This is a genomic window from Streptomyces crystallinus (assembly GCF_039521265.1).
Lineage (GTDB): Bacteria > Actinomycetota > Actinomycetes > Streptomycetales > Streptomycetaceae > Streptomyces > Streptomyces crystallinus.
The window spans coordinates 167854-223734 of the sequence record NZ_BAAACA010000006.1; the positions used below are offsets into that span (position 1 = coordinate 167854).

Annotated in this window: 54 protein-coding genes (1 of these 54 only partly in view); 29 read left to right on the forward strand and 25 right to left on the reverse strand. The window is 73.1% G+C overall.

The features are described from left to right. The first annotated feature begins 14 nt into the window (after nucleotides 1-14). The 8 genes from ABD236_RS04675 (at nucleotide 15) to ABD236_RS04710 (ending at nucleotide 8318) form a co-directional block, all read left to right on the forward strand. Nucleotides 15-578: a 2Fe-2S iron-sulfur cluster-binding protein gene (locus tag ABD236_RS04675; RefSeq protein ID WP_344070413.1), complete on the forward strand. Its 564-nt coding sequence runs from the start codon at nucleotides 15-17 to the stop codon at nucleotides 576-578. After that, a complete protein-coding gene (locus ABD236_RS04680; RefSeq protein WP_344070415.1) occupies nucleotides 575-1567 on the forward strand; it encodes an FAD binding domain-containing protein in 993 nt (330 codons plus the stop codon). The genes ABD236_RS04675 and ABD236_RS04680 overlap by 4 nt, the downstream gene beginning before the upstream one ends. Then, on the forward strand, nucleotides 1564-3699 hold the full coding sequence (locus ABD236_RS04685) for a xanthine dehydrogenase family protein molybdopterin-binding subunit (RefSeq protein WP_344070417.1): 2136 nt from the start codon (nucleotides 1564-1566) through the stop codon (nucleotides 3697-3699). Before ABD236_RS04680 ends, ABD236_RS04685 begins: the two co-directional genes overlap by 4 nt. Beyond that, nucleotides 3692-4879: an XdhC family protein gene (locus tag ABD236_RS04690; RefSeq protein WP_344070419.1), complete on the forward strand. Its 1188-nt coding sequence runs from the start codon at nucleotides 3692-3694 to the stop codon at nucleotides 4877-4879. Before ABD236_RS04685 ends, ABD236_RS04690 begins: the two co-directional genes overlap by 8 nt. A 183-nt stretch (nucleotides 4880-5062) precedes the next feature. Further along, nucleotides 5063-5533: a M48 family metalloprotease gene (locus ABD236_RS04695; RefSeq protein WP_344070421.1), complete on the forward strand. Its 471-nt coding sequence runs from the start codon at nucleotides 5063-5065 to the stop codon at nucleotides 5531-5533. Nucleotides 5534-5543: 10 nt separating this feature from the next. Next, on the forward strand, nucleotides 5544-6758 hold the full coding sequence (locus tag ABD236_RS04700; RefSeq protein ID WP_344070423.1) for an MAB_1171c family putative transporter: 1215 nt from the start codon (nucleotides 5544-5546) through the stop codon (nucleotides 6756-6758). After that, nucleotides 6755-7753, forward strand: coding sequence for an NsdA family TPR-like regulatory protein (locus ABD236_RS04705; RefSeq protein ID WP_344070425.1), 999 nt, complete (start codon nucleotides 6755-6757; stop codon nucleotides 7751-7753). Before ABD236_RS04700 ends, ABD236_RS04705 begins: the two co-directional genes overlap by 4 nt. Before the next feature lie 88 nt (nucleotides 7754-7841). Continuing rightward, the gene (locus tag ABD236_RS04710) at nucleotides 7842-8318 is read left to right on the forward strand and encodes a DUF3574 domain-containing protein (RefSeq protein ID WP_344070427.1); all 477 of its coding nucleotides are present in this window, start codon (nucleotides 7842-7844) and stop codon (nucleotides 8316-8318) included. Nucleotides 8319-8336: 18 nt separating this feature from the next. Here ABD236_RS04710 and ABD236_RS04715 read toward each other — a convergent pair whose 3' ends face one another. The 5 genes from ABD236_RS04715 to ABD236_RS04735 form a co-directional block, all read right to left on the reverse strand. Then, nucleotides 8337-11183 (reverse strand): NHLP bacteriocin export ABC transporter permease/ATPase subunit, encoded by a 2847-nt coding sequence (locus ABD236_RS04715; protein WP_344070429.1) that lies wholly within the window; start codon nucleotides 11181-11183, stop codon nucleotides 8337-8339. A 1-nt stretch (nucleotide 11184) separates the two neighbouring features. Continuing rightward, nucleotides 11185-13458, reverse strand: coding sequence for an NHLP family bacteriocin export ABC transporter peptidase/permease/ATPase subunit (locus ABD236_RS04720; protein ID WP_344070431.1), 2274 nt, complete (start codon nucleotides 13456-13458; stop codon nucleotides 11185-11187). Beyond that, a complete protein-coding gene (locus tag ABD236_RS04725; protein WP_344070433.1) occupies nucleotides 13455-14261 on the reverse strand; it encodes an HlyD family efflux transporter periplasmic adaptor subunit in 807 nt (268 codons plus the stop codon). The genes ABD236_RS04720 and ABD236_RS04725 overlap by 4 nt, the downstream gene beginning before the upstream one ends. A gap of 74 nt (nucleotides 14262-14335) precedes the next feature. Next, entirely contained in the window at nucleotides 14336-14563 is a 228-nt protein-coding gene (locus ABD236_RS04730) for a type A2 lantipeptide (protein WP_101387136.1), read from the reverse strand. A gap of 381 nt (nucleotides 14564-14944) precedes the next feature. Continuing rightward, a complete protein-coding gene (locus ABD236_RS04735) occupies nucleotides 14945-15997 on the reverse strand; it encodes a chitinase (RefSeq protein ID WP_344070437.1) in 1053 nt (350 codons plus the stop codon). 232 nt (nucleotides 15998-16229) lie between these two features. On the opposite strand from ABD236_RS04735, the gene ABD236_RS04740 reads away from it, so the two are divergent. After that, the gene (locus tag ABD236_RS04740) at nucleotides 16230-17225 is read left to right on the forward strand and encodes a tellurite resistance/C4-dicarboxylate transporter family protein (protein WP_344070439.1); all 996 of its coding nucleotides are present in this window, start codon (nucleotides 16230-16232) and stop codon (nucleotides 17223-17225) included. Between the two features lies 1 nt (nucleotide 17226). On the opposite strand, the gene ABD236_RS04745 is transcribed toward ABD236_RS04740, so the two are convergent. Both ABD236_RS04745 and ABD236_RS04750 read right to left on the reverse strand, forming a co-directional pair. Next, nucleotides 17227-17550, reverse strand: coding sequence for a cupin domain-containing protein (locus tag ABD236_RS04745; RefSeq protein ID WP_344070441.1), 324 nt, complete (start codon nucleotides 17548-17550; stop codon nucleotides 17227-17229). 115 nt (nucleotides 17551-17665) lie between these two features. Continuing rightward, nucleotides 17666-18145, reverse strand: coding sequence for an Lrp/AsnC family transcriptional regulator (locus tag ABD236_RS04750; RefSeq protein WP_344070443.1), 480 nt, complete (start codon nucleotides 18143-18145; stop codon nucleotides 17666-17668). Between the two features lie 270 nt (nucleotides 18146-18415). Here ABD236_RS04750 and ABD236_RS04755 point away from each other — a divergent pair, with 270 nt between their 5' ends. Next, nucleotides 18416-19936: an FUSC family protein gene (locus ABD236_RS04755; RefSeq protein WP_344071198.1), complete on the forward strand. Its 1521-nt coding sequence runs from the start codon at nucleotides 18416-18418 to the stop codon at nucleotides 19934-19936. 144 nt (nucleotides 19937-20080) lie between these two features. After that, complete coding sequence (locus ABD236_RS04760) at nucleotides 20081-21124, forward strand: lactonase family protein (protein WP_344070445.1); 1044 nt, start codon at nucleotides 20081-20083, stop codon at nucleotides 21122-21124. Between the two features lie 68 nt (nucleotides 21125-21192). Here ABD236_RS04760 and ABD236_RS04765 read toward each other — a convergent pair whose 3' ends face one another. The 5 genes from ABD236_RS04765 to ABD236_RS04785 form a co-directional block, all read right to left on the reverse strand. Further along, nucleotides 21193-22122 (reverse strand): sirohydrochlorin chelatase, encoded by a 930-nt coding sequence (locus tag ABD236_RS04765; protein WP_344070447.1) that lies wholly within the window; start codon nucleotides 22120-22122, stop codon nucleotides 21193-21195. A gap of 95 nt (nucleotides 22123-22217) precedes the next feature. Beyond that, complete coding sequence (locus ABD236_RS04770) at nucleotides 22218-23297, reverse strand: N-acetylglucosamine kinase (protein ID WP_344070449.1); 1080 nt, start codon at nucleotides 23295-23297, stop codon at nucleotides 22218-22220. After that, nucleotides 23294-23971, reverse strand: coding sequence for a uracil-DNA glycosylase (locus tag ABD236_RS04775; protein ID WP_344070451.1), 678 nt, complete (start codon nucleotides 23969-23971; stop codon nucleotides 23294-23296). The genes ABD236_RS04770 and ABD236_RS04775 overlap by 4 nt, the downstream gene beginning before the upstream one ends. A gap of 10 nt (nucleotides 23972-23981) precedes the next feature. Beyond that, the gene (locus ABD236_RS04780) at nucleotides 23982-25070 is read right to left on the reverse strand and encodes a WD40/YVTN/BNR-like repeat-containing protein (RefSeq protein WP_344070453.1); all 1089 of its coding nucleotides are present in this window, start codon (nucleotides 25068-25070) and stop codon (nucleotides 23982-23984) included. Between the two features lie 305 nt (nucleotides 25071-25375). Next, nucleotides 25376-26479: an NADH:flavin oxidoreductase/NADH oxidase gene (locus ABD236_RS04785; protein ID WP_344070455.1), complete on the reverse strand. Its 1104-nt coding sequence runs from the start codon at nucleotides 26477-26479 to the stop codon at nucleotides 25376-25378. Nucleotides 26480-26583: 104 nt separating this feature from the next. Between ABD236_RS04785 and ABD236_RS04790 the strand changes: the two genes are divergently transcribed. Beyond that, a complete protein-coding gene (locus tag ABD236_RS04790; RefSeq protein ID WP_344070457.1) occupies nucleotides 26584-26931 on the forward strand; it encodes an ArsR/SmtB family transcription factor in 348 nt (115 codons plus the stop codon). 24 nt (nucleotides 26932-26955) lie between these two features. Here ABD236_RS04790 and ABD236_RS04795 read toward each other — a convergent pair whose 3' ends face one another. From ABD236_RS04795 to ABD236_RS04825, 7 genes are all read right to left on the reverse strand, one after another. After that, nucleotides 26956-28323, reverse strand: coding sequence for an FAD-dependent oxidoreductase (locus ABD236_RS04795; protein ID WP_344070459.1), 1368 nt, complete (start codon nucleotides 28321-28323; stop codon nucleotides 26956-26958). 70 nt (nucleotides 28324-28393) lie between these two features. Next, nucleotides 28394-29011 (reverse strand): TetR/AcrR family transcriptional regulator, encoded by a 618-nt coding sequence (locus tag ABD236_RS04800; protein WP_344070461.1) that lies wholly within the window; start codon nucleotides 29009-29011, stop codon nucleotides 28394-28396. Nucleotides 29012-29128: 117 nt separating this feature from the next. Beyond that, on the reverse strand, nucleotides 29129-29863 hold the full coding sequence (locus ABD236_RS04805; RefSeq protein ID WP_344070463.1) for an HAD family hydrolase: 735 nt from the start codon (nucleotides 29861-29863) through the stop codon (nucleotides 29129-29131). 33 nt (nucleotides 29864-29896) lie between these two features. After that, on the reverse strand, nucleotides 29897-30589 hold the full coding sequence (locus tag ABD236_RS04810) for a phosphatase PAP2 family protein (RefSeq protein ID WP_344070465.1): 693 nt from the start codon (nucleotides 30587-30589) through the stop codon (nucleotides 29897-29899). A gap of 70 nt (nucleotides 30590-30659) precedes the next feature. Beyond that, nucleotides 30660-31595 (reverse strand): M56 family metallopeptidase, encoded by a 936-nt coding sequence (locus ABD236_RS04815; RefSeq protein WP_344070467.1) that lies wholly within the window; start codon nucleotides 31593-31595, stop codon nucleotides 30660-30662. Between the two features lie 150 nt (nucleotides 31596-31745). Continuing rightward, a complete protein-coding gene (locus ABD236_RS04820) occupies nucleotides 31746-32318 on the reverse strand; it encodes a DUF5134 domain-containing protein (RefSeq protein WP_344070469.1) in 573 nt (190 codons plus the stop codon). A gap of 148 nt (nucleotides 32319-32466) precedes the next feature. Next, nucleotides 32467-32853, reverse strand: a complete 387-nt coding sequence (locus ABD236_RS04825) for a VOC family protein (RefSeq protein WP_344070471.1) — start codon at nucleotides 32851-32853, stop codon at nucleotides 32467-32469. A gap of 88 nt (nucleotides 32854-32941) precedes the next feature. On the opposite strand from ABD236_RS04825, the gene ABD236_RS04830 reads away from it, so the two are divergent. Then, nucleotides 32942-33484 (forward strand): GNAT family N-acetyltransferase, encoded by a 543-nt coding sequence (locus ABD236_RS04830; protein WP_344070473.1) that lies wholly within the window; start codon nucleotides 32942-32944, stop codon nucleotides 33482-33484. Nucleotides 33485-33496: 12 nt separating this feature from the next. On the opposite strand, the gene ABD236_RS04835 is transcribed toward ABD236_RS04830, so the two are convergent. Then, complete coding sequence (locus ABD236_RS04835; protein WP_344070475.1) at nucleotides 33497-34180, reverse strand: glycerophosphodiester phosphodiesterase; 684 nt, start codon at nucleotides 34178-34180, stop codon at nucleotides 33497-33499. A gap of 372 nt (nucleotides 34181-34552) precedes the next feature. Between ABD236_RS04835 and ABD236_RS04840 the strand changes: the two genes are divergently transcribed. The 4 genes from ABD236_RS04840 (at nucleotide 34553) to ABD236_RS04855 (ending at nucleotide 38701) form a co-directional block, all read left to right on the forward strand. Continuing rightward, complete coding sequence (locus ABD236_RS04840; protein ID WP_344070477.1) at nucleotides 34553-35950, forward strand: DUF6421 family protein; 1398 nt, start codon at nucleotides 34553-34555, stop codon at nucleotides 35948-35950. Between the two features lie 23 nt (nucleotides 35951-35973). Further along, entirely contained in the window at nucleotides 35974-36735 is a 762-nt protein-coding gene (locus ABD236_RS04845) for an SDR family NAD(P)-dependent oxidoreductase (RefSeq protein ID WP_344070479.1), read from the forward strand. Then, nucleotides 36732-37793, forward strand: coding sequence for a threonine aldolase family protein (locus ABD236_RS04850; RefSeq protein WP_344071199.1), 1062 nt, complete (start codon nucleotides 36732-36734; stop codon nucleotides 37791-37793). The genes ABD236_RS04845 and ABD236_RS04850 overlap by 4 nt, the downstream gene beginning before the upstream one ends. Before the next feature lie 203 nt (nucleotides 37794-37996). Next, nucleotides 37997-38701, forward strand: coding sequence for a B3/B4 domain-containing protein (locus ABD236_RS04855; protein WP_344070481.1), 705 nt, complete (start codon nucleotides 37997-37999; stop codon nucleotides 38699-38701). Nucleotides 38702-38725: 24 nt separating this feature from the next. Here the strand turns inward: ABD236_RS04855 and ABD236_RS04860 are convergent, their stop codons facing one another. Further along, entirely contained in the window at nucleotides 38726-39457 is a 732-nt protein-coding gene (locus tag ABD236_RS04860; protein WP_344070483.1) for a lysophospholipid acyltransferase family protein, read from the reverse strand. Between the two features lie 240 nt (nucleotides 39458-39697). Between ABD236_RS04860 and ABD236_RS04865 the strand changes: the two genes are divergently transcribed. The 6 genes from ABD236_RS04865 to ABD236_RS04890 all read left to right on the forward strand — a co-directional run bounded on the left by ABD236_RS04865 (nucleotide 39698) and on the right by ABD236_RS04890 (nucleotide 45995). Further along, the gene (locus tag ABD236_RS04865) at nucleotides 39698-40018 is read left to right on the forward strand and encodes a TlpA family protein disulfide reductase (RefSeq protein ID WP_344070485.1); all 321 of its coding nucleotides are present in this window, start codon (nucleotides 39698-39700) and stop codon (nucleotides 40016-40018) included. A gap of 197 nt (nucleotides 40019-40215) precedes the next feature. After that, the gene (locus ABD236_RS04870) at nucleotides 40216-40725 is read left to right on the forward strand and encodes a flavin reductase family protein (RefSeq protein WP_344070487.1); all 510 of its coding nucleotides are present in this window, start codon (nucleotides 40216-40218) and stop codon (nucleotides 40723-40725) included. Between the two features lie 200 nt (nucleotides 40726-40925). Beyond that, on the forward strand, nucleotides 40926-41711 hold the full coding sequence (locus ABD236_RS04875; RefSeq protein ID WP_344070489.1) for an electron transfer flavoprotein subunit beta/FixA family protein: 786 nt from the start codon (nucleotides 40926-40928) through the stop codon (nucleotides 41709-41711). Between the two features lie 57 nt (nucleotides 41712-41768). Further along, on the forward strand, nucleotides 41769-42731 hold the full coding sequence (locus tag ABD236_RS04880) for an electron transfer flavoprotein subunit alpha/FixB family protein (protein WP_344070491.1): 963 nt from the start codon (nucleotides 41769-41771) through the stop codon (nucleotides 42729-42731). Between the two features lie 175 nt (nucleotides 42732-42906). Continuing rightward, on the forward strand, nucleotides 42907-44205 hold the full coding sequence (locus ABD236_RS04885; RefSeq protein WP_344070493.1) for a DUF6986 family protein: 1299 nt from the start codon (nucleotides 42907-42909) through the stop codon (nucleotides 44203-44205). 77 nt (nucleotides 44206-44282) lie between these two features. After that, nucleotides 44283-45995 (forward strand): serine/threonine-protein kinase, encoded by a 1713-nt coding sequence (locus ABD236_RS04890; RefSeq protein WP_344070495.1) that lies wholly within the window; start codon nucleotides 44283-44285, stop codon nucleotides 45993-45995. A gap of 6 nt (nucleotides 45996-46001) precedes the next feature. On the opposite strand, the gene ABD236_RS04895 is transcribed toward ABD236_RS04890, so the two are convergent. After that, complete coding sequence (locus tag ABD236_RS04895) at nucleotides 46002-47039, reverse strand: LacI family DNA-binding transcriptional regulator (protein ID WP_344070497.1); 1038 nt, start codon at nucleotides 47037-47039, stop codon at nucleotides 46002-46004. A gap of 184 nt (nucleotides 47040-47223) precedes the next feature. On the opposite strand from ABD236_RS04895, the gene ABD236_RS04900 reads away from it, so the two are divergent. The 5 genes from ABD236_RS04900 (at nucleotide 47224) to ABD236_RS04920 (ending at nucleotide 52354) form a co-directional block, all read left to right on the forward strand. Then, complete coding sequence (locus tag ABD236_RS04900; protein WP_344070499.1) at nucleotides 47224-48186, forward strand: ROK family protein; 963 nt, start codon at nucleotides 47224-47226, stop codon at nucleotides 48184-48186. Between the two features lie 284 nt (nucleotides 48187-48470). Next, the gene (locus tag ABD236_RS04905; RefSeq protein WP_344070502.1) at nucleotides 48471-49763 is read left to right on the forward strand and encodes an ABC transporter substrate-binding protein; all 1293 of its coding nucleotides are present in this window, start codon (nucleotides 48471-48473) and stop codon (nucleotides 49761-49763) included. A 115-nt stretch (nucleotides 49764-49878) separates the two neighbouring features. Then, on the forward strand, nucleotides 49879-50796 hold the full coding sequence (locus ABD236_RS04910) for a carbohydrate ABC transporter permease (protein ID WP_344070504.1): 918 nt from the start codon (nucleotides 49879-49881) through the stop codon (nucleotides 50794-50796). Continuing rightward, a complete protein-coding gene (locus ABD236_RS04915; protein WP_344070506.1) occupies nucleotides 50793-51716 on the forward strand; it encodes a carbohydrate ABC transporter permease in 924 nt (307 codons plus the stop codon). Before ABD236_RS04910 ends, ABD236_RS04915 begins: the two co-directional genes overlap by 4 nt. A 137-nt stretch (nucleotides 51717-51853) precedes the next feature. Continuing rightward, nucleotides 51854-52354, forward strand: a complete 501-nt coding sequence (locus ABD236_RS04920) for a DUF3761 domain-containing protein (protein WP_344070508.1) — start codon at nucleotides 51854-51856, stop codon at nucleotides 52352-52354. A 13-nt stretch (nucleotides 52355-52367) separates the two neighbouring features. On the opposite strand, the gene ABD236_RS04925 is transcribed toward ABD236_RS04920, so the two are convergent. Continuing rightward, complete coding sequence (locus ABD236_RS04925) at nucleotides 52368-52544, reverse strand: hypothetical protein (RefSeq protein ID WP_344070510.1); 177 nt, start codon at nucleotides 52542-52544, stop codon at nucleotides 52368-52370. Nucleotides 52545-52783: 239 nt separating this feature from the next. Between ABD236_RS04925 and ABD236_RS04930 the strand changes: the two genes are divergently transcribed. Next, entirely contained in the window at nucleotides 52784-53821 is a 1038-nt protein-coding gene (locus tag ABD236_RS04930) for an NUDIX hydrolase (protein ID WP_344071200.1), read from the forward strand. A 198-nt stretch (nucleotides 53822-54019) separates the two neighbouring features. Here ABD236_RS04930 and ABD236_RS04935 read toward each other — a convergent pair whose 3' ends face one another. Then, nucleotides 54020-54706: an MBL fold metallo-hydrolase gene (locus tag ABD236_RS04935; RefSeq protein WP_344070512.1), complete on the reverse strand. Its 687-nt coding sequence runs from the start codon at nucleotides 54704-54706 to the stop codon at nucleotides 54020-54022. Between the two features lie 102 nt (nucleotides 54707-54808). After that, nucleotides 54809-55881, reverse strand: partial view of a dipeptidase gene (locus ABD236_RS04940; protein WP_344070514.1) — the 3' portion only. It continues 292 nt past the right edge of the window; only the last 1073 of its 1365 coding nucleotides appear in the window; its start codon lies beyond the right edge, outside the window; the stop codon is at nucleotides 54809-54811.

Genomic DNA, 55881 nt, shown 5'->3' on the forward strand with positions numbered 1-55881 from the left:
AGAGAAGGCTGCTCATGACCCCATCGGCGTCCAGCGCCATCACCCTGAACATCAACGGCGAGAAGTACACGCTGCCCGTCGACCACCGCACCACCCTCCTCGACGCCCTGCGCGAGCGCCTCGATCTGACCGGCACCAAGAAGGGGTGCGACCAGGGCCAGTGCGGCGCGTGCACCGTACTGATCGACGGGCGGCGCGCGGTCTCCTGCCTCCAGCTCGCGGTGGCCGCCGAGGGGCGCGAGATCACCACCATCGAGGGCGTGGCGGACGGCGACCGGCTCCACCCCGTCCAGCAGGCCTTCCTCGACCTCGACGGCTACCAGTGCGGCTACTGCACCCCGGGGCAGATCTGTTCGGCCCTCGCGGTGATCGAGGAGCACGCGGCGGGCTGGCCGAGCGCGGTGACCACCGACGTACGGCCCGAGGCGGGCGTGCCGGAGCTGACCGCCGAGGAGATCCGCGAGCGCATGAGCGGCAACCTGTGCCGCTGCGGCGCCTATGTGTCGATCGTGGAAGCGGTGGCGCGCGCCGCCGAAGCCGCCCAGGGCGGGTCGGCCGGGACGGAGGCGGCGGCATGAGGGAGTTCGACTACCGGCGCGCGGCCGACGTCCCCGGCGCGGTGGCGCTGCTCGGCGCCGACCCCGAGGCGCGCTACCTGGGCGGTGGCACCAACCTCGTCGACCTGATGAAGTCCGGCGTGGAGCGGCCCGCGCTCCTCGTCGACGTACGGGAACTGCCCCTGGACCGGATCGAGGTCACGGCGGACGGCGGGCTGCGCATCGGCGCGACCGTCACCAACAGCGACCTCGCCGCCCACCCCGAAGTGCGCCGCCGCTACCCGGTGCTGGCGCAGGCGGTCCTGGCCGGCGCCTCGGGCCAGCTGCGCAACATGGCCACGGTCGGCGGCAACCTCCTCCAGCGCACCCGCTGCGGCTACTTCACCGACCTCGCCGCCCCCTGCAACAAGCGCGCTCCCGGCAGCGGCTGCGCCGCCGTCGAGGGCGAGCACCACAACCACGCCATCCTCGGCGCCTCCGCGCACTGCGTCGCCGTGCACCCCTCGGACATGGGGGTGGCGCTCGCCGCCCTCGACGCGGTCGTCTCCTACGAAACGGCGGACGGGCCGGGGGAGTTGCCGCTGGAGGACTTCTATCTGCCGGTCGGCGACACCCCGGAGCGGGAGACCGCGCTGCCGCCGGGCGCGCTGATCACGGCGGTGACGCTGCCGCCGGCGCCGGTCGCCGCCCGCTCGCGCTACCGCAAGGTGCGCGAACGCGCCTCGTACGCCTTCGCGATCGGCTCGATCGCCGCCGCCCTCGACGTGCGCGACGGCGCCGTCCGCGAAGTCCGCCTGGCCTTCGGGGCGGTGGCGTCCCGGCCGTGGCGCGCCCGCGCCGCCGAGCGGGCCCTGACCGGGGGACCGGCGAGCGCCGACGCCTTCGCGGCGGCGGCCGACGCGGAGCTCGCGGCGGCGCAGGCCCTGCCCCACAACGGATACAAGGTGACACTGACGCGCAATCTCGTCGTGGCCGTGCTCACCGAACTCGCCGAGGAGGCCGCCCGATGACCACGACCACCGGACCCGCCCGGGCCATCGGCGCCGTCGGCACCGCCCACACCCGGATCGAGGGCCGCGACAAGGTCACGGGGGCGGCCCGGTACGCGGGGGAGATCCCGTTCGCCGACCTCGCCCACGGCTGGCTGGTGGTGTCCACGGTGGCGCGCGGCCGCGTCGTCGCGGTGGAGAGTGAGCCGGTGCTCGCCCTGCCGGGCGTGCTCACCGTGCTGCACCACGGCAGCGCCCCCCGCGTCGACGCCGACTATGTGGGCGTTCTGGGGCGGCCCGACCCGATCGTCGGGCTCTTCCAGAGCGACCGGGTGCCGTGCGCGGGTTGGCCGGTGGCGCTGGTGGTCGCCGAGACCTCCGAGCAGGCCAGGGAGGCCGCCGAGGCGCTGGTCGTGCGGTACGAGACGGAGCCGCACGACATCGACTTCGCCGCCGAGCGGTCCGGTACGTACACCCCCGAGCCGCGCGAGACCATGGAGACGGACAAGGGCGACCTGGAGCGCGAACTCGCCGCCTCCGCCGTCGTCGTGGACGCCCGCTACACCACGCCGGAGGAGCACCACCACCCCATGGAGCCGCACGCGGCGACCGTCCGCTGGGACGGCGGCCGCCTGGAGGTGTACGACTCCAACCAGGGCAGCAAGTGGGTCGCCGACGAGCTCGCCAAGCTGTTCTCGCTCGACCCCGGCTCCGTACGGGTACGCTCCGAGCACATCGGCGGCGGCTTCGGCTCCAAGGGCGTACGGCCCCACCAGGTGGCCGCGGCGATGGCGGCGACCGTGCTGCACCGCCCGGTCCGGGTCGTGCTGACCCGCCGTCAGATGTTCTCGCTGATCGGCTACCGCAGCCCCACCGCCCACCGCGTCCGGCTCGGCGCGGACGCCGACGGGCGGCTGCGCGCCTTCGGGCACGAGGCGCAGAACGCCACCTCGACCGTGCACGAGTTCGTGGAGGCGAGCACCGGGTTCGGCCGGGTGATGTACGACGCCGACGCGCACCGCACCGCCAACCGGCTCGTCCGGCTCGACGTGCCCACGCCGACCTGGATGCGGGCGCCCGGCGAGGCCCCCGGCTCGTTCGCCGTGGAGTCCGCGCTCGACGAGCTCGCCGAGCGGTGCGGCATCGACCCCATCGCGCTGCGGGTCCGCAACGAGCCGACCGCCGGGCCGGTCTCCGGGCTGCCGTTCGCCGGGCGCGCCCTGCTCTCCTGCTTCGAGGAGGGGGCCCGCCGGTTCGGCTGGGCGGAGCGCGACCCGCGGCCCGGAGTGCGCCGCGAGGGCCGCTGGCTGCTCGGCACCGGCACGGCGGCGGCCACCTTCCCGGCGGGCGCCCGCCCCTCCACCGCGGCCGTCACGGCCGAGGCGGACGGCACCTTCACCGTACGGATCACCGCCGCCGACATCGGCACCGGCGCCCGCACCGCGCTGACGCTGATCGCGGCGGACGCGCTGGAGGTCGAGCCCGGCCGCGTCCGGGTACGGATCGGCGACAGCGACTTCGGGCCCGCGATGATCGCCGGAGGCTCGACGGGCACCCGCTCCTGGGCCTGGGCGATCATGGCCGCGGCGGCCGGCCTGCGCGAACAGCTGGCGCTCGGCGGCGACATCCCGCCCGAGGGCCTCACCGTCCGCTCGGACACCTCCGCCGCGATCGCCGCCCTGCCCGAGAAGGAGCGGCACTCGTACGGGGCGCAGTTCGCGGAGGTCGCGGTGGACCCCGCCAGCGGCGAGGTCCGGGTCCGGCGGATGCTCGGCGTCTTCGCGGCGGGCCGGATCGTCAACCCGCTCACCGCACGTGGCCAGTTCGTCGGCGGCATGATCTGGGGCATCTCCATGGCACTGCACGAGGAGGCGGTCCGCGACCGGGCCTCGGGCGCGCACGTCGGGCCGGACCTGGCGGGCTACCACTTCGCGGCGCACGCCGATGTGCCGCCGATCGAGGCGCACTGGGTGGACGACCCGGACGTGGACGACCCGGTCGGGATCAAGGGCATCGGGGAGATCGGGATCGTGGGGGCCGCGGCGGCGATCGCCAACGCCGTGTGGCACGCGACCGGCGTCCGCCACCGCGATCTGCCGATCCGCCCCGACCGCGTCCTGCGGGCCGGGCCGGACGGGAGCCGAGGTGCTTGACATCGCCGAGGAGCTCGACCGGTGGGCGCGCCAGGGCCGGGACTTCGCGGTGGCCACCGTGGTGGCCGTGGGCGGCAGCGCCCCGCGCGGCCCCGGCGCGGCGCTCGCCGTGGACGGCGACGGCACCGCCGTCGGCTCGGTCTCCGGCGGCTGTGTGGAGGCCGCGGTCTACGACCTGTGTGTGCGGGCGCTCCAGGACGGCGAGGCCGTGCGCGAGCGGTTCGGCTACAGCGACGACGACGCCTTCGCGGTCGGGCTGACCTGCGGCGGGGTCGTGGACGTCCTGGTCACGCCGGTGCGCGCGGACGCCCCGGAGCGGGCGGTGGTCGCGGCGGCGCTCGCGGCCGCCGCCCGGGGGGAGTCCGCCGCCCTCGCCCGGGTGGTCGCGGGCCCGGCCGAACGGCTGGGCCGGGCCCTGCTCGTCCACCCCGACGGATCGTACGAGGGCGGCCTGGGCGGCCTTCCCGGCCTCGACCGCGCCGCGGCGGCCGAGGCGCGGGCGCTCCTGGACGCGGGGCGCACCGGGGAGTTCACCCTGGCGCGGACGGGGGAGCGCTGCGGGCCGGGCGGGCTGACCGTGTTCGTCGAGTCGCGCGTGCCACCGCCCCGCATGATCGTGTTCGGTGCCGTGGACTTCGCCGCGGCCCTGGTGCGCACGGGTAAGTTCCTCGGCTACCGCGTCACCGTGTGCGACGCGCGCCCGGTCTTCGCCACCCGGGAGCGCTTCCCGGAGGCCGACGAGGTCGTGGTGGACTGGCCGCACCGGTATCTGCGGGGGACGCGGACCGACGGGCGCACGGTGCTGTGCGTGCTCACCCACGACGCCAAGTTCGACGTACCGCTCCTGGAGACGGCGCTGCGGCTGCCCGTCGCCTTCGTCGGCGCGATGGGCTCGCGCCGCACCCACGAGGACCGCGACCGCAGGCTGCGCGAGATCGGCCTCACGGAGGAGGAGCGGGCCCGGCTGCGCTCACCGATCGGCCTGGACCTCGGGGCCCGTACGCCCGAGGAGACCGCGCTCTCCATCGCCGCCGAGATCGTCGCCGCGCGTCGGGGCGGAACGGGAGTCCCGCTCACGGGCTCGTCCACCCCCATTCACCATGACCCGGACGAAAGGGACGGTGGAGCGGCTGCGTCCCACCCGGCCGAATGGAACTCACGTCAATCTTTCGCCAGTTGAGCGTATGGCATCATGGCCGCATTGTCCGCGGGGATCAGGGGCCCTGAATCACGGGCTCGTTGAATCAGTGAGGTCAATTCCGTGCTGCCTGACTCAGCGTTACCGTCACCGGAGGACCGACGGCGCCGACGCCGTCTCAAAAAGGTCCGCCATACCTGTGAGGCGCTGCTCGCGGAGTGGGGCATGGAGCACGGGTGCGGCATCGAGGAACTGCACCGCTATCTCAGCGTGCAGAACCGGCGGCCCATCCATCTGATTCCGATGCCGTTCCCCGAGCGCCATCTCTTCGGGCTCTGGCTGAAAATGGACGACTTCGACGTCATCGCTTACGAGAAGGCCGCATCGCAGTCACACAAGGAACACATCATCGCCCATGAGCTGGCGCATATCGCCTTCCAGCACCGCGGCTCCGTGAATTTCGACCGCGGGGACGCCGGGAAGCTGTTCGCCGACGTCGAGCCCGGGGTCGTCCAGAGCATGCTGATGCGCTCGCGCTACAGCGACGACGAGGAGCAGGAGGCCGAGACGATGGCCTCGTTGATCCTGGCCAGGGCCACCAAGCGGTGGCTCGAACCCGCCTGGGGCGTCCCGGAGGAGGCCGCCGAGGTGGTCGCCCGTATCGAGAGCGGCGTCGGGAAGCCGGACCAGGGATGATGGACGGCAGATGAACACTGTCTATGGATTTCTGGCATGGGTCTGCGCCCTCGGCGGCCTCGCGGCGTTCGCGTACCGCCTGCCGGATCTGGTGCGCAGAAAGCACGACACGGCGCTGTGGGCCTTGTGCACGTATTTCCTCTGCTCCGGGATCAGCTTCCTGGTCGATCTGGACGCCCTGAGGGTGCACATCTCGGCCCTCTTCGGGCGCCCCAACGTCACCTCGCTCATCGTGCAGGTGGCGGTCGTCGTGCTCACCGCGGCCCAGCAGGTCGTCCTCGTGTACTGGTCCTGTCCGCCCGAGGAGGCCCGGCTCAGGGCCAGGCGCCGGGTGCTGTTCTTCGGCGCCGCGCTCGTGGTCCTAGTGGCCGCCTCCATCGCCGTCGGCCCGGTGACCAAGTCCAAAACCGCCACCTCGACGATCCTGCTCAGTATTCAGCACGGCGAATACGCACTGTATATGTCGTTCTATTTGGTGATTTGTGCGATCGGTCAATTCGAGACCGTACGGCTTTCCCTGCGCTTCACCAAGATGGCCAACCGGCAATGGCTCAAGGTCGGCATGCGGACGGTGACGCTGGGCGCCGGCCTGATCCTGGTCTACTGCGTGACGCGCGGCATCCAGATCGCCGGCACCAGGCTGCACTTCGACGGATCCGCCCTCGACCCCGTGCAGTGGTCGTGCGGCAGCATCGGCGCCCTGCTCCAGATCATCGGCTGGACCATCCCGTCCTGGGGGATCCACATCACCCGCGCGCTCGGCTGGCTGCGCAGCTACCGCTCGTATCTGCGGCTGCGGCCGCTGTGGTGGGCGCTCTACCAGGCCTCGCCGGACATCGCGCTCGACCCGCCCCGCTCCTGGCCGCGCGACCTCATCCCGCCCCGCGACCTCCACTACAGCCTCTACCGGCGGGTCATCGAGATCCGCGACGGCCAGCTGACCCTGCGCACCTCGCTCTCGCTGGCGGACTTCGCGCGCGAGGCCCGCTCCCGCGACCTGCCCGAGGACCCCACCTCCCCGCTGGGCGAGGCGCTCCAGGTGCGGGCGGTGCTGAGCCGTCCGCCCGAGGAGCGGGCCGAGCGGGCCGACGCCGCCGACATCCCCGCGCGGCCGCCGTACGAGGACTTCCGCGACGAGGTGGAGTGGCTGACCGAGGTCGCCTCCTCCTTCACCGCCCTCGCCCAGGGCCGCCCCCGTGGCTCCGAGGCCCAGGTCACCTCATGAGCGGACGGACGGTCCGGGCCTCCTCGGCCCGTCAGCAGACGTGCGCCGGGCGGCCGGGCCTCCCTCAGGACCCGGCCACCCTGATCCCCGAAGCCCTGGCCGCCGTCGAGGACCTCGTCGCGATCGACGCCTCGCGCGGGGCCTCGGCCGCCGTGCCCGCCGTACGGGCGGTGCTGTGCCGCCTCCCGCAGCTGACGGCCGATCCCGCCCGGCTGCGCGACCACGGCAGCGATCTGCTCGCCGCCCTCGCGGAGTTGAGCGAGGTGATCGGCTGGATCCTCTTCGACGCGGGCCACTACCGCCGGGCGCGCCGTATGAACGCCCGGGCCCTCGCCCTCGCCGAGCTCTGCGGCGACCGCGGCACGGCCCGGCTGACGCTGCTCAACCACAGCATGCTGGAGACTCACACCGGCCGTCCCGTGGAGGCCCTGGAGACGGCCGACCGGGTGGCCGGGCCCCGGCCGCTTCCCGCCCTGGTGGACAGCCTCGTCCTGGTCCGCCGCGCGCACGCGACCGCCATGCTCGGCGGCGACCGGGAGGCCGTGGCCCTCATCTCCCGCGCCCGCGGGCGGTTCCTCGACGGCGCCTCCCCGAACGACCCGCCCTGGGCGTGGTGGATCGACCGCACCGAACTGCTCGGCCACGAGGGCTGGGTACTGTCCCGGCTGGGCGCCTGGAACCAAGCGGTGCCCCTCCTGTACGAGGCGACCACCGCGCCCGGCCCCTCCTACCGCCATCTGTTCACGGCGCAGCTGCTGTCGGCGCTGGTCGAGGCAACGGCCTGGGGCGAGGCGGAGGAGCTGATCGCCGACCTCGCGCCCCGGGCCGCCGGGATCGGTTCCGTACGTACCACCGAGAGCCTCGGCGCCACGGCCGGGCGGCTGCTGGCGGGTCCGGGGGCCCCGCCGAACCTGCGGGACGCGGCCGTCCATCTGCTGGAGTCGCTGCCCGACGGCGGCCCGCACCTCCTGATCCCCCGGAACCAGCCCGTCTGAGCACGGCCCGTTCCGAGCGCCACCCTGTTCCGTGAACCCCCCGTTCGCGAACGGACCCCACTACTACCCGTCGACAGACAGGACCCGCATGCTGCACATTCGGATCTCCACGCCCGCGGCCGCCGCCCTGCTGGCGGTCGTGCTCCTCCTCGCCACCGGAGGACCGGTCTCCGAGGTCGCCTACGGAACGGCCGCTCCCGCCGCCGCGACCGAGCAGAGCACGGACGGACGCGGCAGCCCCTACATCGCCACGCACCTCTACTTCGGCACGGGCCGCCACCAGGGCAAGCCGCCCATCACCGACGCGGAGTTCATGAAGTTCGTCGCCGACGTGGTCACCCCGCGCTTCCCCTCCGGCCTCACCCTCCAGGAGGGCCGCGGCCAGTGGCGCGACAAGGACGGCGACATCAACCGGGAGCGCTCGTACGAGCTGACGGTGCTCTATCCCGTCAAGGAGGCCCGGACCCGCGACGGCGACATCGAGTACATCCGCAAGCTGTACTGCTCGATGTACGAGCTGGAGTCGGTCGGCCGCGCGGACGTCCGGGCGCAGGCCAGCTTCTGACGGGGAGTCAGCTCCCGGTCACCGCAGCTGGCGCCGGACCAGCTCGTGGAGCCGTCCGCCGGTGTCCGCCAGGAGCTCGGCGGGCGGCCCCTGCTGCACCACGCGGCCCTCGGACATCACGATCACCCGGTCGGCGTCCAGGACCGTGGAGAGCCGGTGGGCGATCACCACACGGGTGGCGTCCAGAGCGCGGGTGCTCTCGATGACCACGCGCTGGGTCTCGTTGTCGAGCGCGCTGGTCGCCTCGTCGAAGAAGAGGATCCGGGGGCGCCGGACCAGCGCCTGGGCGATCATCAGCCGCTGGCGCTGCCCGCCCGAGACGGCGCCGCCGTTTGCGATCATCGTGTGCAGGCCCATCGGCATCCGCTTGATGTCCTCGGCGAGCCCCGCCATCGCGACCGCCTCCCACACCTCCTCCTGGGTGAACGCCTCCGCGCCGCAGACGCACTCCAGGATCGACCCGCTGAGTGGCTGGGCGTGCTGGAGGACCACCCCGCACTGGCGGCGCACGGCCGCCCGGTCGAGCGCCGCCAGGTCCTGCCCGTCGTACAGGACGCTCCCCGCGACCGGCCGGTCGAAGCCGATCAGCAGCCGCAGCAGGGTCGACTTGCCGCAGCCGCTGGGGCCGACGATCGCCACGAACTCGCCGGGCGCGACCTTCAGGGACACCTCGTCCAGGACGAGGGGGCCGTCGTCGGTGTAGCGGAAGGAGAGGCCCCGGGCCTCGATCGCGCCGGACAGCGCGCCCGGCCGGGTGCCCGAGCCGCTCACCTCGGGCGCCTCGTCGAGCACCGGCTTGATCTGCTCGAACATCGGCAGCACGGCGGCCGCCGACAGGAACGCCCCGGTGAGCTGGGTGACCGAGGTCAGCACCATGGTCACGGAGGTGTTGAAGGTCAGGAAGGCGCCGGGTGAGAGCGACCCCCGCGCCGGGCCCGCCAGCAGCGCGAACATCACGAGCGAACACAGCGGCAGATACACGGCGCCCAGCACCGTCGTCAGGTTCTTGATCCGGTCGGCCCGCCGCTGGAGCTCCCGGCTGCGGGCGAACTCCTTCGCCCACGCTCCGTACGCGAAGCTCTCCGCTGCCGCGACCCGCAGCTTGGGCAGCCCGCGCAGGGTCTGGAACGCCTGGTTGTTGAGCTGGTTGCCGAGCTCGACCAGCCGGCGCTGCCAGCGCAGCTCCCAGAGGCCGAGGACCAGGAAGACCGCCGCGATCACGGCGAGCATCCCGAGCGCCGTCAGGGCGAGCGGCACGCTGAAGCAGAGCAGCAGCACCAGGTTCACCACCCCGACCGTTCCCGCCTGCACCACCACCGGCGTCAGCCCGGACAGCACCCGGCGCATCGCGCTCACACCCATCGCCGCGCTCGCCAGCTCACCGGTGGAGCGCTCGGTGAAGAACTTCGTCGGCAGCCGCAGCAGCCGGTCCCACACGGCGGGTTGCAGGGTGCTCTCGATACGCCCCTCCATCCGCAGCAGGGTCAGGTTCTGCATCAGGGAGAAGGCCGCCGCGACCACACCGCTGACGATGATCGCCAGCGCGACCTGGGCGATCAGCCCCGTCTCTGCGCCGGGCACGTACACCCCGAGCACCTGGCCGGTGGCGAGCGGCACCAGCGCGCCGAGCCCGACCGTGACCAGCCCGGCCAGGACCAGGTTGCGCAGATCGGCGCGGGTCCCGCGCAGCCCGAACCGCACCAGCCCCCACTTGCCCAGCGGTGTCTCGGGCAGCGGCCGGTAGAACATGACGGCCCGTGGCTCGAACTCCTCGGAGTTGCCCGCGCCGACCCGGGTGCGCCGCCCGGTCGCCGGGTTCACCGCCTCGTAGCCGCCGCGCCGCCACAGCAGGGCGACCGGGGCGCCGCTCGCCGCCCTGCGGCCCACCAGCGGGCCCGCGTCCTCCTTCCACCAGCTCCCGTCCAGGCGCACCGGCCGGGTGCGGATCCGGGAGGCGAGGGCCACCTGCTCCACGGGGTCGATCCGCTCGCTCACCGCGCCGGCCCGGGACGGCTCGGTGAGGGTGATCCCGGAGGCGCGGGCGACGAGGGAGCACACCGCGTAGGTGGCGTCGTCGCCCGTCCCGGCCGTGCGCGATGGCGTCCGGCCGGGACGGCCGAGGGAGGTCAGCAGCGCCCGGTCGGCCTCCTCGCGGACGGCCTCGCCCGCCTTGATGCCGGCCGCCGTACGGTCCTCGTGGGCGCGCTCCGTGCGCTCGATCCAGCGGTCCAGGGCGGACAGCAGCCGGTGCTGCCGGTTGACCATGCCCTGCCACAGCGCCGCGTCGACCAGCAGGTCCCCGGCCGCCTCGGCGCTGAACGCGGCGCCGTACTGGACGCTGCCGGGGGAGACCGGCAGCCACAGGACGTCGTCGTCGGCCACCGGCTCGTCGACCGCCGTACGGCCGTCGAGCGGCGCCTCGAACAGCACGCGCTGGCCGCGCCCGACGCCCAGCGAGAAGGCGTGCTCCAGCAGGCTCAGGGCCGCGTCCCCGGTGTCGTAACCGCTGCCGTACCCGCTCTCGTACGCCATCGTCTCCATGTAGGCCGACCGGTACAGCTCCCGCAGCGGGATCCGGCGCAGCACGCACGCGCGCAGCGGCCTGCCGACCAGGGTGTGCCGGGGGCCCTCCACCGGGCCGAGCAGCAGGGTGCCGGGCTCCAGGCGGCCCAGGAAGTGCCAGTGGCCCTGGGCCGCCGCGTCCACCGCGAACAGGTCGAGGGCGCCGGCCACCACCAGCCACAGCACCTGCGGCCCCTCCAGGGAGAAGCCGCGCAGCCCGGCGCAGTCGACCTCCTGGCCGAGGCCGCCGAGGGCCGCGAGGACCGGGTCGTGGGCGGGGCCCGGGTCGGGTACGGACGTCACCTCAGTGCTCCTTGACCAGCTCGGCGTAGGCGCCGCCCGCCGCGAGCAGCTCCTCGTGGCGCCCGCGCTCCACCACGGCGCCGTGGTCCAGGACCACGATCTCGTCGCTGTCGCGGACCGTGCTCAGCCGGTGGGCGATCACCACGCAGGCGCAGCCGCGCCGGCGCAGGTTGTCGATGATGATCTGCTCGGTCTCCGCGTCCAGGGCGCTGGTGACCTCGTCGAGCACCAGGACGCTGGGGCGGCGCACCAGGGCCCGGGCGATCTCCAGGCGCTGGCGCTGCCCGCCGGAGAAGTTGCGCCCGTCCTGCTCGACCCGGCCGTGGATGCCGCCGGGGCGGCGGGCGACGACCTCGTGGAGCGCCGCGTCCCGCAGGGCGGCGACCACCGCCTCGTCCGGGATCGACGGGTCCCACAGCGCCACGTTGTCCCGTACGGTCCCCTCGAAGAGGAAGACGTCCTGGTCGACGAAGGAGACCGAGGCGGCGAGCGTGCTGCGGGGGATGTCCTCCAGGCGCTGCCCGTCGATGCGGATCGCGCCCTCCCACGGTGTGTACAGCCCCGAGACCAGCCGCGACACGGTCGACTTGCCGCTGCCGGAGCCGCCGACCAGCGCCACCTGCTGCCCCGGCCCCACGGACAGCGAGAACCCGGTGAGCAGCGGCGCGTCCAGCGGGCTGTAGCCGAACGTGATGTCGTCGAGCGTCACATGGCCCTTCAGCCTGCGGACGCCGCCCGCCGGCTCGTCACGGGTGTACAGCGCGTCCACCGGGAAGTTCTCCACGTCCTTGAGGCGCGCCACGTCGGCGGCGAAGTCCTGGATGCGGCCCGCCACCGAGTTCAGCCGGGTGACCGGCGCGGTGAAGCGGGTCACCAGCGCCTGGAAGGCGACGAGCAGCCCGATGGAGAGATGCCCCTCGACCGCCCGCAGCCCGCCGATCCACAGGATCAGCGCGCTGTTGAGGGTGGCGAGCAGCGGCGCGACGACCCCCAGCCAGGCGCTGGGCACCCCGAGGCGCTGCTGCTCCTCCAGGGTGGTGGCGTGCTGCCCCGCCCAGCGCCGGAAGTAGCCGTCCTCGCCACCGGTCGCCTTCATCGTCTCGATCAGCTGGAGTCCGGTGTACGAGGTGTTGGTCAGCCGGGCGCTGTCGGCCCGCAGCTTCTGGGTACGGGTCGCCCGCAGCCGTACCACCACGCGCATCGCGACCACGTTGAGCAGCGCGACGCCCACGCCGATGACGGTGAGCTGGGGGTCGTAGGTCCACAGCAGGAAGGCGTAGAGCAGCACCACCACACCGTCGACGCCAGCCGCCGTCAGGTCGCGGGCCAGCGTCTCGGCGACCGCGTCGTTGGACTGGAGCCGCTGCACCAGGTCGGCGGGGCTGCGCTGGGCGAAGAAGGTGACCGGCAGCCGCAGCAGATGCCGGAAGAAGCGGGCGCCGCCGAGCGTGGAGGAGATCATCCGCCCGCGCAGCAGATTGGCCTGCTGGAGCCAGGTGAGCGCGGCGGTCAGCGCCACCGAGGCGCCCATCGCCGCGAACAGCGTGCCCAGCAGCGAGGTCTGATCGCCGATCAGGAAGGTGTCGATGTACGTACGGCTCAGCGCGGGCAGTGTCGCCCCGACCGCCACCAGCAGCAGGCTGGCGAGCAGCGCGACCAGCATCGTGCCGGTGGTGCCGCGCAGCCGCGCGGGCAGCGCGCCGAGCACCCCTGGCCTGCGCCCGCCGCGCCGGAATCCGTCGCCGGGTTCCAGGACCAGCACCACTCCGGTGAAGCTGGTGTCGAAGTCCTCGGCGAGCACGAACCGGCGGCCCTTGTCGGGGTCGTTGATGTACACCCCGCGCCGCCCGAAGCGGCGGCCCATGCCGTCGTAGACGACGTAGTGGTTGAACTCCCAGAACAGGATGGCGGGCGCGGGCACCTCAGCGAGCGCGGCGGGTTCCATCTGCATGCCCTTGGCCGTGAGCCCGTAACTACGGGCGGCCTTCAGCACGTTGCTGGCCCGGGAGCCGTCGCGCGAGACGCCGCACGCGATGCGCAGCTCCTCCAGCGGCACATGGCGGCCGTGGTGGGCGAGCACCATCGCCAGCGAGGCGGCGCCGCACTCCAGGGCCTCCATCTGGAGGACGGTGGGGCTGCGCACGGTCCTCGCCCGCTTCGCCTTCGGCGCCCGCCGGGCCCGCCGCCCGCCCGCCGGGGCGCTCTCGGGGCGGTGCCGGCCACGGCCGGCAGGCGGGAGCTGCGGGGGAGCGGGGGAGGCGGGCGGTGCGGTCACGGGAGGAGCCAATCGAGGGGGCGCTGGTCGGCCAGGTGGACGGAGCCGGTGGCCGGGGTCATGGAGTCGACCGCGTACGGCGGGCCCTGGGCCGAGGACCAGCGGTAGCCCGACCTGGTGGCGGCCGAGCGGTCGAGCCGCACCAGGACCGCCACCGGCCTGCCCGCCCGCGAGAACTGCTCGGCGAGTTGGGCGTCGCCGAGGAAGGCGGCGATCCGCTCGCGGGTCTGGGCGCTGCGGCCGACGGCCGCCACCCGGCCGCGCAGCACGCCGTACTGCCCGCTGGGCACGGACTGGACGGTGAGGTCCACCGGCGCGCCGACCCGGACGGAGGCGGCGCCCGCGCCCTGGACGTAGAGCATGGCCACCAGCGGGTCGGCGGCGCCGCCGGTCCGCTCCACGCTCGCCACGTCGGCGCCGGTGGCGACGACCGCCCCGACGGCGGTCCTGAGCGTGGTCAGACGGCCCGCCTCGATGGCGCGGACGACCCGGTCGCCGCGCTCGGTGCGGACCTTGAGCAGGGGCGCTCCGGCGGCGAGGTCCTGGCCCTCCTCGGCGAGCACGCCGGTGACCTGTCCGGCCACGGGGCTCTGCAGGACGTAGCTGCCCCGGGCGTGGGTGAGGAGGCCGGGCGCGCCGAGGGTGGAGGAGACGGATCCGGTCACCGCCCAGAAGCAGGCGGCGGCCATGACCGCCACGGTCACGGCGAGGACGAGCCGCCCCTGCGGGCGCGCGAAACGCACCGGCAGGTCGAGTTCCTCCGGTGACTGGAGCTTGGAAAGGGCCTGTTGACGGAATTGCACGGAACGCTGTCCCTACCTGGGGACGGATGCGGGGAGCCCCGGAACCGAGCGGGTTCCGGGGCTCGCGCGCCGTCTCAGAGACCGGCGACGAGGCCGGAGGCCAGGCCGGTGACCGCGCCGGTGTTCACACCGGTGGTCGACTCGACCAGACCCGTGACCGAGCCCACGATGCCCGAGACCGGCAGGAGCGAGTCGGCGGTGCCGGTCACGTTGCCGAGCGCGGTGCCGACGAGGCCGCCGGACACGTTGTCGAGGTCGGCGTCGGAGATCTCGCGGGTCTCGACCTGGGGGGTGATGTTCATGGGGAACTGCCCTTCGTGTTGGGGGGAATGGTGTGGGGGGAATCCCTGCGGAGAGTGCCCGTCAGGGGGGCTCCGCATGGGCCAGGATCAAAGCACGCCGACGCGGCGCCCAGCCAATCCCACCAGGCCTGATCAGGCCTTCTTCCGGTCCCGGACTACCGCCCCGTGCAGGTCCGTTGAGAAAGTGGTGGCAGCTTCTTCACGAGCTTCACCTCATGGATCCCGTTCGGCCGGGCGCCCTTTCTCCCAAGTGGGACACTCCGGCCCTTAAGCCGCCGGCCCGCCGGGGGTCGCTCCGGCCCCGGCGGGCCCGGCGTGACCGGTTCGGGCACGCCGTGTGCAGGTTTGTGGAAGGTGAGGTTCCGCGGTGGAGTAACAAAATCAGCGCCCTTGCAGCGCCTTCACGTTGTTGCCGAACGTCCAGCCCTTGGACCCGTCCCAGTTGATCGACCAGGTCATCAGGCCCTTGAGGGCGCCGCCGTAGCGGTTCCACGCCTGCGCGACCAGGCTCGGCGACATATATCCGCCCCCGGCGCCCGGCTGCGCCGGCAGCCCCGGCACCTGCTTGTCGTAGGGGACCCGGACGGTGGTGCCCTGGACGACCAGCCCCTTGTCGAGGCAGTCGGTCTGCGCGGCGAAGCCCTGGACGGTGCCGGCCGAGTAGGAGTCGCCGGAGCAGCCGTACATGCTGCCGTTGTAGTACTGCATGTTCAGCCACCACAGCCGGCCGTTGTCGGCGTATTTCTTCACGATGGGCAGATACGCGCCCCAGATCGACCCGTACGTGACGCTGCCTCCCGTGACGTACGCGGTCTCCGGCGCCATGGTGAGACCGAAGCCCGAGGGCATCTGGGCGAGGACCCCGTCGATGATGCGGACCAGATTGGCCTGGGACGTGGAGAGCCGGCCGATGTTCCCGCTGCCCACCAGACCGGTCTCGATGTCGATGTCGATCCCGTCGAAGTTGTACTTCTTGAGGATGGGCACGATCGTCGCGACGAACCGGTCTGCGACAGCGCTGGAGTTCAGGTCGATCCCGGCCGCCGCCCCGCCGATGGACAGCAGGATCGTCTGCCCGGCCGCCTTGGCCGCGCACATCTCCGTGGGCGTGGCGACCTTCACCGTCGCGTCCATCCCGTCCTCCCACAGCGCGGTGCCGTCGGAGCGGATGACCGGGAAGGCGGCGTTGACCACGTTGTAACCGTGCGCGGCGATACGGGAGTCGGTGATCGGGGTCCAGCCGAACGGCGGGTGGACGCCGTTGGAGGAGCCGTCCCAGTTCTCCCAGTAGCCCTGGAGCACCTTGCCCGCGGGCTTCGGCTTGACCGCGCAGGTGTCGTCCCGGGGCGCGGCGGGTGCGGCGGCGGCGGGCAGTTGGGCGGCGAGCGCCAGCGTCAGGCCGGCTCCCGCGAGACGTAACATCCGACCGAGCATGGGGGTACCTCCTGGGCTGTGGGGAACCTTGGAGACGTACGGGACCGGCTGCTGTGCGGGGTTCGGCTGCGGCTCGGGACCCCGGCTGCGGCGCGGGTCGGGCTGCGCCACACCGTAAAGTGGTCCAGACCTTCCGTCAATAGGTCTGGACCAAGCCGGGGCGGGTGTTCCCGGTGGTCCCCTTGGCGCATCCGGGTGGCGGGCCCGGCGCCCGCCGCGTACCGATGGCACGGTGACCCGTCCTCCCGGTCCCTGGTGGGCCGAACTCCCCCCGGCGGCCGGCGCCGCCGTCATGGCGACCGGCATCATCTCCGTCGGGCTGCACCTCGTCGGCCACGAGGACCTCTCGCTCGCCGCGCTCGCGTCGGCCGCGGCGGTGTGGCTGGTGCTCGCCGTCAGCTTCTCCGTCCGCTTCCTGCGCGACCGGCCGCGCTGGCATACGGAGGCCGACACCCCGCCCGCGCTCACCGCCGTCGCCGCCACGGCCGTCCTCGGCACCCGGTTCTCGGTGCTGGGGTGGCAGACGCTCGCCTGGGCCCTGCTCGCCCTGGCCGCCGCGCTCTGGCCCGGCCTGCTGTACGCGGTCCTGAGCCACTGGCACCGGCGGATGCCCGGCGGGGCGTTCCTGGTGTGCGTGGCGACCCAGGGGCTCGCGGTCCTCGCGGCCACGCTCGCGGCCGCGGGCGAGGGGGACTGGCCGGCCTGGGCCGCCCTGGTCCTCTTCTTCCTCGGGGTGATGCTCTACGCGGAGGCGCTCGTCCGGTTCGACTTCCGCCAGGTGTGGACCGGCGCGGGCGACCAGTGGATCGCGGGTGGCGCACTCGCCATCTCGGCGCTGGCCGGCGCGAAGCTGACCGCGTCCCCGCTGTGGACCGGCGGCGCCCACCACGCCCTGCGCGCGGCCACCCTCGTCCTGCTCGGCCTCGCTCTCGCCTGGTACGCCATCCTGCTGGGGGCGGAGGCGGCCAGGCCCCGGCCGCACTACGACGTACGGCGCTGGGCGACCGTCTTCCCGCTCGGGATGGCGGCCGTGGCCACGCTGTCCACCGGTGCCGCCGCGCACGTCAGGGGGCTGCACACGCTGGGCATGGTGCTGCTGTGGGTCGCGGTGGCGGCGTGGGTGCTGACGCTCGCCGGGTTCCTGGTGACGCGGACGGGCGGGGGAGCGCGTCCGGAGGGGCCCCGGGCGCGGGTCTCCCCACGAGGACCCGCTCCACCGCCCCGATGACCTACTCCACCGCCGTGACGGCCGTCAGGAGCACCGCCGAGTCCTCCAGGGCGAGCAGCCCGTGGCGCTCCTTGGGGATCTCGCAGAGCTCGCCCGCGCGCAGCTCCTTGTTGCCGCTGTTCGACGTCAGCCGCACCCGGCCGCGCAGCACCTGGAGGCTGGCGGAGGGCGGGGCGTTGTGCTCGTCCAGCTCGGAGTCCGAGGTCAGCGCGATCACGCTCTGCCGCAGCGCGCCGTCGTGCACGATGAGCTGGGCGCTGCGACCGTGCGAGGCGACGCGTGCCTTGGCCAGGTGCTCCTCGGTGAGCGCTGCGAGGTCCTGCATGGCTCTCTCCCCTTCTCGAGCCGGATGGCCGTGCTCCGAAGCGGCACGGGCGTCGCCCTCCAGCCTTGCGGCTCCTGGGCGGTACGCAACTCGGGGCCACGGCGCCGCTCTTCGGTCACGGCGCTCCGGCGGCCCGCCCCACCGACTCCACCAGCGGCAGCAGCCGGTGCGGCACCCGCTCGCGCAGGGCCACCTCGGTCCGGGTGCGCACCACGCCCGGGAGCTGGATCAGACGCTGGATGACGTCTTCGAGATGGCCGGCGTCACGGGCCACGACCCGGGTCAGCAGATCGCCCCCGCCGGTGATCGAGAACGCCTCGACGATCTCGGGCACCGCCGCGAGCGCGTCGCCCACCTCGTCGAGATGGCCCTGGGTGACCTCGACGTGGACGAAGGCGAGCACGGGGTGCCCCAGCGCGGCGGGCGACAGGTGCGGCCCGGTCCCGGTGATCACCCCGTCCCGCTCCAGCCGGTCGAGCCGCGCCTGGAGCGTGCCGCGCGCGATGCCGAGCAGCCGTGCGTACTCCCGCACGCTGGTCCGCGGCCGCTCGATCAGCAGCCGCAGGATCCGGGTGTCGAGCGCGTCCACCGCCATGGTCCGTTGGCCCCTTCCTGGTCCTGTCGTACGCGATTCAACTGTACCAATGGCCCAGTCGGAACGAGAGCAGTTGAGCCAGTGTCACTGCGGGTGCTTTCCTCTGTATGTAGCAAGTAGATGGCGCTGCGCAGCGCCGGGCGGCGATGACGCCGGTCCCGGTCCGCGGCGCCTTTGCCATGTCCGAAGTCGGCGTGCGCCTCGCGCACCGGCAAGCCGAAGAGGGTGTCTGCTCCAGCGAAGGGGGGCGCGGCGACCGCCGTGAAGAGGATGTTTGTGGCTCCGGACCCGGGGCTGTTGCGACTGAGGGTCTCCGCACGGGCCGTCCTGGGCATCGGCCTGGCGGTCACCGCCGCCGAGCTCAGTGGGATGTCCCTGCCCGCCTCCATCACCGCGGGCCTCGCCGCGCTCCTCGCGCTCTTCACCGTCGGCGACGCCACCGTGCGGGGCCAGGCGCTCACCACCGCGCTGCTCCCCGCTGTCGGCTTCCCCGTCCTCGCCCTGGCCACGGCCCTGCACGACGTCCCGCTCGTGCGCGACGCGTGCTGGCTCGCGGTGGTCTTCGCGGGGGTGTACGCCCGCCGCTGGGGCCCGCGCGGCCAGGCGCTCGGCATCTTCGGCTTCATGATGTTCTTCACCACCCAGTTCCTGCACGCCGTCCCGGCGCAGCTGCCCGAGCTGTACGGGGCGATCGCGCTGGCCGTCGCCGCCTCGGCGCTGGTCCGCTTCGGCGTGTGGTGCATCGAGCGGCGCACCCCGCCGCCCGCCGCCCCGGCCCCGCTCAGCGGCCGGGGGCTGGCCCGGCCCACCACCCGGCAGGCCTTCCAGGCGACGGCCGCCTGTGCCATCGCGCTGGCGGCGGGCCAGGTCCTCTCGCACGAGCGCTGGTACTGGGCGGTCGGCGCGGCCTGGTGGATCTTCGTGAACACCGCCTCGCGGGGCGAGACCCTGGTCCGCGGCTTCCGGCGGGTGCTCGGCACGGTCGCGGGCATCGCCGCCGGACTGCTGGTCGCCCTCCCGCTGCACGGCGCCCCCGCACCGACGGCCGCGCTGGTCGCGGTCTGCGTCTTCGGGATCTTCTACACGGCCGCGCCTTCGTACAGCTGGATGATGTTCTTCGTCACCGTGATGGCCGGGCTGCTCTACGGGCTGCTCGGTGTGCTCCACCCCGGGCTGCTGTGGCTGCGCCTGGAGGAGACGGCCGTGGGCGCCCTCGGCGCGGTGGCCGCCGTCGCGCTGGTCCTGCCGGTCACCACGCACGCGGCGACGAACGCCTGGATCCAGCGCGCCCTGCACTGCGTACGCGGCTGCACCAGCGCGGCCGCCCGCCGGCTCGCCGGGGACGACGGCGCCGACCCCGCGCCGCACGCCGCCGAGCTGGAGCTGCTGCTCGGCCGCGTCCGGCTGGCGCTCGCGCCGCTGGTCCATCCGCTCAGCCCGCTCAAGGGCCGCCGCTCGCGCGCCCGGCAGGTCATCGCCCTGCTCGACGACTGCGCCCGCGAGGTACGCGGTCTGGCCGCCGCGGCCGCCGACCCCAGCGCCTCCCACGACGCCCGTCTGACGGCCGCGTGCCAGCGGGTCGAGGCGGCGGTGGAGGCCCTGGTCGCCCCGGCGGAGCGCGCCTGCACGGCGACGGCGTCGCCCGCCGCGGCCACGGCCGCCGAGCCGCACCACCACCCCGCGGCCGAGGCGGCCCTGCGCCATCTGCACGCCCTGGAGCACGCCCTCGCGGCCCTGGCCACGCCCCTGCGCACCTCGCCACGCGCACCTGCCCTGACGGCAACGGCCTGACCCGGCCCCCGGGCGACGTGTTCCGACCGCCGACCCGCCCGGAGCGCCGCCCCCCCAGTTGGTCTAGACCGCCTGCTACGGTCGCCGCAGTCGGCGCCGGGGGCCAGCCCCCGGGCGCACAGTCGCGCGGAAAGGGGTAGCACGGTGGCCGAGAGCAGCGCCGGGCGGGCATTCATCGGGTCGTTCACCACGGCGGGCGGGAAGGGTGTGACGGTCGCCGCCGTGGACCCGGTGACCGGCGCGCTGACCCCGGTCGGCTCCACCGACGTCCTCCCCGACCCCTCGTTCCTCGCCCTGTCGCCCGACTCCGCCGTGCTGTACGCGGTCGGCGAGAGCGAGCACGGCACGGCCGCCGCCTTCGACGTCACCGGCGACACCCCGGTACCGCTCGGCCCGCCGGTGCCGGTGGAGGGCGCCGCGCCGACCCATCTCGCGCTCGCCGCCGGCCATCTGGTGACGGCCAACTACACCTCGGGCAGCGTGAGCACGCTCCCGGTGCGCCCCGACGGGCGGCTCGGCCCCGCCGCGTACGTACTGAAGCACCACGGCTCCGGTCCGAACCCCAAGCGGCAGAGCGGACCGCACGCCCATCAGGTGCTGCCCGACCCGAGCGGGCGGTGGCTGCTGAGCGTCGACCTCGGCACCGACACCGTGGACGTCTGCGTGCTCGACCCGGCGACCGGCGCCCTGAGCCCGCACGGCCGGACGGCGCTGCGCCCCGGCACCGGCCCCCGCCATCTGGCCTTCCACCCCGACGGCCGCCACGCGTACGTCCTCAACGAGCTGGAGCCCACGCTCGTCGTCTGCCGCTGGGACGCCTCCCAGGGCGTCCTGGAGCCGCTGGGGGAGACCCGGGTGATCCACGACGGGGTGACCACGGAAACGTTCCCCTCCGAGGTCGTCGTGGCCCGCGACGGGCGCTTCCTGTGGGTCGCGGGCCGCGGCCACGACTCGATCGCCACCCTCGCGCTCGACCCGGACGGGGAGCGGGCCGTCCTGGTGGCCACCGTGGACTGCGGTGGGCGCTGGCCGCGCCATCTGACCCTCGACCCCTCCGGCCGCCGCCTCTACGCCGCCAACGAGCGCTCCGGCGACGTCAGCTGGTTCGACCTGTACGAGGAGAGCGGCATCCCGCGCCTGGCGGGCTCGTTGCCCGCCCCCGCGGCCTCCTGCGTCGTCTTCGGCTGAGCCCCGCCGCGCACGTGCGAGGGGCCCGCGTCCTGACCGGATGCGGGCCCCTTCGCGTCGTGTCCGCGTCAGTGCACCGGGGAGCCCTGCGGCTGCGGCGTGATGCCCAGCGCGGCCGCGTACTGCGACAGCACGAGCTTGCCGATCGCCGGGTAGGCGCCGAGCGGCTCGGCGGCGAGGCAGTCGGCCTCCTTGGCGGCGGCGTCGAGCAGACCGTCCGCGACCTCGGGGCCGATCAGGTACGGGGCGACCGCGAGCTGCGCCGAGCCGGAGCCGCGCAGCTGCTCGGCCATGGCGGCGATCGAGCCCTCCTGGTCCAGCGCGGCGGCCATCACGGGCACGGCCAGCCGGGCCGCCAGCAGCATGCCGGTGATCCCGGCCGCCTGCACGGCCTCCTCGCCGCCGACCGTCGCCAGGATGATGCCGTCGGCGGCGGTGGCGACCGTGAACAGCCGGGCGCGGTCGGCGCGGGCCAGACCGGCCTCGGAGAGGCGCACGTGGAGGGCCTCGGCGAGCAGCGGGTGCGGGCCGAGGACGTCGGTCAGCTCGGCGGCGGCGCGACTGTCCATGACGGCCTGGCGCACCCGGCGGATCAGCGCGCTGTCGGGGCCCGCGAGCAGCGGCACGACGACGGCGGCGGGGCCGTCGGGCGCGGCGACGTCCTGACCGGCGGCACGGGCCTGCTCATAGCGGGCGGTGCGCTCGGCGGCGGTGTGCGCGAGCACGGCGTCGAGCGGGGGGAACTCCAGGGCGGCGTCGTCGGCGCCGTCCAGGTAGCCGATCCGGGCGTCGAGGCCGGGGAGCTCGGAGCGCGCGATGCTGATGACTTCCTCCGCCAGGGCGCGCACGGCGGGGGAGGGGGTACCGGGAACGGCGAGAACGAGCGCGGGCGCGCCCTCGGGAGCGACCACCGGCTCCGGGCGGCGGTGCCGCCCGGGCTGGCGGGGTCGCGGCATTCGTACAGGCAGGCCGGATACGGGCCCAGTGGGGGAGCTCATGGCGCCGCATGCTACTGGCTTTGCGGGCGCGGCTGTTCGGGTAGGGGTCAGGTGAGCGGTATCTGTCCGTATTTATCCCCGGAGTGACATTGCCCTCAAGTGTCCTGCTCTGTCGTGACCCACAACATGCGTGGATGGTGCGGCAGTCGCAGCTCGTCGCGGGCCAGCGCCGAGGCGATCAGCAGGGCTCCGGCGAGCGGATCTCCCGCCGCGGGCACGGTGCGCGCACTCGGTGACAGGGCGGCGAGCTCCTCCCGTACGGGAACGAGCAGCGGGTCGCCGATGCGGAACAGGCCACCGGTGAGCGCCACTTCGCATTCGCTCACACTTTCGCCACGTGCTGTGTCGGCGGTCACGCCCCGTGCCGCGCCCGCGTTCTCGCCATCGGCCGCACCGGCTCCGGGCGTTACCGCGCGCCCGCCGGGGCACACCGCCGCCGCCGACTCGGCGATGCCGCGGGCCGCCTCCCGAAGGATCGCGCCCGCGACCGGGTCGGACCCGGCGCAGCGCGCCACCTCGGGTGCGAACGCCGCCAGCATCGCGGGCCGGTCGGTACGCGGATACAGCAGCCCGGGCAGCTCCGGCGCGGGGCCGAACAGCGCCTCGGCCCGCGCCAGCAGCGCGGCCGAGCCGCCGCGCCGCCCGTCGTGGGCGCGCATCGCCGCCTCCAGGCCCGCGCGGCCGATCCAGGCGCCGCCGCCGCAGTCGCCGAGCAGATGGCCCCAGCCGTCGGCCCGCCGCCACCGCGTCAGATCCGTGCCGAGCGCGATCATCCCGGTGCCCGCGGCGACCACCGCGCCGGGCCGCTGGCCGAGCGCTCCCGCGTACGCCGTCACCGCGTCGGCGGCCAGCGCCACGCGCCGCACCCCGAACGCGCCGGCCAGCCCCGGGGGCAGCTTGGCCCGCAGGTCGTCGCCGAGCGAGGCCATCCCGGCGGCGCCCACGGCCACCGCGGCCACCCGGTCCGCGCCGACCCGGCCCAGCAACTCCATGGCGGCGGGCACCAGTTGGCCTAGCAGGTGTCCCGCGTCGATCCCGGTGCGCCCCGTCCGTACCGGCTCGTCCGACGCCGACACCTCGGCCGGGGAGCCCTCTTCGGCGCGGCCGAGCGCGAACCGCACGCCGGAGCCGCCCGAGTCGACCCCGAGCACCCAGGTGCCGCCGCCGTCCGTCACGGCAGACGCCAGTCGACCGGCTGCGCGCCCTGGCGGACCAGCAGGTCGTTGGCGCGGCTGAACGGCCGCGACCCGAAGAAGCCCCGGTCCGCCGACATCGGCGAGGGGTGCGCGGACTCGATCGCCGGGAGCTCGCCGAGCAGCGGGCGCAGATTGCGGGCGTCGCGCCCCCACAGCACCGAGACCAGCGGGGTGCCGCGCGCGACCAGTGCGCGGATCGCCTGCTCGGTGACCTCCTCCCAGCCCTTGCCGCGGTGCGCGGCGGGCTTGCGGGGCGCGGTGGTCAGCGCCCTGTTCAGGAGGAGGACGCCCTGCTGGGTCCAGGGCGTCAGATCGCCGTTGGAGGGCCTGGGCAGCCCCAGGTCGGTGTGCAGCTCGCGGAAGATGTTCTCCAGGCTGCCCGGCAGCGGACGCACCTCGGGGGCGACCGAGAAGGAGAGTCCCACGGCGTGACCCGGCGTCGGATAGGGGTCCTGGCCCACGATCAGGACCCGTACGTCCTGGAACGGCTGCTGGAAGGCCCGCAGCACATGCTGTCCCGCCGGGAGGTAGGTGCGCCCCTGGGCGATCTCCTGGCGGAGGAAGTCGCCCATCGAGGCGACCTTTCCGGCCACGGGCTCCAGAGCGTCCGCCCACCCGGGCTCGACGATCTCTTTCAACGGTCGTGCTGCCACGGCCGTCACTCTACTGGCGGATCACCGCCGCCCGTACGCAGAGCACATCGGGCAGGTGCGAGGCGAGCAGGCTCCAGGTGTCGCCGTCGTCCGCGCTCGCGTACACCTCGCCGTTGCGGTTGCCGAAGTAGACGCCCGCCGGGTCGGCGTCGTCGGTGCACAGGGCGTCGCGCAGCACCGTCCCGTAGTGCGCCTGGGAGGGCAGTCCGGCCGACAGCGGCTCCCAGGTGCGGCCGCCGTCCTCCGTACGGAAGACCCGGCACTTGTTCTCGGCCGGGACCCGGTCCGAGTCGGCCGTGATCGGGAAGACGTAGGCGGTGTCGGGGCGGCGGGGGTGGGTCGCGGCGGCGAACCCGAAGGTGGACGGCAGGCCCTCGCCGATGTCCTGCCAGCGCCCGCCGCCGTCGTCGCTGCGGTAGACCCCCCAGTGGTTCTGGAGGAACAGCCGGTCGGGGTCGGCCGCGTCCTGCGCGATCTTGTGCACGCACTGGCCGAACTCGGGGTGCTGGTCGGGCAGGAACACCGCCGAGACGCCCTTGTTGGCGGGCTCCCAGCTCTCGCCGCCGTCCCGGGTGCGGAACACCCCGGCCGTGGACACCGCCACCGTCACCGCCCGGGCGTCCCGGGGATCGGTGACGATGGTGTGCAGGCCCTCACCGCCGCCGCCCGGCACCCACTGCGAGCGCGTCGGGTGCTCCCACAGCGGCCGGACCAGCGCGAAGCTCTCGCCGCCGTCCTCGGAGCGGAACAGCGCGGCCGGCTCCGTGCCCGCGTAGACCACGTCGGGGGCCTCCGGGCCCGCCGGGTGCAGCTGCCATACCCGCTCCAGCGACCTCCCGGTGAACTCGGGGAATTTCACGGCCGGTTGGGGTGGCTCCACCCAGGTCGCGCCCAGGTCGTCCGAGCGGAAGACGGAGGGCCCCCAGTGCGCGCTGTCCCCGCCGACGAGCAGCCGGGGGACCGCTCGCCGGGTGTCGATCGCGATCGAGTAGACCGCCTGGGCGTTGAAGTGCGGACCGTCGAAGCGCCATTCGCCGCCCGTTCTGCGGCCGATGAACAGTCCCTTGCGCGTCCCCACAGTGAGCAGTACCTCGGTCATCGCGACCCCTCCAAAACGCCGTTGTCCCGGATAGTCGCCAGTCTGCACCCGACCACTGACAGCGGCCCCCGCAGATGGCGTCCACGCAGGTCACCGGGCGTGGGAGGGTCTCACGAGGGGTGGGCCGAACCTGTCCGTGCCGAGCGGCCCCCGGGGACCGCGCCCCGGCCGCGTTCACCCGTACGAGAGCGGAGCGGACATGACCGGGCACGTCACCGGGTCCCCGGGTCCGCGCATCTCCGGGTCCCCGGCTCCCCGCCGAGGCCGCCTTCCTCGCCGGGCGGGGCACGGCCGAATCCAGGCGCTCAGATCGCCCAGCCGTACTGGTCCGGAACCTGCACGCCGCCGTCCAGCTCGCGGGCGGCCCGAAGGGCCCAGGAGGGGTCGCGCAGCAGCTCCCGGCCGAGCAGGATCGCGTCCGCCTCGCCGTTCGCCAGGAGCTTCTCGGCCTGGGCGGGCTCGGTGATCAGACCGACGGCGCCGACGGGCAGCGCCGTCTCCCGCTTGACCCGGGCCGCGAACGGCGCCTGGTAGCCGGGCCCCACCGGGATGCGGATGCCCGAGACGTTGCCGCCGCTCGACACGTCGAGGAGGTCCACGCCGTGCTCCTTGAGCAGCCCCGCGAAGCGCACGGTGTCGTCGACGGTCCAGCCGCCCTCGTCCAGCCAGTCGGTGGCCGAGATCCGGAAGAACAGCGGCAGCTCCTCGGGCCACTCGGCCCGTACGGCGTCGACGACTTCGAGCGCCAGGCGCGTGCGGTTCTCGAACGAGCCGCCGTACGCGTCGGTGCGCTTGTTGGAGTGCGGGGAGAGGAACTCGCCGATCAGATAGCCGTGGGCGCCATGGATCTCGACGACCTTGAACCCGGCCGCCCGCGCACGCCGCGCCGCGTCGCCGAACTGCCCCACGATGTCCTTGATCTGATCGGCCGTCAGCTCGGCCGGTACGGTGTGCCGGTCGCTGAACGGCACCGGGCTCGGGCCCGCCGGCCGCCAGCCCTCCTCGGCGTCCGGGGCGATCGGGGCGCCGCCGCGCCAGGGCCGGTCGGTCGAGGCCTTGCGGCCCGCGTGGGCTATCTGGATGCCGGGGACCGTGCCCCGCTCCTCCAGGAAGCGGACGATCCGGCGCAGCGCCTCGACCTGGGTGTCGTTCCAGATGCCGAGGTCCGCGGGGGAGATCCGGCCCTCGGGGCTCACCGCGGTGGCCTCGACGAGGATCAGGCCGGTGCCGCCGGTCGCGCGGGCCGCGTAGTGGGCGAAGTGCCAGTCGTTGGCGACGCCGGCGTCCGGGCCGGACACCTCGGCGCTGTACTGGCACATCGGTGACATCCAGATCCGGTTCGGGATGGTCAGCGACCGCAGGCTGTAGGGCTCGAACAGGGCACTCGCACCAGACACGGCAGACTCCATTCACCACGGCCGCGGCACCACGGGGAGGCGCCGCGTTCGCTTCGTACGATACGCATCGTAGTACGGCAGATGTCAAACTACGATGGTTCTCGTACAATGGACGCGTGTCCACAGCCACGAGCAAGCGCGAACTCGACCATCCGGCGCGCGAGGAGATCCGTCTGGAGACGGTGCTGCACGCGCTCTCCGACCCCGTCCGGATGCGGGTGGTCCGCGAGCTCGCGGCAGCCGAGGGCGAGCTCTCCTGCTCGGACTTCGACCTGCCGGTGACCAAGTCCACGACCACGCACCACTTCCGGGTGCTGCGCGAGAGCGGCGTCATCCGCCAGGTCTACCGGGGCACCGCCAAGATGAACGGGCTGCGCCGCACCGACCTGGAGGAGCTCTTCCCCGGCCTGTTCGACCGGATCCTGGAGGCCGCCGGGCTCCAGGGGGCCCGCCTCGGCGGCTGAGCCCCGCTCAGCCCTCGGTGCCGCTCAGCCCTCGCGCCCGCCCAGCGCCGCCGCCAGCAGCCCCTCCCAGTCGGCGATCTTCACCGAGCCCCGGCCCAGCGACTGCCCCAGCGCCGCCTCCGCCAGCTCGATGTCCTGCCAGCCGCGCCACTGCACGGGCCGCAGCCCCGCCGCCCGCATGGCGTCCACGGGCTCGCCCTCGACGGGCCGCCGCGACAGCGCCTCGGCGTCCTCCAGGAGCGAGGTCACCGTCTCCTTGGCGCACGGGCGGTTGGTGCCGATCACGCCGGTCGGGCCGCGCTTGATCCACCCCGCCACGTACTCGCCGGGCGAGGGCGCGCCGTCGCGCAGGACGCGTCCGGCCGTGTGCGGGACCGTGCCCGTCGACGGGTCGAACGGCAGGCCCGCCAGCGGCACGCCCAGATAGCCGACCGCCCGCAGCACCAGCTGCGCCTCGATCTCCTCGTACGTGCCGGTGCCGCGCACACCCCCGGCGCCGTCCGGGGCGGTGTGCTCGAACCGGACGCCGCCCACCCGCCCGTCCCGCTCCAGGATCTCCACCGGGCGCAGGAAGAAGCGCAGCCGCAGCGTGCGCTCCAGCCCGCGCGGCGCGCGCTCCGGCGCCGCCCAGCCGCGCAGCACCTCGACGTTGCGGCGCACGGCCGCGGGCAGCGCCGAGGGGTCCGCGCAGGCCGGGTCCAGGGCCAGTTCGGCGGCGTCCACCACGGCTTCGGCGCCCGGCAGCGCGCCCAGCTCGCGCAGCTCCTTGGTGGTGAACTTCGCCTGTGAGGGGCCGCGCCGGGCGACCATGTGCACCTCGCGCACCCGGCTCCCGGCCAGCGCGCCCAGCGCCGCGTGCGGCACGTCGGTGGGGCGCAGCTCGTCGGCGCCGCGCGACAGGATGCGGGCCACGTCGACCGCCACGTTGCCCGCGCCGATGACCACGGCCGAGCGGGCGGTGAGCCATTCGAGGGAGAAGCCGCCCGCCGGGGCGTCGGGATGGGCGCTGTACCAGGCGACGAAGTCGGTGGCCGAGCAGCTGCCCGGCAGGTCCTCGCCGGGGATGCCGAGGCGGCGGTCGGCGGACGCGCCCACGCAGTACACCACCGCGTGGTACAGCCGCAGCAGCCGCTCCGGGGAGAGGCCGCCCGGGCCGATCTCGACGTGCCCGAGGAAGTTGATCCGCTCGTCCTCCAGGACGCTCCGCAGGTTGTTCTGGAGCGACTTGATCTTCTCGTGGTCCGGCGCCACCCCGTAGCGCACCAGTCCGTACGGGCAGGGCAGCCGGTCCAGGACGTCGACCCGCAGCCCCGGGACCGTGCTCTGGGTGACCAGGGACTGGGCGGTGTAGACCCCGCTCGGCCCGGAACCGACGACGGCGATGCGCAGCACGAAGGGTGCTCCCTTCCCGCAGGAGGATCCCACCAGGGGACTCCAGCATCGCACCGGGGCGCGCGCGGCGTCAGGGGACGGCGAGCGGTTTCCCCTGCGGCGGCGGATCGCCGAGCTCCCATTCGAGCCCGAACCGCTGGAACAGCTCGGCCCGCAGCCGGGGCACCTCCATGGGCGCGCCGGGCAGCAGCGCCGCGAAGACCGCGCCCATCAGGAGGGCGCGCAGCATCGGGTAGTCGGCGTCCACGTCCGTCGAGCCGTACCGCTCCATGGTGTCCCGCAGCAGCCAGGAGAGCCGCTGCTGCTCGGGGCACTGCACGAACCCCTCGGCCTGGAGGATCCCGGCCATGTGGGCCCGCATCAGCACGGGGTGGACCTCGGTGAGGCCCAGTATGGCGTCGATGGCGCGGGCCAGCAGCTCCCGGCCGTCCTCGGTGCGCGGTTCCTGCTCCAGGCCCGCCTGGAGGGCCAGGTGCATCACCCGGTGGACGGCCGACTGGAGCAGCTGGCGCTTGCCGGGGAAGTAGTACGAGACCAGACCGCGGGCCGAGCCGGCCCGGTCGGCGATGTCGCCGAGGGTGGTCGCCTCGTAGCCGCGCTCCGCCACCAACTCGACTGTCGCCTGGAGCAGCCGCTCACGGGAACGTCGGCGCAACTCTTCATTGACCGATGCGCTGCGCGGGGACATGCTGTAACTCCTGCGTTGACTGGCTCTGAGCCAATATACTCAGGTCACCGTGTGCGGGAACCCCTGTCGTGGGTTCTGGCCTGCGGATTCGCTGTCCTTTCTGGGTGACGCGGGGGATCACCCAGGAGGGGCGGCTCCCGGCTGCCCCGCTCCCTCCAGGTCGACGAGGTCCAGGACGCCGCCGAGCCCGTCCGGCCGCTCCAGGACCGGCAGATGGTCCACGAAGTGGACGGCGCAGCCCAGGGCCGCGGCGCCGCCGTCGGCCCGGCGGTCGTCGCCCACCATCAGCACCTCGCCGGGCTCCCGTCCGATCGCCTCACAGGCCGTCCGGAACAGCCGTACGTCCGGCTTCTGCACGCCGTGCTCGTACGACAGGACATACGCGTCCACCAGTTCGTGCAGGTCATGGGCGCGAAAGACCGGCCGCAGGTCCCAGCCGATGTTGCTGACCACCGCCACGCGCGCGCCCCTCTCCCGTAGCCCTTCCAGGACGGTCCGGGCGTCGGGGTAGGGCTGCCAGGCGGCCGGTGTCATATGCCGTTCGTAGAGCGCGGTGTGCAACTGCGGATCGGGCAGCGCCACCGTTTTCGAGAGCCCCGTGTAGGCGGCGCGGTGGCGTTCGGCGCTGCGGTCGCGGGTCGCCCAGAGCTCCGCCAGCCGCGCCGGCACGTGCGACGGGTCCGCGCCGCCCGGCAGTGCCCCGGCGGACGTCAACTCCTCGGCGAGCCGGGTTCGTTGGCTCTCGGGAAGCGCGACGCCTCTCTCGTCGAGGACGGCGTCGAGCCAGTCGCGCGTGGACTGGACGCGAAAGAGCGTCCCGGAGAAGTCGAACAGCACACCCTTGATCGCCATGGCCGCGATCCTTCCCTTCGGCCCCTGGCCGGTTCAAGCCCTGTCGGCGGGGCGCGGCCGGTTCGCGCCCTGTCCCGCGTACGCCGCCGCCGAGAGCGCCACGAGGGCCGCGCCGATCAGCCAGCCGCCGACCACGTCCGAGAGCCAGTGGACGCCGAGATAGACGCGGGTGAAGCCCACCCCGAGCACCGAGACGGCACCCGCCGCGGCGACCGCCCGCCGGACCGCCGGGCGTGCGCCAAGAGCGGTGGCCAGCCACAGCAGGAGGCCGAATGTCACCGTCACGGTGAGCGCGTGGCCCGACGGGAAGGCCGCGTACGACGCGGAATCGACGGGATCCGGCCAACTGGGCCGCTCCCGCCCGAGCGCCGCCTTCAGGCCCTGCTGGACGAAGGTGCCCAGCGCGCTCGTCGCCGCCGCCCACAGAGCCGGGCGCCGGGCGCCCCGTACGAAGAGGGTGACGACCACGGCCGCCAGCAGGGCGCGCATCGTCCAGGTGTCCCAGACCCAGTCGGTGAGCACCCGGTTGACATGGGTGAAGCCCCGCTCGGCCACGGCCCGTCTGTGGAGCCCGTCGGCGACCGTACGGTCCAGGGACACCAGCGGGCCCCACTCGGCCGCCACGAGGGCCAGCAGGAGGCCGGAGAGGGCCGCCAGGGCCACGCCCGCCCGCGCCGTACCGGTGACGCGGGCGGGGACGCGGGCCGGCGGGGGTGCGACGGGCATGGACTCGATCCTCGATCCTCGCTGCGGCTGCGGCTGCGGTGGCTGCGGTGCGACGGGTCGTCGGCGCGGGTCAGCCGAGGGCGCGCAGGCCCGGCACGAAGGCGACCAGCAGCGGGACCACCGGGACCAGGGCGGCCGCCGCCGTCAGTCGCAGCCGGTGCACCGGCTTGAGCCGCGGCGAGGCCGCCAGCAGCCGCTTCACGCGCTGCGGGACCTCTCCGTGCGGGGCCGGGCAGGGCCCGAACAGGCCCCGGTCCTCGTTGAGTTCGACCAGCGCGAGCGCGATCGTCAGCCGTCCGTAGCGCCGCGAGGCGACGTCGTCGGCGGCCAGCTCGACCAGCCGGTGCATCTCGTCCCGGAAGGCAGCGAACACCGGGATCCCGGGAAAGCCGTTGGCCAGCGCGGCCGAGCAGTGCAGCAGCCAGTGGTGGCGGGCGCGCGCGTGGCCCTGCTCATGGGCGAGCACCGCGTCGAGCTGACGGCCCTTGAGGCGCCGGAGTGCCGCGGTGGTGATGACCAGTTGGGGGCTGGGCCCGGGCAGCCACCAGGCGTCCGGGCGCTGCGCCTCCAGGACCACCAGCGGCGCCCCGCCGGGCTCCTCGCCGGGCAGCAGCGGCGCGCGCACCAGCAGCTCCGAACGCCGTGCCCGGCGCCGCGCCCGCGCCTCGCGGACCTCCCGGGTGAGCATCGCGGCCGTCCAGGCGCCGCCGCAGAAGAGCAGCACCGCGAGCGCGGCCGACCACGGGCCGTACGGGCCGAGCGCATAGGCGTCGATCACCGCGCGCGGGGCGGCCGCGAACACCTGCCCCCGTACCGTCTGCCAGGCCGCCGCCGCGCTGAAGACCATCGCCAGCGCGAAGCACAGCAGCACCGCCGCCACCACGCACTGCCAGACCCACAGCGCCACCACCGGCTCGCGCTCGGCCCAGTGGGCGCGCGCGAACAGGCGCGGGGCCACCACGGCGGACACGACGCCGAGCGCCAGCAGCGCGAGGGAGACCATCATGGCTTCAGCCTATGAGCGGGGCCGTCCTCATAGGTATGACCTCGTACGTCAAGTGACGCACGCCACGTTTTGATCACGGTCGGCGGCGGCCTCCGGCGGGTGGACGCCAGGAGAACCACGGGCGGACGGCGGGGGCGGGCCCGCCGCACGTCAGAGCGCGAGCAGCATCGCCAGCATGGCGATCCCCATCGACAACCGGCAGGCGAGGGTGAGTTCGGGCCGCGCGCGCCAGGCGAGCGTGCCGCCGCCGCGTGGCGTCACGGCGGCGGGCAGCAGCCGCGCGCCCGTGGTGAGGACGTAGCCCACGTAGTAGACGAGCAGTGCTCCGGTGACCAGCGGGACGCCGCCCGCGGCTCCTGGGTGGCCCTCGTGCGCCGTGTGGCCGCCCGGGGCGCTCATCGCCAGCGCCATGTAGACCATGGCCAGCGAGCCGATCACATGGTGGAGGTGGTGCCCGCCGCCGTTCTCGCGCGCGCGGGCGAGCCAGCCGGCCCGGAGCGCCGCCGCCGCGAAGACGCCCGCGTACCCGGCGAGGAGCCAGGAGGGCGGCTCCGCGAACGCGGCCGGGACGGCCATCGCGGCCATGCCGAAGCCCATCACCGCCTCGCCCCCGGCCGAACTGCGCGCGCGTGCGCAGTCGCTGCGCAGCCGCAGCAGGCAGTACGCACCGGTGGCCGTGCAGACCGCCACGAGCAGCCAGCCGGACAGCGCGGTTCCGTGCATGGCCCACCTCCCCGCTCGACCCGAGCCCCGCCGAGGAGTCGATTCCCGTACCGGCCGTCGCGCACGCGGGCGCAAGGACACACAAGGGGGCGCGCGAGGGGCTCACGTGGCGTCGAACCACCTGCGGCCAAAGGTTCGGAGGCGGCGCTCAGGGACGGAAGCGCAGCGGATGGTCGGCGGGCACCTCGACCACCACGATCCGCACCCCGTCCGGGTCCTGGAGCCACATCTCCACCAGCCCCCAGGGCTCGCGCACCGGGGGCCGCAGGATCTCCACCCCGCGTCCGGTCAGCTCCTCGTGCGCCTCGGCCGCGTCCGCCACCTGGAGCCACAGCCGCAGCCCGGGGGAGGGGGGCGCCTCGGCGCGGCCGGACACCTCCAGGAAGCCGCCGCCGAGGAAGTAGACCGTGCCGCGTTCCGGCCCCGTACCGAACTCGCGGTAGACCGCGAGCCCCAACTGCCCGCCGTAGAAGGCGCGGGAGCGGTCCGGGTCGGTGGGGCGCAGGAGGGTCCTGCTGCTCAGCACATGCACCATGCTCAGCAGGGTAGGGGCTGCCCGGCGGGGCGGGGTTAGGCTCGGGGTGCGCCCGCCACTTCATGATGCATTGGGGAGAACGTTCGCCATGGACACCACCCGCGCCACCGAGCTGAGCTACCGGGACGCCACCGAGGCCGACGTCGAGGAGCTGGTGCCGCTCATCGAGTCGGCCTACCGCGGCGACGCCAGCAGGGTCGGCTGGACCACCGAGGCGGACATCCTCCAGGGGCAGCGCACCGACCCGGACGGGGTGCGCCAGGTGATCGGCAAGCCCGGTAGCCGGCTGCTCACGGTCGAGCGCGACGGCCGGATCGTCGCCTGCTGCCAGCTCGAACACCGCGGCCACGCGGCCTACTTCGGGATGTTCGCGGTCCGCCCCGAGCTCCAGGGCGCCGGCCTCGGCAAGGAGATCATCGCCGCGGCGGAGCGCACCGCGCGCGAGGCCTGGGGCGTCACCGAGATGCATATGACGGTGATCTCGGTGCGGGACGAGCTGATCGCCTGGTACGAGCGGCGCGGCTACCGCCGTACGGGAGAGCTGACGCCCTTCCCGTACGGCGACGAGCGCTTCGGCATCCCGCAGCGCGCGGACCTCGCCTTCGAGCTCCTGGTGAAGGAGCTCGTCTAGTGCCCGCGGGGCTCAGGCCGTGAAGCGGCCGGTGCGGCGGATCTCCGGGTAGTCGGTCGTCGCGCCGTCCAGCCCCAGCGCGCGCACCAGCCGCAGATGGTCCTGGGTGTTCACCACCCAGCCGATGACCTGCACGGACGCGGCGTGCGCCCGTTCGACGTCCTCCAGGGTGAGGCGGCGGATGTCCAGCGAGAGGGCGTGCGCGCCCACCTGGGTGGCGCGGTCCACGATGTCGGCGTCCCAGTGACTGGCGACCAGGATCGTGCGGACCCCCGGCACCAGGGTCGCCATCCGCGCGAGCGCCTCGTCGTGGAACGAGGAGACGGTGACCCGGCCCACCACGTCGCGCGCGTCGATGACGCGCGAGAGCTCGTCGGCGGCCCTGACGTCCTTGATCTCGGCCTGGAGCGGCGAGCCGACCGCGTCCAGCACCTCCTCGAACAGCGGGATGCGCTCGCCCTGACCGGCGTCCAGCTCCCGCAGCTCGGCGATCGTCTTGTCGGCCACCGGGCCCTTGCCGTCCGTGGTGCGGTCCACGTCGGCGTCGTGCAGCACGACGAGCGCGCCGTCCTTGCTGAGGTGCAGGTCCAGCTCGATGACGTCCATGCCCGAGCGTTCGGCGCGGACGAAGGAACGCAGGGTGTTCTCCGGCTCGACACCCATGACCCCGCGATGACCGATGGTGAGGAACGTCAAGACAGGCCTCGCTTCCGTCGACGGCGGTGTGCGCGCGGGCCGTCCCGGGCGCACGCGGCAGTGCCGCAGCCTAACCGCCGGGGCGCGCGATGGACCCCGGCTCGCGGGAGGCGGTGGAGGTGTCCGCCCGGTCCCCACGGGGCATGCGCGCATCTGAGGGATCACTCGCAGGTGGGCGCGTCCCCGCCGCCTTGACACGAGGGAGCGCTCTGTCTGCGCCGTGGCAGAACCGTGCGCCCCGGTGGAGCTTCGCAGGAAGAACAGCGGCCTGTGTGACGGCGCACAGGATAATTTCCCGAGATCCCCCTTGAGCGGGGTAACCGAACACCGATACGGTGTCTTGACGCGAGGTTCTCCTGTGGAGGAAGTGACATGACGGAAATTCTTGTGCGGGACGTGGCTGCCGGTGGCGCGATCGCCGACCGGCCCGTGGTCGAGCACCCTGCCTGGACCGTGCTCAAGAGTTCCGTCGAGGAGTTCCGCCCCTGGCAGTCCAAGGACGGGTCCATCGACTTCGACGCCGAGGGCGCACCGGCCCGCGCCACCGTCGAGGCCGTGGTCGAGCGCATCGCGGGCGCGGTCGAGGAGCTCTCGCCGCTGTTGCCGCACGACGCCGCCTACCACCGGGCCCTCGTCGCCGACCTGCGCAAGTGGGCCGACAGCGCGTTCGACGTGCCGGACTTCCTGGACTCGCTGCTCGCCTTCCACCCGGCCGCGGACCGCGCCGACGGGCTGCAGCGCCTGGTCGTCTTCCCCATGTACACGCAGAACGGCAACCCGGACCGCAACCTCGAGGCGGTCGTGCTGCGCATGGTGTGGCCCGAGTGGCTGGCCGAGCTGGAGGCCACCCGCTACGACAACCCGCTCTTCTGCGGCATCGCCTTCGAGGACTTCACCTCCGGGTACGACACCCACTCGGCCGTCCTCTTCCCGGAGACCATCGCCGTGCGCGAGGCGCCCGAGCGCTTCACCTGGGGCGGCATCTTCTGCGACCGCGAGGCCGCGCGCTTCCGCAAGGTCACCGAGGCGGCCGTCGACATCCTCGGTGTCGACCTGCCCGAGGACATCCGCGCGATGGTCGGCGACCAGGAGCGCTGCGAGAAGGCCTTCGTGCTCTGGGACATGGTCCACGACCGCACCCACAGCCACGGCGACCTGCCGTTCGACCCCTTCATGATCAAGCAGCGCCAGCCGTTCTGGATGTACGGCCTGGAGGAGCTGCGCTGCGACCTCACCGCCTTCAAGGAGGCCGTGAAGCTGGAGGCCGAGGGCAACGCGCACGGCCGCGACGTCCAGTACGCGGTCCTCTTCGACCGGATGTTCCGCTTCCCGGTCTCCGGCGACCGCAACCGCAACTACGACGGCCTCGGCGGCCAGCTGCTCTTCGCCTACCTGCACAAGCACGACGTGGTGCGCTGGACCGACAACAAGCTGCACATCGACTGGGAGCAGGCCCCCCAGGTCACCAACCAGCTCTGCGCCGAGATCGAGAAGCTCTACCGGGACGGCATCGACCGCCCGAAGCTGGTGCACTGGTTCGCCGCGTACGACCTGGTCTCCACCTACCTGGCGCCGCACCCGGGCTCGCGCTGGGCCAAGGGCCCGGACGCCCTGGACCTGACGCTGCCGCCGCGCAAGCTCGTGGACGACGTGCTTGCGGACGAGTTTCCCCTGAGCATGTTCTTTGAGGCGCTCGCCAAGAAGCTGAAGGACGTGATTGCCTCCACCAAGGGGATCACCGCGGCGAACGCCGAGCGGGTCGCCGCGTGAGCACACGTGCCAAGGAGACGATCATGAACGGCAACGGGAATGGCAACGGGCCGCTGAGCGGCGCCGTCGTCGCGGTGGCCGGCGCCGCGGGCCCGGCGGGCCGCGCCGCCCTGCTCAGGCTCGCCGAGGCGGGCGCGACCGTGGTGGCGTCCGACGCGGACCCGGCACGGCTGGCCGAGGCCGTCGACGCGGCGCGCTACGCCCACGGCGGCGCGACCGTGGTCGGCGACACCGTCGACCTGCTCGACCTGGACGCCACCCGCGAGTGGGCCGCCAGGACCGAGAAGGAGTTCGGCCGGGTCGACGGTCTGGTCCACCTGGTGGGCGGCTGGCGCGGCAGCGCCTCCTTCCCGGAGACGGACCTCGCCGACTGGGAGCTGCTGGAGAAGCTGCTGATCAAGACCGTGCAGCACACCTCGCTCGCCTTCCACGACGGACTGCTGCGCAGTGACCGCGGCCGCTACGTCCTGGTGAGCCAGTCCGGCGCGCACAAGCCCACCGCCAACAACGCCGCCTACAACGCCGGCAAGGCGGCGGCCGAGGCGTGGACCCTCTCGCTCGCCGACGCCTTCCGCAAGGCGGGGGGCGAGGACGGGCCGAACGCCGCTGCTGCCATCCTGGTGATCAAGGCACTGGTGCACGACGCGATGCGCGCCGAGCGCCCGAATGCGAAGTTCGCGGGCTTCACCGACGTCAAGGAGCTGGCCGAGGCCATCACCGGGGTCTGGGAGCGGTCCGCCGAGGAAGTGAATGGACAGCGCCTGTGGCTGACCCCCAAGCCGTGAAGACCGACGCGCGACGGCACCACGACCCCGAGGTGCGCGGCTTCGCCAGCGACAACTACGCGGGCGTGCACCCCGAGGTCCTGGCCGCCATCGCCCTCGCCAACGGCGGCCACCAGGTGGCGTACGGGGAGGACGACTACACCGACCACCTCCAGCGCGTCATCCACAGCCACTTCGGCGCGAGCGCCGAGGCCTTCCCGGTCTTCAACGGGACCGGTGCCAACGTCGTCGCCCTCCAGGCGCTGACCGACCGCTGGGGTTCGGTGATCTGCGCCGAGTCCGCCCACATCAACGTGGACGAGGGCGGCGCCCCGGAGCGCATGGCGGGCCTGAAGCTGCTCACCGTGCCGACCCCGGACGGCAAGCTCACCCCCGAGCTCATCGACCGGCAGGCCTGGGGCTGGGAGGACGAGCACCGCGCGATGCCGCAGGTCGTCTCGCTCGCCCAGAACACCGAGCTGGGCACGGTCTACACACCGGACGAGATCCGCGCGATCTGCGACCACGCCCACCAGCACGGGATGAAGGTCCACCTCGACGGCGCCCGGATAGCCAACGCGGCCGCGTCCCTGGACGTGCCGATGCGCGCCTTCACCAACGCCGCGGGCGTCGACGTCATCTCGTACGGCGGCACCAAGAACGGCATGCTCTTCGGCGAGGCCGTCGTGGTGCTCAACCCGGACGCGGTGCGCCGGATGAAGCACATCCGCAAGATGTCGATGCAGCTCGCCTCCAAGATGCGGTTCGTCTCGGTGCAGTTGGAAGCGCTGCTCGCCAAGGACCTGTGGCTGCGCAACGCCCGCCACGCCAACGCGATGGCGCAGCGCCTGGCCGAGGGGGTCCGCGCGGTCGACGGCGTGGAGATCCTCTACCCGGTCCAGGCCAACGCGGTCTTCGCCCGGCTGCCGCACGACGTGAGCGAGCGGCTCCAGAAGCGCTTCCGCTTCTACTTCTGGGACGAGGCGGCCGGCGACGTCCGCTGGATGTGCTCGTACGACACCACCGAGGACGACGTGGACGGCTTCCTCGCGGCGCTCAAGGAAGAGATGTCCCGCTAGGAGATCTCCGGCTGGGCGATGTCCTGCCGACAGCCCCGTCGGCTACAGCGTGTGTGCGGCCGGCCGCGAAGTCACCGACTTCGCGGCCGGCCGCTTTCGTATGCCCGCATGGCTTCCGCAATTCCGCGAGACAGTTCACCAGGATGGACCATCCGGTACTCTGGGGTGTACTGCACATCGCTCGCTGGGAGGCACGACAGACCATGACGCCCACGCCCACGCTCACCGTGTCCGACGAGGTGCGCGCGCTCGCGCCCGGCTTCACCCATGTCGCCGTCCGGGCCCGCGGACTCGTCAACGGCCCCAGCGACGAGTCCGGTTCGGCGCTGCTCGACGAGGCCGCCCGGCGGCTGCGCGCGCGGCTCGGGGCGCTCGCCCCGCACGAGGACCCGCACATGGCCGCCTGGCGGCAGGCGTACACCGCGTTCGGCGCCAAGCCCTCGCGCACCCGCAACTCCGCCGAGGCCCTGGCCCGGCGCGCCCTCGCCGACGGCGGCCTGCCGCGCGTCAACCGGCTCGTGGACGTCTACAACGCGATCAGCGTCGCCCACCTCGTCCCGGTCGGCGGCGAGGACACCGACCACATCGTGGGGCCGATGCGGCTGATGCGGGCCACCGGCGACGAGCCGTTCCACACCGTCGCGGGCGGCGCGGACGCCGTCGAGCACCCGGACGCGGGAGAAGTGGTGTGGTGCGACGACGAGGGCGTGACCTGCCGCCGCTGGAACTGGCGTCAGGGCGTACGGACCCGGCTCACCGAGGACTCCGTGAACGCGCTCTTCCTGCTGGAGGGCATGGGCCCGCACGCCGGCCTGGAGGAGGCGGCGGCGGAGCTCGCCGAGCTGCTGGCCAAGGTGAGCCCCGGCGCGGAGGTCACGGTCGACGCCCCGGTGAGCGCCGGGGCGTGACGGCCCGACGGCCGGTCCGCCGGCTCAGCGGCTGGTCTCGCGCTCACGGACCTCTTCGGGAGTGGGCGCGGTGCCGCCGAGGTGCGCCGGGATCCACCAGGTGTCGGCGGCGTCCTTGGGGCGTACGGGATAGGCGCGCTGGGCGGCCTCCAGGAGCTCCTGGCACCGCTCGCGCAGCCGCCGGGTGATCGCACCCGCGTACTGGTCGGCGGGGGCCTCGACCGGCTCGCCGACCCGTATGGTGACCGGGATGTGGCTGCGCTTGAAGTTGCGCGGACGGCCCTTGGTCCACACCCGCTGGGTGCCCCACAGCGCCATCGGGATGAGCGGGACCCCGGCCTCCTGGGCGAGCCGGGCCGCGCCCGACTTGAAGCTCTTCAGCGTGAACGACTGCGAGATCGTCGCCTCCGGGAAGACGCCCACGATCTCGCCCGACCGCAGCGAGTCCAGGGCGTGCGCGTACGCCGCCTCGCCCTGCTTGCGGTCAACCGGGATGTGCTTCATCCCGCGCATCAGCGGGCCCGAGATCTTGTGCCGGAAGACCGACTCCTTCGCCATGAAGCGCACCAGGCGCTTCTGCGGCAGGGCGGCGAGCCCGGTGAAGATGAAGTCCAGATAGCTGATGTGGTTGCTCACGAGCACCGCGCCCCCGGAGCGGGGGATGTTCTCCGAACCCTGGGTGTCGATCTTCAGGTCGAGCGCCTTGAACATCGTGAGAGCGGCGCCGACGACCGGCCGATAGACGAGTTCTGCCATCTGGAGAAGACCCTTCTGTTTTCCCGGGGAGGGTTCTCCCGGTAAAAGTTACGCGGCCGTAGGTTTTCGGCGTTGGGCAGATCGTGCCCGATACGCGCCGTGGTGGCCAGTCCTGGGGCCTTCGCAGGGGGAGATTCTCATCACGTACGCCCAGGTCGGGGCAGGCGGGAATCTTCCGGGCGGCGTTCGGCGCTGAACCGGCGGAACGGCCGGAACGGCCAAGCGACGAGAGGATGCGCGGTGCGCGAGGACGGGCCGAGGCTGGGAGCAGCCCAGTTGGGCGCGGAGCTGGGCGAGCGGGCGACCCTGGTGCAGTTCTCCAGTGCGTTCTGCCAGCCCTGCCGGGCAACGCGGCGCACCCTGGCGGACGTTGCGGCCATGGTGGCGGGGGTCGCGCATGTGGAGATCGACGCCGAGGAGCATCTGGCGCTGGTGCGCGCCCTGGACATCCGGGCGACGCCCACGGTCCTGGTCCTCGACCGGACCGGCCGGATCGTGCGCCGGGCCGCCGGGCAGCCGCGCCGGGCCGATGTGATCGCCGCCCTGGGAGAGGCGGTGTGAGCGGGCCGTGATGGATCTCCCACATCGTAGAAGGCACTTGACTGCGGACACCGGCAATCGTCAATCTGACGATGTGCCGAACCGAATCCTTCTCTACGGGTGCGTCCCGGTGGACCTCGCCCGCAACGCAAGTGCGCGCTGTCCGGGCTGCTGAGCAGTCCCCGACCCCCTCGCACCGACCGCAGAAGGACAACTCCATGACGGCTTCGCCCGAGCTCGGCACCGCATGCGCCGCCTCCCCCCGGCTCTTCCGCGCAGTCTTCCGGCAGCACGCCGCCGGTGTGGCGGTGATCACCGCACAGCGTGACGGCCGCCCCGTCGGCTTCACCGCCACCTCGCTCAACTCCGTGGCCGCCGAGCCGCCGTTGCTCTCCTTCGGCATCGGCACCGGCTCCTCCAGCTGGCCGGTGATCTCCGAGGCCGAGCACATAGGCGTGCACATACTCGGCGAACACCAGGAAGACCTCGCCGCGACCTTCGCCCGCAGCGGCGCCGACCGCTTCGGCGACGCCACCCGCTGGGAGCCGGGCCCCGAGGGCGTGCCCGTCCTCGACGGCGTCCTCGCCTGGCTGGTGTGCCGGGTGGTGGCGCGTATCCCCGCCGGCGACCACCGCATCGTGATCGGCGAGGCGGTCGCCGGCGACCCCGCCGGGCCGGGCCGTCCGCTGCTCTACCACCAGGGTCGCTTCAACGCGTTGCGTGACTGAATCGTCTCCGTACTCGCCGGTTACTCAGCGTTGCGAACGTCACAGTTCAAAGCGCTTGCTTACGGGGAACACAGTGGGTGTACTGACGAGTAATATTTCGTTCGGAGCGTCGGTCGCCCCGACCGGAAACCGCCCCATCAGGCGCCTATGCTGCGTGCAACAAGGCAGCCCAGAAATGACGATGCAGTAGGAGAGCCGGCGTGAGCTTGAGGATCGTTGTCTGTGTGAAGTACGTGCCCGACGCCACCGGCGACCGGCACTTCGCCGATGACCTGACCGTCGACCGCGACGACGTCGACGGCCTCCTTTCGGAGCTCGACGAGTACGCGGTCGAGCAGGCACTGCAGATCGCCGACGAGGCGGACGACGCGGAGATCACCGTGCTGACCGTCGGCCCCGAGGACGCCAAGGACGCGCTGCGCAAGGCGCTCTCCATGGGCGCCGACAAGGCCGTCCACGTCGAGGACGACGACCTGCACGGCACCGATGTCGTCGGCACCTCGCTGGTGCTCGCCAAGGCCATCGAGAAGACCGGTTACGACCTGGTCGTCTGCGGCATGGCCTCGACCGACGGCACCATGGGCGTGCTGCCGGCGCTGCTCGCCGAGCGTCTGAACGTTCCGCAGGTCACGCTGCTCGCCGAGGTCTCGGTCGACGGCGGTGTGGTCAAGGGCCGCCGCGACGGCGACACCGCGTCGGAGCAGCTGGAGGCGTCCCTGCCGGCCGTCGTGTCCGTGACGGACCAGTCGGGCGAGGCCCGCTACCCGTCCTTCAAGGGCATCATGGCCGCCAAGAAGAAGCCGGTGGAGTCGCTGGACCTGGACGACCTGGAGCTGGACGCCGACGAGGTCGGTCTGGCGGGCGCCTGGACCGCGGTCGACTCGGCCGCCGAGCGTCCGGCCCGTACGGCCGGCACGATCGTCAAGGACGAGGGCGAGGGCGGCAAGCAGCTGGCCGAGTTCCTCGCGAGCCAGAAGTTCATCTAAGGCTCGCAGAGCCCCAACTGCCCCCAGATTCTTCGCACTTGCAGGAGATTGAGTCCCATGGCTGAAGTTCTCGTCTACGTCGACCACGTCGACGGCGCCGTCCGCAAGCCCACCCTGGAGCTGCTGACGCTGGCCCGCCGCATCGGCGAGCCGGTCGCGGTCGCCGTCGGTGCCGGCGCCGAGGCCACCGCGCCCGCCCTCGCCGAGCACGGCGCCACCCGCGTCCTGACCGCCGACGCTCCGGAGTTCGCCGACTACCTGGTCGTGCCGAAGGTCGACGCCCTCCAGGCCGCGTACGAGGCCGTCTCCCCGGCCGCCGTGCTCGTCCCGTCCTCCGCCGAGGGCAAGGAGATCGCGGCCCGCCTCGCGGTCCGTATCGGCTCCGGCATCATCACCGACGCCGTCGACCTGGAGGCCGGTGCCGAGGGCCCGGTGGCGACGCAGTCCGCGTTCGCCGCCTCCTTCACCACCAAGTCCCGTGTCTCCAAGGGCACCCCGGTCATCACGGTCAAGCCGAACTCGGCCGCCGTGGAGGCCGCCCCGGCCGCCGGCGCCGTCGAGGCCCTCGCGGTCACCTTCTCCGCGCAGGCCACCGGCACCAAGGTCGTCTCCCGCACCCCGCGCGAGTCGACCGGCCGCCCCGAGCTGACCGAGGCCGCGATCGTGGTCTCCGGCGGCCGCGGCGTCAACGGCGCCGAGAACTTCGCGATCATCGAGGCGCTGGCCGACTCGCTCGGTGCCGCCGTCGGCGCCTCCCGCGCCGCCGTCGACGCCGGCTGGTACCCGCACTCCAACCAGGTCGGCCAGACCGGCAAGTCGGTCTCGCCGCAGCTCTACATCGCGTCCGGCATCTCCGGTGCGATCCAGCACCGCGCCGGTATGCAGACCTCGAAGACGATCGTCGCGATCAACAAGGACGCCGAGGCGCCGATCTTCGACCTGGTCGACTACGGCGTGGTGGGCGACCTGTTCGACGTCGTCCCGCAGCTGACCGAAGAGGTTCAGGCGCGCAAGGGCTGACCTGCTCGTTCGTACTGCCCCGGGGGCCGCGTGGTGATCTTCACCGCGCGGCCCCCGGCCGTTTCGGGCAACCATTGACGCGAAGGAGACCCATCATTAAATTCTGCTATGCGGATCGATGATTCCGGTCAGTGGAAAACTGTCGGTGGAAAACTGAACGTGCGGAGGATGCGGGATGGGTCAGCAGGAGAAGGTGGCGACGAGCCTCGCGGGCGCGGTCAGCGAGGAGATCAGCGCCTCGCTGGTGGCCGTGGACGAGGAGCTCGCCCGCCGCTACCCGGGCGACCCCGGCACCCGCCAGCCCGTGCACACCGTCTACGTGCCCGGTGACCTCTTCGACGCCGGCACCCTGCGCTCCTGGGGCGACCAGGCGCTGGCCGCCCTCGACGAGCACGCCCCCGACGCCGCCTCCCTCGCCGGCGTCCTCGGCATCGCCGACGAGCTGGCCGCGCCCGTCTACGAGCGGGTGCGCGCCAAGCTGGAGCGCGAGCCGGTGGAGGACCTCCGGGTGGACTTCGAGGACGGCTACGGCCCGCGCCCGGACGCCGAGGAGGACGCGGCCGCCGCGCGCGCGGCCCGGCTGATCGCCGAGGCGTACGCCGGCGGCACCGCCGCCCCGTACATGGGCATCCGGATGAAGTGCATGGAGGCGGCGGTACGCGACCGCGGCATCCGCACCACCGACGTCTTCCTCACCGGCCTCATGGAGCACGGCGGACTGCCCGACGGGCTGGTCCTGACGCTGCCGAAGGTGACCTACCCCGCGCAGGTCACCGCCTTCGTACGACTCCTGGAGGCCTTCGAGAAGGCCCACGGCCTGCCCGCCGGGCGGCTCGGCTTCGAGATCCAGATCGAGACCAGCCAGTCGATCCTGGCCGCCGACGGCACCGCCGCCGTGGCCCGGATGATCGACGCCGCCGAGGGCCGGGCGACCGGCCTGCACTACGGCACCTTCGACTACAGCGCCTGCGTCGGTGTCTCCGCCGCCTACCAGGCCAGCGACCACCCCGCCGCCGACCACGCCAAGGCCGTGATGCAGGTCGCCGCCGCGGGCACCGGGGTACGGGTCTCGGACGGCTCCACCAACGTCCTGCCCGTCGGCTCCACCGCCCACGTCCACGAGGCCTGGCGGCTGCACTACGGCCTCACCCGCCGGGCCCTGGCCCGCGCCTACTACCAGGGCTGGGACATGCACCCGGGCCATCTGCCGACCCGGTACGCGGCCGTGTACGCCTTCTACCGCGAGGGCCTGGAAGCGGCGGCGGCACGCCTCGCGGCCTATGTGGCCAAGGCCGGCGGCGACGTGATGGACGAGCCCGCCACCGCCAAGGCGCTCAGCGGGTTCCTGCTGCGCGGTCTGGACTGCGGCGCCCTCGACACCGAGGAGGTCACCCGGCTGACCGGTCTGACCCGCGCCGACCTCGACGGCTTCGCCTCCCCACGCCGAGCCGCCCTGACCGTGACCGCCCCGTAGCAGTCGCCGCCCGGTAGCTGTCACCGCCGCCCCTTACCCTGTACGCGACCACCATCACCACAGGGAACGGGGCAGCGGTGTCTTCGGGGGAGAACGAGAGGCTTGCGGGCCGCTACCGGCTGGTCGAGCAGCTGGGCCGGGGCGGGATGGGCGTCGTCTGGCGCGCCGTCGACGAGGTGCTCGGCCGCGAGGTCGCGGTCAAGGAGCTGCGGACATACACGGACATGTCGGCGCCCGAGCTGGGCGATCTGCGGGTGCGCATGCAGCGCGAGGCCCGCGCCGCCGCGCGCGTGCGCCATTCCGGAGTCGTCGCCGTGCACGACGTCACCGAGCACGACGGCCGCCCGGTCATCGTGATGGAGCTGGTCGAGGGCCCCTCGCTGGACGGGGTGCTGGCCGACCGGGGCGCCCTGGACGCGCGCGAGGCGGCCGCGATCGGCTCCAAGGTCCTCGAGGCCCTGGCCGCCGCCCACCGCGCGGGCGTCCTGCACCGGGACGTGAAGCCCGGCAACATCCTCCTGGAGCGCGGCGGCCGGGTGGTGCTCACCGACTTCGGCATCGCGGCCATGGACGACCCGGGCGACGGCTCGGCCACCCATCTGACCCGCAGCGGCGAACTGGTCGGCTCCCTGGACTACCTGGCGCCCGAGCGGGCCCAGGGCCAGGACCCCGGCCCCGCCTCCGACGTCTGGGCACTGGGCGCCACGCTGTACGCGGCGGTGGAGGGTTCCTCGCCGTTCCGCCGCACCTCCACCTGGTCGACGCTCTCCGCGATCGTGGCGGAGCCGCTGCCCGAGCCGGTGCGGGCCGGGCCGCTCGGGCCCGTACTGCGCGAGCTGATGCACAAGGACCCGGCCCGCCGCCCCGACGCGGACACGGCGGCCCGGATGCTGGCGGAGGTGGCCGAGGGCCGCGACCCCGTCCCCACGCACGCGATGGACGCGCCGCCCGTCCAGGCACCCGCTCCGGCGCCGCGGCCGGTGGCACCGCCGCGCGAGGCGACCGTACGGGACGTGCTGCCGCACCGGCCGCAGGGCTTCGGCCCGGTGGTCACCCAGCAGCCCGCACCGGAGCCCCAGGGGCGCGGGCGCGCGCGGGGCCTGGTGGCGGCGGGTGTCGCCGCCGTCGTCCTCGCGGGCGCCGGGGTCACCTACGCCCTGGTCGGCCCCGGGGACGAGGACGGCACCCGGCAGCAGGCCGTCGGCTCGGCGTCCGGCGCGAGCCCCTCGGCGTCCGGCGCCCAGGACGGCACGGGCGGCGCCTGGGACGGCGGCGGAGCCGATGCCGCCAGCCCCGGCCCGACCGGCGAGCACGGCCGCGCCTCGGCCTCACCGGGCGCCACCCGCCCCGCCAAGGGCGACAAGGACGGCAAGGGCGGTACGGGCGGCAAGGGCTCCGGCGAGAAGGGCGGCACCGCGCCGGGCAAGGCCCCCACGGGAGGCCGCGCCACGGCGACCCCGGGCGGCGCCGCGGGCGCGGCGGGCGGCGGCACCGGCGCCACCCCCGCCCCGGCCTGCCACCCCGGCGGCGCCGGCAAGTTCGACTGCCAGGTGTGGCGCACCGCGAAGAGCTACCGCCACGACGGCGGCGAGATGGGCGTGCTCAACGCGGGCACCAACTACTTCTACTGCCAGGTCGACCTGGGCCGCCGCGAGACGTACGGGAAGTGGACCAACACCTACTGGGCGCGCACCGACGACGACAGCGGCAACACCAACGTCTACGTCAGCGTGGTGTACCTCAAGGGCGGCGCCAACGACGCGCCGGTGCCGGGGCTGCCGGTGTGCTGACCCGCGTCAGCTCGCGGCGGGGGGCCGGATCTCGCCCGACCCGCGGGCGATGAGCGTGGTGGGCAGCACCACGGTGGAGGGGGCCTCGTCGACGCCGTCGAGGCGGCGGAAGAGCCGTTCCGCCGCCGTGCGGCCGAGCGTCGCGGAGTCCTGGGAGATGACGGTGATGCCGAGCAGGTCGGCCAGCTCGATGTCGTCGAAGCCGACCAGGGCGACCGGGTGCTCCCGGCCCGCCAGGACCCGTACGACCGTCACGGTCACCCGGTTGTTGCCCGCGAAGACCGCGGTGACCGGCTCGGGGCCGCTCAGCATCGCCTCGGCGGCCTCGCGGACCCGCTCCGGCTCGGTGGAGCCGAGCGCGACCCACTCGTCCGCCACCGCGAGTCCGGCGTCCGCCATCGCCGCCCGGTAGCCGCGCAGCCGCTCGGTGGCGGTGTGGATGCGCGGTTGGTCGCCGATGAAGCCGATCCTGCGGTGGCCGTGCGCCACCAGGTGCGCGACGCCCTCGCGGGCGCCCCCGAAGCTGTCGGAGAGCACCGCGTCGGCGTCGATCCGCCCGGCCGGGCGGTCCACGAAGACGGTCGCCACCCCGGCCTTTATCTCGGGCTCCAGGTAGCGGTGGTCGCCACCGGCCGGGATCACGATCAGCCCGTCCACCCGGCGGGCGCAGAACGCCAGCACCAGCTCCTGCTCGCGGTCGGCGTCCTCGGCGCTGGAGCCGTTGATGAGCAGCGCCCCGTGTGCCCGGGCGACCTCCTCGACGGCCCGGCTGAGCGGCCCGTAGAACGGGTCGGCCAGATCCTCCAGGACCAGCCCGATGGAGGCGGTGCGCCCCTTGCGCAGCACGCGCGCGCTGTCGTTGCGGCGAAAGCCCAGCGCGTCGATGGCCTCCATCACCCGGCGCTCGGTGTCCGGGGTGACCCCGGCCTCGCCGTTCACCACCCGGGAGACCGTCTTCAGCCCCACGCCGGCGCGGGCGGCCACGTCCTTCATGGTGGGCCGGATGCCGTAGCGGGGCTCGTGGTGGCGGGCGGTCTCGGCCACGTGCGGTGTCCTGTCGTCGTCGGGGGCTCAGCGGGCCCGGGGCGCGGTACGCGGGATGTCCGGGGCGGATCCGAGTGGATCGCGGTGTGGCGTCGAGCATAGGCCCTGGACAACGTTGTCAGGTGAATGGAGACTGTTCCTCCGGCCCGCTTGGCACCCTCGCCCACCAGGAGATCCGACACTGATGCAGACCGACCTCGTCGCCGCACTCGACATCGGCGGCACCAAGATCGCCGGAGCGCTGGTGGACGCCGGCGGCCGACTGCTCGTACGGACCCAGCGGGCGACCCCCGCGCGGGAGGGCGGCGAGACGGTGGCGCGGGCCGTGGACGAGGTCCTCGCGGAGCTGGCCGGATCCGCACTGTGGGGGCGGGTCACGGCGCTGGGGGTCGGCAGCGCGGGCCCGGTCGACGCGTCCAAGGGCACGGTCAGCCCGGTCAACATCCCCGGCTGGCGCGAGTTCCCGCTGGTGGAGCGGGTGCGCGAGGCCACCGGCGGACTGCCGGTCGAGCTCGTCGGCGACGGGGTGGCGATGACCGCGGCCGAGCACTGGCTGGGCGCGGCCCGGGGCTACGACAACGCGCTGTGCATGGTCGTCTCGACCGGCGTCGGCGGCGGTCTCGTCCTCGGCGGCCGGCTCCACGCGGGCCGCACCGGCAACGCGGGCCACATCGGCCACATCAGTGTCGAACTCGACGGCGACCCCTGTCCCTGCGGGGCGCGCGGCTGTGTGGAGCGGATCGCCAGCGGCCCGAACATCGCCCGGCGCGCCCTCGACCGCGGCTGGACTCCCGGGCCCGACGGCGACACCTCGGCTGCCGCCGTGGCCGCCGCGGCCCGCGCCGGGCACCCGGTCGCGCTCGCCTCCTTCGAGCGGGCCGCCCAGGCGCTCGCGGCGGGCATCGCGGCGACCGCCACCCTGACGGAGATCGAGATCGCGGTGGTCGGCGGGGGAGTGGCCGGGGCGGGCGACATCCTCTTCGACCCGCTGCGCCGCGCCCTCCACGACTACGCCACGCTCTCCTTCGTCCAGGGCCTCAAGGTCGCCCCCGCCCTGATGGGCACGGACGCCGGTCTGGTGGGTGCCGCGGCTGCGGCGATCAGCGCTCCGACGACTGCGCGCGGGGCAGTGCGTGCGGGAAGGTGACGGCTCGTCACCTTCCTCCGGATCCGGCACAGATGAACCGGTTCGCCACCCCGTTCTCCTCCTTTCTCTCGACGCGCGTTTGCGGTAGAGCTTGTTGGAGTCTGTTGGAATAGAACTGGTAACGGTTGTTCGGAGTCCCGTCAAAACCCTTGACGTCCCCTTGAGTTGAGGATGTGATCCAAGCCACGCGTTCGGTTGTGTTGGGTTGCACCCCGAAGGAGGGGGACATGGCGCAGTCATCGTTCAGAGGTCCTGCTGTGCCCGGGAGCGTGGCGGGACATCGGATGTCCCGGCGAAGTCTTCTGCGGAGCGCCGCCTTCGGCGCCGGGGCGGTCACCCTCCCCTCGCTGCTCTCGGCCTGCGACAGCGGGCCCGGGGGCGACGCCAAGACGATCCGGCTGGGCTCCAACTCCTCGGACGCGGTGCCGAAGAAGGCCTTCGGGGACGCCTTCGCGGCGTACGCGAAGCAGTCGAAGGAAGGCCGCACGGTCAAGGTCAACACCGTCGACCACAACACCTTCCAGGAGAACATCAACCGCTATCTCCAGGGCAAGCCCGACGACGTCTTCATGTGGTTCGCCGGAAACCGGATGCAGTTCTTCGCCAAGAAGGGGCTGCTGCACGACATCAGCGACCTGTGGCAGGGCTTCCAGGGCTTCTCGCCCGCGCTGAAGGCGCAGTCGACGGGCGAGGACGGCAAGCAGTACCTCACGCCGTACTACTACTACCCGTGGGCCGTCTTCCACCGCAGGAGCGTGTTCCAGCAACACGGTTACCAGGCGCCGAAGACCCTCGACGAGTACGTGGCGCTCGCCCGGCAGATGCAGAAGGACAAGCTCGTACCGATCGCGTTCTGCGACAAGGACGGCTGGCCCGTGATGGGCACCTTCGACTACATCAACATGCGGACGAACGGTTACGACTTCCACCGCGATCTGATGGCCGGCAAGGAGGCGTGGACGGACAAGCGGGTCAAGGAGGTCTTCGACACCTGGCGCCGGATCCTGCCGTACTGCCAGAAGGGCGCCAACGGCCGCACCTGGCAGGAGGCCGCGCAGAGCCTGCAGAAGAAGGAGGCGGGCATGGCGGTCTTCGGACTGCCGCACGCGGGCCAGCAGTTCCCGGCCGCCGAGCAGGCCGACATCGACTTCTTCCCGTTCCCCGTCATCAACCCGGAGCACGGCCAGGACGCGGTCGAGGCGCCCATCGACGGGTTCCTGCTCGCCAAGAACGCGAAGAACCTCAAGAAGGCCAAGAACATGGAGAGCGCCAAGGACCTCCTGAAGTGGCTGGCGACGCCGAAGGCCGAGGACATCTATCTCGCCAGTGACCCCAACAACATCGCGGTCAACAGCGGCGCGGACACCTCCAAGTACAGCGCGCTCCAGAAGAAGTCGGTGGAGCTGATCTCCGGCGCCAAGCAGATCTCGCAGTTCATGGACCGCGACACCCGGCCGGACTTCTCCTCCACCGTGATGATCCCGGCGTTGCAGCGGTTCATCGGCAGCCCGAACGACGTGGACGGGCTGGTCAACGACATCGAGCGGCAGCGTAAGTCGATCTTCGCCGCGGACTGAGGGCGACTGTCCCCCGACCGACACCGGACGCCCGCCGGCCCGGCCCGTGTGTGCGTCAACCGGCTCGCCAGTCGGCCAAGAGGCCGTCTCCCGCACCGACTTGGAGTACTCAGCCGTGTCGCTCATCTCCGCACGGCGCGCCGGACGACGACGAGGGCCGCGCCGCTTCACCGCCCGCGACCTCGTCGTCCTCGGCGTGCTGCTGGGCATACCCGTCCTGCTCGACCTCGCCATCGTATGGGGCCCGACCCTCGCCTCCGTCGTCCTCTCCTTCACCAGCTGGGACGGGATCGGCGACATCAAATGGGTCGGTACGGAGAACTACAGCAACATCTTCACCAACTACCCGCCGTTCTGGCCCGCGGTCCGCCACAACCTGCTGTGGCTGGCCTTCCTCGGCCTGGTCGCCGCGCCGTTCGGGCTGCTGCTCGCGGTGCTGATCGACCGGGGCGTCCGCTTCAGCCGCTTCTACCAGTCGACGTTCTACATGCCGGTGGTGCTGTCGCTCGCCGTCGTCGGCTTTATGGCCCAACTGGTCTTCTCCCGCGACCAGGGCGCGCTCAACGCGCTCATCGGCGACAAGCAGAACCCCACCGACTGGCTCGGCGACCCGGACCTCAACATCTGGATGATCCTGCTGGCAGCGGCCTGGCGGCACACGGGTTACGTCATGATCCTCTACTTGGCCGGTCTGAAGGCCGTCGACCCCACCCTCAAGGAGGCGGCGGCGATCGACGGCGCGAACGAGGCCCAGACGTTCTTCCGGGTCGTGCTGCCGACCCTGCGTCCGGTCAATGTGATCGTGGGCGTGATCACCGTCATCGAGTCGCTGCGCGCCTTCGACATCGTGTACGCGGTCAACCACGGCCGCAACGGCCTCGAAGTGCTCTCCGTGCTCGTCACCGACAACATCATCGGCGAGGCCAGCCGTATCGGCTTCGGCTCCGCCATCGCCGTCGTGCTGCTGACCGTCTCCCTCGGGTTCGTCGTGACGTACCTGGTCCAGGAGATCCGAGGGGAGAAGAGCCGATGACCGTGGACACCGCACCCGTCGCCCCCGTCACCGCACCGCCCGTGCCGCCCCCGGCCCGGCGCCGCCGGGTGCGCCCCGGCCGCCTGGGGGTGCACGCCTTCCTGATGACGGTCTCGCTGGCGTTCCTCGCCCCGCTGCTGCTTGCGGTCTACGCGTCCCTGCGCCCGTACGACGAGACCTCGAAGCACGGCTACTTCTCCCTGCCCGAGCACCTCTCCCTCGACTACTACAAACAGGCCTTCAGCGACTCGGACATGACGAAGTACTTCGTCAACACGCTGATCATCGCGGTGCCGGGCGTGCTGGTGACGCTGTTCCTGGCGTCGTTCGTGGCCTTCGCGGTCTCCCGGCTCAGGCTGCGCGGCGGCATCCTGCTCCTGATGCTGTTCACGGCCGGCAACCTGCTGCCCCAGCAGGTCATCGTGACCCCGCTGTACGTGCTGTTCAACCGCATCCCGCTGCCGTACTGGATGTCCGACTCGATGACGATGTTCGACTCGTACTGGGCCGTCATCGTCGTCCACATCGGCTTCCAGATCGGCTTCTGCGTCTTCGTCCTGGCCAACTTCATGCGCACCCTGCCGCAGGAGATCCTGGAGGCGGCGGTGGTGGACGGCGCGGGCGTGTGGACGCAGTACTGGCGCATCACCCTGCCGCTGTGCCGCCCGGCCCTGGCGGCCCTGGCCACGCTCCAGTTCACCTGGATGTACAACGACTTCCTGTGGGCCCTGGTCTTCATGTCCGACGGCGACAAACTCCCGGTCACCTCGGCGCTCAACAACCTCCGCGGCCAGTTCTTCACCGACTACAACCTGCTGGCGGCGGGCTCGGTGATCGTGGCCCTGCCGACGGTGCTGGTGTTCCTGCTGTTGCAGCGGCACTTCATCGCGGGGCTCACGCTGGGGTCGAGCAAGGGGTAGGCAGACCGCACACCCGTACACAAATCGAACAACTATCGGGCAACTGGCTGAATCCATGCGGTAACGAATGCGCAACTACCGTCCCCCGCGCCCCTCCACGGCGATGAGATGGCCGTCTCATCGCCCAGGGGGGCCTCATGAAGCACGCACGCGTCTCCATCCTCGTCGCCGCCTTGGCCACGGCCGCCGCGCTCGCCCTGACCGGATGCGGTGGCGACGGTTCCGGGGACGGCAAGGCCGGTCGGACGGTCGCACCCAGCCAGTCGTCGCAGAGCCCTACGCCCACCCCGACCACCGAGAGCCCCACGCCCACCCCGACCACGCAGAGCCCTACGCCCACACCCACTCCGACGCCCACTCCCACACCCTCCGACCCGGCCCCGCTGCTGTCGCCCGACGTCACGCCGACCGACGACGGCTCGGCAGGCGGCAGCGCCTCCGGCGGCTCCAGCACGTCCGGCGGCTCCAGCACCTCCGGTGGGGCCGACACCTCCGGTGGGTCCGGCGGCTCGGACGACTCCGGAGGCGGGAGTCACGGCGGCGCCACCGCCCTCTGCAACGACGGTACGTACTCCTTCGCGGCCCACCACCGGGGCGCCTGCTCGCACCACCGCGGCGTCGCCGTCTTCTACCGGTAGGGGGAGGGGGCGGTCAGCGCACCGCCTCCGGTGCGTACTGGCGTACGACCACCAGGAACGCGTCCGACTCCAGGTCCATCACGACCTCCGCCGCGACGCCCTCGTCGCGGCGGTCCCGGGCGAACTCCTCGGCGGGCCAGCTGCCGCGCGGGTCGCCCGCGGGAAAGCGCTCCAGCACAGTACGACGCATTCGTCGCACCCCCTCGTTCTCATCCGGCACTCGCACAACGATGTTCTCGTCAGATGCGTTACGGCCCCCCGTGGCCGGTGCTCAGGAGCAAGGACGCCACGGGCGGCCGGAAAGGCTCGGGCAGCGTGCAACAGGCTCGCCACAGTTGTGGACGGGTTCGGGGCACCCCTTCCGCCCCGGGGTTTCCGTGGCACTCTGTTGCGGGCAATTCACTGCGGGCCATGGAAGAGGGGGAAACCGTGATCGTCTGGATCAACGGTGCGTTCGGCGCGGGCAAGACCAGCACCGCGCGCGAACTGGTCGACCTGATCCCGAACAGCACGTTGTACGACCCCGAGGTGATCGGCGCCGTCCTGAGGCATCTGCTCCCGCAGAAGCGCCTCGCGGAGGTCGGCGACTACCAGGACCTGCCCAGCTGGCGGCGGATGGTGGTGGAGGGCGCGGCCGCGCTGCTCGCCGAGGTCGGCGGGGTGCTCGTGGTGCCCATGACGCTGCTGCGGCAGGAGTACCGCGACGAGATCTTCGGTGGGCTCGCCTCCCGGCGCATACCGGTGAGGCATGTGCTCCTGACCCATGAGGAAACGATCCTGCGCGGCCGGATCGCGGCCCGGGTCGAAGTACCGGACGACCCCGAGGCCAGCGAGCGCTGCCGGCAGTGGGCCTACGAGCACATCGAGTCCTACCGCGGCGCCCTCGGCTGGCTGACCGGGGACGCCCACGCCGTCGACAACGGCTCCCTCAGCCCGCGCGAGACGGCCGAGCGCATCGCCGAGGCGGTACGCACCGGGGCCGCGCCCGTCAGCGAGATCGTCCAGACCCCCGAGCCGACCGCCGAGACACTCGCCGCCGGGGTGCTGCTCTTCGACGAGAGCGACCGGGTGCTCCTGGTGGATCCGACGTACAAGCCGGGCTGGGAGTTCCCCGGCGGCGTGGTGGAGCGCGGGGAGGCGCCCGCCCGGGCGGGCATGCGCGAGGTCGAGGAGGAGATAGGCATACGGCTCGATCGGGTGCCCCGGCTGCTGGTCGTCGACTGGGAGCCGCCCGCGCCGCCGGGCTACGGCGGGCTGCGGCTGCTCTTCGACGGCGGCCGGCTCGACAGCGCGGGAGCCGGACAGGTCCTGCTGCCCGGCTCCGAGCTGCGCGACTGGCGGTTCGTCGGCGAGGAGGAGGCGTCCCGGTTGCTGCCGCCGGCCCGCTACGAACGGCTGCGCTGGGCGCTGCGGGCCCGGGAGAAGTCGACGGTGCTCAACCTGGAGGCGGGGGTGCCGGTGGGCTGAGGCGCGCCTCGGGCCGGGCGCCCCCGCTCGCCTCTGACCGGGCGCCCCGCTCGCTTCGGTCCGGGCGCGCCCGCTCGCCTCGGGCTGGGTGTCCCCGCTCGCCTTGGGCCGGGCGCCCCCGAAAGCCTCGGACCGGCGCCCGGACGGGCTCGGGCCGCGCCCGACCGAGGCGGGCCGGGCGTCGCCCGTCAGGGCCCGTCAGGCCTGTTCCGCCGTCTCCCGCAGCACCCTCGCCGCGTCCCGGGTCAGCGGGTCGCCGTGTCCGAAGCACGCCACCGACGGGGCGAGCGCGGCGAGACGGCGGAAGGAGGCCTGCGCGCGGGCGCGGTCCACGTTGAAGACGCCGAGCATCACCTGGCCGACCCCGGCCACGCAGTCGCCGGTGAAGAGCACGCCGTGGCGCGGCAGATGGACGCCGATCGAGCCGTCGGTGTGGCCGGGGGAGTGGACCACCACCGCGCCGCCGCCGAAGTCGAGCACCTCGCCGTCCTCCACCTCGCGGTCGACCCGCGTCGCGGGAGCCGCCGGAACCGTCAACGCGTGCTCGTACAGCGGGAGTTCCCAGTCCAGCAGCACCGGCTCGGGCACCGGCCGCTCGCCCCGGATCACCGGGGCGTCGAGCCGGTGCGCGATGACCTCGGCGCCGTATCGCGCGGCCAGCTCCTCGGCGGCGCCGTAGTGGTCGCCGTGGCAGTGGGTCACCACGATCCGGCGCAGCGCCGCCGGATCGAGGCCCAGCTCCCGTATCGCCTTCTCCATGGGCGCGGCGGCGTTGACGTCACCCGCGTCCACCAGTGTCAACTCGTCCCCGTCGCGCCACAGATACGCCTGGCCGATGGGGAAGCGGAACATGTGCAGCTCGGGTGTGACCCGTACAAGATCCATGCGGTGAACCTACGACGGCGTCGGTGTCCGCCGCATGGATCTACGCTCTGCGCGATTCCGCCCAGAGCGTCACGCCCGGGAAGGAACGGGCGTGACGTTTCGTCAGGCCTGCTTGGAGCGCGCGTAGTTCACCAGGAAGTGCGCCTCGGCGACCGAGAGCCGCTCCAGCTCCTCGGGCGAGACGCTCTCGTTCACCGCGTGGATCTGCGCCTCCGGCTCGCTCAGCCCGATCAGCAGGATCTCGGCCTTCGGGTAGAGCGCGGCCAGGGTGTTGCACAGCGGGATCGAGCCGCCCATGCCGGAGGACTGCATCTCCTCGCCCGGGTACGCGACCCGCATCGCCTCGGCCATCGAGGTGTACGCCGGGCTGGTGACGTCCGCACGGAACGGCTGTCCCTGGCCGACCTGCTCGAAGGAGACACGCGCGTTCCACGGGGTGTGCTTCTCGATGTGCGCGAACAGCAGCTGGGTCGCCTCCGCCGCGTCCACGCCCGGCGGCACCCGCAGGCTGATCTGCGCCCGCGCGCTCGCCGGGATCGACGGGGTCGCGCCCGCCACCGGATGGCAGTCGATCCCGATCACGGTGACGGCCGGACGCGCCCAGATGCGGTCGGCCACCGTGCCCGTGCCGGGCAGCGCCACCCCGTCGAGGACCTTGGCGTCCTTGCGGAACTCGTCCTCCGGGTACTGGAGCCCCTCCCACGCGGAGTCGGCGGCCAGGCCCTCGATCACGGTCTGCCCTTGCTCGTCCCGCAGCGAGTCCAGTACGCGGATGAGCGCGGCCAGCGCGTCGGGCGCCGCGCCGCCGAACTGCCCCGAGTGCAGGTTGCCTTCGAGCGTGTCCATGCGCACCCGGACCATCGTCATCCCGCGCAGCGTCGCGGTGACCGTGGGCAGACCGACCCGGAAGTTGCCGGTGTCCCCGATGACGATCGCGTCGGCCGTCAGCAGCTCGGGGTGCGCCTCCGCGTACCGCTCCAGGCCGCCGGTGCCCTGCTCCTCGGAGCCCTCGACGATCACCTTCACGGAGACCGGGACGCCGCCGTTCGCCTTCAGGGCGCGCAGCGCCAGCAGATGCATGATGAAGCCGCCCTTGCAGTCGGCGGCCCCGCGCCCGTACCAGCGGCCGTCGCGCTCGGTCAGCTCGAACGGCGGGCTCAGCCACGCGGACTCGT

Bases quoted from the DNA above. Each gene is read 5' to 3' on its own strand.
- ABD236_RS04675 (WP_344070413.1), top strand. From the start codon at position 15: ATGACCCCATCGGCGTCCAGCGCCATCACCCTGAACATCAACGGCGAG.
- ABD236_RS04680 (WP_344070415.1), top strand. From the start codon at position 575: ATGAGGGAGTTCGACTACCGGCGCGCGGCCGACGTCCCCGGCGCGGTG.
- ABD236_RS04685 (WP_344070417.1), top strand. From the start codon at position 1,564: ATGACCACGACCACCGGACCCGCCCGGGCCATCGGCGCCGTCGGCACC.
- ABD236_RS04695 (WP_344070421.1), top strand. From the start codon at position 5,063: ATGGAGCACGGGTGCGGCATCGAGGAACTGCACCGCTATCTCAGCGTG.
- ABD236_RS04700 (WP_344070423.1), top strand. From the start codon at position 5,544: ATGAACACTGTCTATGGATTTCTGGCATGGGTCTGCGCCCTCGGCGGC.
- ABD236_RS04705 (WP_344070425.1), top strand. From the start codon at position 6,755: ATGAGCGGACGGACGGTCCGGGCCTCCTCGGCCCGTCAGCAGACGTGC.
- ABD236_RS04710 (WP_344070427.1), top strand. From the start codon at position 7,842: ATGCTGCACATTCGGATCTCCACGCCCGCGGCCGCCGCCCTGCTGGCG.
- ABD236_RS04730 (WP_101387136.1), bottom strand. From the start codon at position 14,563: ATGAACATCACCCCCCAGGTCGAGACCCGCGAGATCTCCGACGCCGAC.
- ABD236_RS04735 (WP_344070437.1), bottom strand. From the start codon at position 15,997: ATGCTCGGTCGGATGTTACGTCTCGCGGGAGCCGGCCTGACGCTGGCG.
- ABD236_RS04745 (WP_344070441.1), bottom strand. From the start codon at position 17,550: ATGCAGGACCTCGCAGCGCTCACCGAGGAGCACCTGGCCAAGGCACGC.
- ABD236_RS04750 (WP_344070443.1), bottom strand. From the start codon at position 18,145: ATGGCGGTGGACGCGCTCGACACCCGGATCCTGCGGCTGCTGATCGAG.
- ABD236_RS04755 (WP_344071198.1), top strand. From the start codon at position 18,416: ATGTTTGTGGCTCCGGACCCGGGGCTGTTGCGACTGAGGGTCTCCGCA.
- ABD236_RS04765 (WP_344070447.1), bottom strand. From the start codon at position 22,122: ATGAGCTCCCCCACTGGGCCCGTATCCGGCCTGCCTGTACGAATGCCG.
- ABD236_RS04780 (WP_344070453.1), bottom strand. From the start codon at position 25,070: ATGACCGAGGTACTGCTCACTGTGGGGACGCGCAAGGGACTGTTCATC.
- ABD236_RS04785 (WP_344070455.1), bottom strand. From the start codon at position 26,479: ATGGAGTCTGCCGTGTCTGGTGCGAGTGCCCTGTTCGAGCCCTACAGC.
- ABD236_RS04800 (WP_344070461.1), bottom strand. From the start codon at position 29,011: ATGTCCCCGCGCAGCGCATCGGTCAATGAAGAGTTGCGCCGACGTTCC.
- ABD236_RS04805 (WP_344070463.1), bottom strand. From the start codon at position 29,863: ATGGCGATCAAGGGTGTGCTGTTCGACTTCTCCGGGACGCTCTTTCGC.
- ABD236_RS04810 (WP_344070465.1), bottom strand. From the start codon at position 30,589: ATGCCCGTCGCACCCCCGCCGGCCCGCGTCCCCGCCCGCGTCACCGGT.
- ABD236_RS04815 (WP_344070467.1), bottom strand. From the start codon at position 31,595: ATGATGGTCTCCCTCGCGCTGCTGGCGCTCGGCGTCGTGTCCGCCGTG.
- ABD236_RS04820 (WP_344070469.1), bottom strand. From the start codon at position 32,318: ATGCACGGAACCGCGCTGTCCGGCTGGCTGCTCGTGGCGGTCTGCACG.
- ABD236_RS04825 (WP_344070471.1), bottom strand. From the start codon at position 32,853: ATGGTGCATGTGCTGAGCAGCAGGACCCTCCTGCGCCCCACCGACCCG.
- ABD236_RS04830 (WP_344070473.1), top strand. From the start codon at position 32,942: ATGGACACCACCCGCGCCACCGAGCTGAGCTACCGGGACGCCACCGAG.
- ABD236_RS04840 (WP_344070477.1), top strand. From the start codon at position 34,553: ATGACGGAAATTCTTGTGCGGGACGTGGCTGCCGGTGGCGCGATCGCC.
- ABD236_RS04845 (WP_344070479.1), top strand. From the start codon at position 35,974: ATGAACGGCAACGGGAATGGCAACGGGCCGCTGAGCGGCGCCGTCGTC.
- ABD236_RS04855 (WP_344070481.1), top strand. From the start codon at position 37,997: ATGACGCCCACGCCCACGCTCACCGTGTCCGACGAGGTGCGCGCGCTC.
- ABD236_RS04860 (WP_344070483.1), bottom strand. From the start codon at position 39,457: ATGGCAGAACTCGTCTATCGGCCGGTCGTCGGCGCCGCTCTCACGATG.
- ABD236_RS04870 (WP_344070487.1), top strand. From the start codon at position 40,216: ATGACGGCTTCGCCCGAGCTCGGCACCGCATGCGCCGCCTCCCCCCGG.
- ABD236_RS04880 (WP_344070491.1), top strand. From the start codon at position 41,769: ATGGCTGAAGTTCTCGTCTACGTCGACCACGTCGACGGCGCCGTCCGC.
- ABD236_RS04885 (WP_344070493.1), top strand. From the start codon at position 42,907: ATGGGTCAGCAGGAGAAGGTGGCGACGAGCCTCGCGGGCGCGGTCAGC.
- ABD236_RS04900 (WP_344070499.1), top strand. From the start codon at position 47,224: ATGCAGACCGACCTCGTCGCCGCACTCGACATCGGCGGCACCAAGATC.
- ABD236_RS04905 (WP_344070502.1), top strand. From the start codon at position 48,471: ATGTCCCGGCGAAGTCTTCTGCGGAGCGCCGCCTTCGGCGCCGGGGCG.
- ABD236_RS04915 (WP_344070506.1), top strand. From the start codon at position 50,793: ATGACCGTGGACACCGCACCCGTCGCCCCCGTCACCGCACCGCCCGTG.
- ABD236_RS04920 (WP_344070508.1), top strand. From the start codon at position 51,854: ATGAAGCACGCACGCGTCTCCATCCTCGTCGCCGCCTTGGCCACGGCC.
- ABD236_RS04925 (WP_344070510.1), bottom strand. From the start codon at position 52,544: ATGCGTCGTACTGTGCTGGAGCGCTTTCCCGCGGGCGACCCGCGCGGC.
- ABD236_RS04935 (WP_344070512.1), bottom strand. From the start codon at position 54,706: ATGGATCTTGTACGGGTCACACCCGAGCTGCACATGTTCCGCTTCCCC.